Origin of the sequence: Caballeronia sp. LZ062 (assembly GCF_031450785.1) — a bacterium.
Classification (GTDB): Bacteria; Pseudomonadota; Gammaproteobacteria; order Burkholderiales; family Burkholderiaceae; genus Caballeronia.
The window spans coordinates 1,651,575-1,706,285 of the sequence record NZ_JARTWB010000002.1; the positions used below are offsets into that span (position 1 = coordinate 1,651,575).

The 54,711-nt window shown below is 64.7% G+C and carries 55 protein-coding genes, 1 tRNA gene and 2 pseudogenes (1 of these 58 cut by a window edge); 27 read left to right on the forward strand and 31 right to left on the reverse strand.

The window, feature by feature from the left end:
- The first annotated feature begins 44 nt into the window (after positions 1 to 44).
- Entirely contained in the window at positions 45 to 302 is a 258-nt protein-coding gene (locus P9239_RS13790) for a hypothetical protein (protein WP_309751718.1), read from the forward strand.
- Between the two features lie 56 nt (positions 303 to 358).
- Here the strand turns inward: P9239_RS13790 and htpG are convergent, their stop codons facing one another.
- Positions 359 to 2,263, reverse strand: coding sequence for a molecular chaperone HtpG (gene htpG, locus P9239_RS13795; RefSeq protein ID WP_309751720.1), 1,905 nt, complete (start codon positions 2,261 to 2,263; stop codon positions 359 to 361).
- Between the two features lie 177 nt (positions 2,264 to 2,440).
- Between htpG and P9239_RS13800 the strand changes: the two genes are divergently transcribed.
- Positions 2,441 to 2,983, forward strand: a complete 543-nt coding sequence (locus P9239_RS13800) for a Rhs element Vgr protein (protein WP_309751721.1) — start codon at positions 2,441 to 2,443, stop codon at positions 2,981 to 2,983.
- On the opposite strand, the gene P9239_RS13805 is transcribed toward P9239_RS13800, so the two are convergent.
- Positions 2,980 to 4,428, reverse strand: coding sequence for a PLP-dependent aminotransferase family protein (locus P9239_RS13805; protein WP_309751723.1), 1,449 nt, complete (start codon positions 4,426 to 4,428; stop codon positions 2,980 to 2,982). The two genes, P9239_RS13800 and P9239_RS13805, sit on opposite strands and share 4 nt — an antisense overlap.
- Positions 4,429 to 4,603: 175 nt before the next feature.
- Between P9239_RS13805 and P9239_RS13810 the strand changes: the two are divergent.
- From P9239_RS13810 to P9239_RS13835, 6 genes and pseudogenes are all read left to right on the forward strand, one after another.
- Positions 4,604 to 5,266: pseudogene (locus P9239_RS13810) on the forward strand (VOC family protein); the annotation flags it as partial.
- 199 nt (positions 5,267 to 5,465) lie between these two features.
- Positions 5,466 to 6,419: a DMT family transporter gene (locus P9239_RS13815; protein WP_309751726.1), complete on the forward strand. Its 954-nt coding sequence runs from the start codon at positions 5,466 to 5,468 to the stop codon at positions 6,417 to 6,419.
- A gap of 85 nt (positions 6,420 to 6,504) precedes the next feature.
- Positions 6,505 to 7,701 carry a PLP-dependent aminotransferase family protein gene (locus P9239_RS13820; RefSeq protein ID WP_309751727.1) on the forward strand — a complete coding sequence of 399 codons (1,197 nt, stop codon included), beginning with the start codon at positions 6,505 to 6,507 and terminating at the stop codon, positions 7,699 to 7,701.
- Between the two features lie 50 nt (positions 7,702 to 7,751).
- Entirely contained in the window at positions 7,752 to 8,213 is a 462-nt protein-coding gene (locus tag P9239_RS13825) for a RidA family protein (RefSeq protein WP_309751729.1), read from the forward strand.
- Positions 8,214 to 8,294: 81 nt separating this feature from the next.
- Positions 8,295 to 9,185 (forward strand): PhzF family phenazine biosynthesis protein, encoded by an 891-nt coding sequence (locus tag P9239_RS13830; RefSeq protein WP_309751731.1) that lies wholly within the window; start codon positions 8,295 to 8,297, stop codon positions 9,183 to 9,185.
- A gap of 332 nt (positions 9,186 to 9,517) precedes the next feature.
- Positions 9,518 to 11,947: an EAL domain-containing protein gene (locus P9239_RS13835; protein WP_309751733.1), complete on the forward strand. Its 2,430-nt coding sequence runs from the start codon at positions 9,518 to 9,520 to the stop codon at positions 11,945 to 11,947.
- Positions 11,948 to 11,973: 26 nt separating this feature from the next.
- On the opposite strand, the gene P9239_RS13840 is transcribed toward P9239_RS13835, so the two are convergent.
- The 5 genes from P9239_RS13840 to P9239_RS13860 all read right to left on the reverse strand — a co-directional run bounded on the left by P9239_RS13840 (position 11,974) and on the right by P9239_RS13860 (position 19,654).
- A complete protein-coding gene (locus P9239_RS13840; RefSeq protein WP_309751735.1) occupies positions 11,974 to 12,432 on the reverse strand; it encodes a CopD family protein in 459 nt (152 codons plus the stop codon).
- A 144-nt stretch (positions 12,433 to 12,576) separates the two neighbouring features.
- The gene (gene parC / locus P9239_RS13845; protein WP_309751737.1) at positions 12,577 to 14,898 is read right to left on the reverse strand and encodes a DNA topoisomerase IV subunit A; all 2,322 of its coding nucleotides are present in this window, start codon (positions 14,896 to 14,898) and stop codon (positions 12,577 to 12,579) included.
- Between the two features lie 33 nt (positions 14,899 to 14,931).
- On the reverse strand, positions 14,932 to 16,911 hold the full coding sequence (locus P9239_RS13850) for a DNA topoisomerase IV subunit B (protein WP_309754045.1): 1,980 nt from the start codon (positions 16,909 to 16,911) through the stop codon (positions 14,932 to 14,934).
- A gap of 286 nt (positions 16,912 to 17,197) precedes the next feature.
- Positions 17,198 to 19,132 carry an ATP-binding cassette domain-containing protein gene (locus tag P9239_RS13855; RefSeq protein ID WP_309754046.1) on the reverse strand — a complete coding sequence of 645 codons (1,935 nt, stop codon included), beginning with the start codon at positions 19,130 to 19,132 and terminating at the stop codon, positions 17,198 to 17,200.
- 120 nt (positions 19,133 to 19,252) lie between these two features.
- Positions 19,253 to 19,654 carry a DUF4399 domain-containing protein gene (locus P9239_RS13860; RefSeq protein ID WP_309751739.1) on the reverse strand — a complete coding sequence of 134 codons (402 nt, stop codon included), beginning with the start codon at positions 19,652 to 19,654 and terminating at the stop codon, positions 19,253 to 19,255.
- 158 nt (positions 19,655 to 19,812) lie between these two features.
- Between P9239_RS13860 and P9239_RS13865 the strand changes: the two genes are divergently transcribed.
- Complete coding sequence (locus P9239_RS13865; RefSeq protein ID WP_309751741.1) at positions 19,813 to 19,995, forward strand: rubredoxin; 183 nt, start codon at positions 19,813 to 19,815, stop codon at positions 19,993 to 19,995.
- A 30-nt stretch (positions 19,996 to 20,025) separates the two neighbouring features.
- On the opposite strand, the gene P9239_RS13870 is transcribed toward P9239_RS13865, so the two are convergent.
- From P9239_RS13870 to P9239_RS13880, 3 genes are all read right to left on the reverse strand, one after another.
- Entirely contained in the window at positions 20,026 to 20,763 is a 738-nt protein-coding gene (locus P9239_RS13870) for a class I SAM-dependent methyltransferase (protein WP_309751743.1), read from the reverse strand.
- A gap of 5 nt (positions 20,764 to 20,768) precedes the next feature.
- Entirely contained in the window at positions 20,769 to 21,572 is an 804-nt protein-coding gene (locus tag P9239_RS13875) for a hypothetical protein (protein ID WP_309751745.1), read from the reverse strand.
- Between the two features lie 214 nt (positions 21,573 to 21,786).
- Entirely contained in the window at positions 21,787 to 22,698 is a 912-nt protein-coding gene (locus P9239_RS13880; protein ID WP_309751747.1) for a LysR family transcriptional regulator, read from the reverse strand.
- A 111-nt stretch (positions 22,699 to 22,809) separates the two neighbouring features.
- On the opposite strand from P9239_RS13880, the gene P9239_RS13885 reads away from it, so the two are divergent.
- From P9239_RS13885 to P9239_RS13895, 3 genes are all read left to right on the forward strand, one after another.
- Positions 22,810 to 23,973 carry an alpha/beta fold hydrolase gene (locus P9239_RS13885; protein WP_309751749.1) on the forward strand — a complete coding sequence of 388 codons (1,164 nt, stop codon included), beginning with the start codon at positions 22,810 to 22,812 and terminating at the stop codon, positions 23,971 to 23,973.
- Between the two features lie 116 nt (positions 23,974 to 24,089).
- Positions 24,090 to 24,926 carry a helix-turn-helix transcriptional regulator gene (locus P9239_RS13890; protein WP_309751751.1) on the forward strand — a complete coding sequence of 279 codons (837 nt, stop codon included), beginning with the start codon at positions 24,090 to 24,092 and terminating at the stop codon, positions 24,924 to 24,926.
- A gap of 109 nt (positions 24,927 to 25,035) precedes the next feature.
- The gene (locus tag P9239_RS13895; RefSeq protein ID WP_309754048.1) at positions 25,036 to 25,584 is read left to right on the forward strand and encodes a carboxymuconolactone decarboxylase family protein; all 549 of its coding nucleotides are present in this window, start codon (positions 25,036 to 25,038) and stop codon (positions 25,582 to 25,584) included.
- A 43-nt stretch (positions 25,585 to 25,627) separates the two neighbouring features.
- Here P9239_RS13895 and P9239_RS13900 read toward each other — a convergent pair whose 3' ends face one another.
- Positions 25,628 to 27,130 (reverse strand): histidine kinase famiy protein, encoded by a 1,503-nt coding sequence (locus P9239_RS13900; RefSeq protein ID WP_309751754.1) that lies wholly within the window; start codon positions 27,128 to 27,130, stop codon positions 25,628 to 25,630.
- On the opposite strand from P9239_RS13900, the gene P9239_RS13905 reads away from it, so the two are divergent.
- Positions 27,129 to 27,302 carry a hypothetical protein gene (locus P9239_RS13905; protein WP_309751756.1) on the forward strand — a complete coding sequence of 58 codons (174 nt, stop codon included), beginning with the start codon at positions 27,129 to 27,131 and terminating at the stop codon, positions 27,300 to 27,302. The two genes, P9239_RS13900 and P9239_RS13905, sit on opposite strands and share 2 nt — an antisense overlap.
- A gap of 90 nt (positions 27,303 to 27,392) precedes the next feature.
- On the opposite strand, the gene P9239_RS13910 is transcribed toward P9239_RS13905, so the two are convergent.
- Positions 27,393 to 27,785, reverse strand: coding sequence for a cupin domain-containing protein (locus P9239_RS13910; RefSeq protein WP_309751758.1), 393 nt, complete (start codon positions 27,783 to 27,785; stop codon positions 27,393 to 27,395).
- 81 nt (positions 27,786 to 27,866) lie between these two features.
- On the reverse strand, positions 27,867 to 28,757 hold the full coding sequence (locus P9239_RS13915) for a LysR substrate-binding domain-containing protein (RefSeq protein ID WP_309751760.1): 891 nt from the start codon (positions 28,755 to 28,757) through the stop codon (positions 27,867 to 27,869).
- 114 nt (positions 28,758 to 28,871) lie between these two features.
- Between P9239_RS13915 and P9239_RS13920 the strand changes: the two genes are divergently transcribed.
- A complete protein-coding gene (locus P9239_RS13920) occupies positions 28,872 to 29,735 on the forward strand; it encodes an NmrA family NAD(P)-binding protein (protein ID WP_309751762.1) in 864 nt (287 codons plus the stop codon).
- A 256-nt stretch (positions 29,736 to 29,991) separates the two neighbouring features.
- Here P9239_RS13920 and P9239_RS13925 read toward each other — a convergent pair.
- Positions 29,992 to 30,066, reverse strand: a tRNA-Arg gene (locus tag P9239_RS13925).
- Positions 30,067 to 30,182: 116 nt separating this feature from the next.
- Between P9239_RS13925 and P9239_RS13930 the strand changes: the two genes are divergently transcribed.
- Positions 30,183 to 30,551 carry a hypothetical protein gene (locus P9239_RS13930; protein ID WP_309751764.1) on the forward strand — a complete coding sequence of 123 codons (369 nt, stop codon included), beginning with the start codon at positions 30,183 to 30,185 and terminating at the stop codon, positions 30,549 to 30,551.
- A 21-nt stretch (positions 30,552 to 30,572) separates the two neighbouring features.
- Here the strand turns inward: P9239_RS13930 and P9239_RS13935 are convergent, their stop codons facing one another.
- Both P9239_RS13935 and P9239_RS13940 read right to left on the reverse strand, forming a co-directional pair.
- Positions 30,573 to 30,755, reverse strand: coding sequence for a hypothetical protein (locus P9239_RS13935; protein WP_309751766.1), 183 nt, complete (start codon positions 30,753 to 30,755; stop codon positions 30,573 to 30,575).
- 90 nt (positions 30,756 to 30,845) lie between these two features.
- On the reverse strand, positions 30,846 to 32,738 hold the full coding sequence (locus tag P9239_RS13940) for a TIM barrel protein (RefSeq protein ID WP_309754050.1): 1,893 nt from the start codon (positions 32,736 to 32,738) through the stop codon (positions 30,846 to 30,848).
- A 268-nt stretch (positions 32,739 to 33,006) separates the two neighbouring features.
- On the opposite strand from P9239_RS13940, the gene P9239_RS13945 reads away from it, so the two are divergent.
- Entirely contained in the window at positions 33,007 to 33,870 is an 864-nt protein-coding gene (locus P9239_RS13945; protein WP_309751768.1) for a shikimate dehydrogenase, read from the forward strand.
- 52 nt (positions 33,871 to 33,922) lie between these two features.
- Here P9239_RS13945 and P9239_RS13950 read toward each other — a convergent pair whose 3' ends face one another.
- Positions 33,923 to 34,624 (reverse strand): TetR/AcrR family transcriptional regulator, encoded by a 702-nt coding sequence (locus P9239_RS13950; protein WP_309751770.1) that lies wholly within the window; start codon positions 34,622 to 34,624, stop codon positions 33,923 to 33,925.
- Positions 34,625 to 34,893: 269 nt separating this feature from the next.
- Here P9239_RS13950 and P9239_RS13955 point away from each other — a divergent pair, with 269 nt between their 5' ends.
- Positions 34,894 to 35,163, forward strand: a complete 270-nt coding sequence (locus P9239_RS13955; RefSeq protein WP_309751773.1) for a hypothetical protein — start codon at positions 34,894 to 34,896, stop codon at positions 35,161 to 35,163.
- A gap of 15 nt (positions 35,164 to 35,178) precedes the next feature.
- Here the strand turns inward: P9239_RS13955 and P9239_RS13960 are convergent, their stop codons facing one another.
- Positions 35,179 to 36,666 (reverse strand): diguanylate cyclase domain-containing protein, encoded by a 1,488-nt coding sequence (locus P9239_RS13960; RefSeq protein WP_309751776.1) that lies wholly within the window; start codon positions 36,664 to 36,666, stop codon positions 35,179 to 35,181.
- A gap of 296 nt (positions 36,667 to 36,962) precedes the next feature.
- Here P9239_RS13960 and P9239_RS13965 point away from each other — a divergent pair, with 296 nt between their 5' ends.
- The 6 genes from P9239_RS13965 (at position 36,963) to P9239_RS13990 (ending at position 41,281) form a co-directional block, all read left to right on the forward strand.
- Positions 36,963 to 37,466, forward strand: a complete 504-nt coding sequence (locus tag P9239_RS13965) for a YbhB/YbcL family Raf kinase inhibitor-like protein (protein WP_309751778.1) — start codon at positions 36,963 to 36,965, stop codon at positions 37,464 to 37,466.
- Positions 37,467 to 37,581: 115 nt separating this feature from the next.
- On the forward strand, positions 37,582 to 38,949 hold the full coding sequence (locus P9239_RS13970) for an MFS transporter (RefSeq protein ID WP_309751781.1): 1,368 nt from the start codon (positions 37,582 to 37,584) through the stop codon (positions 38,947 to 38,949).
- 171 nt (positions 38,950 to 39,120) lie between these two features.
- Entirely contained in the window at positions 39,121 to 39,672 is a 552-nt protein-coding gene (locus tag P9239_RS13975) for a type 1 glutamine amidotransferase domain-containing protein (RefSeq protein WP_309751783.1), read from the forward strand.
- Between the two features lie 36 nt (positions 39,673 to 39,708).
- A complete protein-coding gene (locus P9239_RS13980; protein ID WP_309751786.1) occupies positions 39,709 to 40,260 on the forward strand; it encodes a DUF4142 domain-containing protein in 552 nt (183 codons plus the stop codon).
- The gene (locus tag P9239_RS13985) at positions 40,257 to 40,631 is read left to right on the forward strand and encodes a DUF1488 domain-containing protein (protein ID WP_309751788.1); all 375 of its coding nucleotides are present in this window, start codon (positions 40,257 to 40,259) and stop codon (positions 40,629 to 40,631) included. Before P9239_RS13980 ends, P9239_RS13985 begins: the two co-directional genes overlap by 4 nt.
- A 74-nt stretch (positions 40,632 to 40,705) precedes the next feature.
- Entirely contained in the window at positions 40,706 to 41,281 is a 576-nt protein-coding gene (locus tag P9239_RS13990) for a hypothetical protein (RefSeq protein WP_309751790.1), read from the forward strand.
- 82 nt (positions 41,282 to 41,363) lie between these two features.
- On the opposite strand, the gene P9239_RS13995 is transcribed toward P9239_RS13990, so the two are convergent.
- Positions 41,364 to 41,603 carry a hypothetical protein gene (locus P9239_RS13995; RefSeq protein ID WP_309754179.1) on the reverse strand — a complete coding sequence of 80 codons (240 nt, stop codon included), beginning with the start codon at positions 41,601 to 41,603 and terminating at the stop codon, positions 41,364 to 41,366.
- A 109-nt stretch (positions 41,604 to 41,712) separates the two neighbouring features.
- Positions 41,713 to 41,952, reverse strand: a pseudogene (locus P9239_RS14000) (spermidine synthase); the annotation flags it as partial.
- A 53-nt stretch (positions 41,953 to 42,005) separates the two neighbouring features.
- Here P9239_RS14000 and P9239_RS14005 point away from each other — a divergent pair.
- The gene (locus tag P9239_RS14005) at positions 42,006 to 42,458 is read left to right on the forward strand and encodes a PA2169 family four-helix-bundle protein (RefSeq protein ID WP_309751792.1); all 453 of its coding nucleotides are present in this window, start codon (positions 42,006 to 42,008) and stop codon (positions 42,456 to 42,458) included.
- A gap of 100 nt (positions 42,459 to 42,558) precedes the next feature.
- On the opposite strand, the gene P9239_RS14010 is transcribed toward P9239_RS14005, so the two are convergent.
- A complete protein-coding gene (locus tag P9239_RS14010) occupies positions 42,559 to 42,786 on the reverse strand; it encodes a hypothetical protein (RefSeq protein WP_309751794.1) in 228 nt (75 codons plus the stop codon).
- Between the two features lie 286 nt (positions 42,787 to 43,072).
- The gene (locus tag P9239_RS14015; protein WP_309754052.1) at positions 43,073 to 43,435 is read right to left on the reverse strand and encodes a BON domain-containing protein; all 363 of its coding nucleotides are present in this window, start codon (positions 43,433 to 43,435) and stop codon (positions 43,073 to 43,075) included.
- 489 nt (positions 43,436 to 43,924) lie between these two features.
- On the opposite strand from P9239_RS14015, the gene P9239_RS14020 reads away from it, so the two are divergent.
- Positions 43,925 to 45,412 carry an RNA polymerase factor sigma-54 gene (locus P9239_RS14020; RefSeq protein WP_309751796.1) on the forward strand — a complete coding sequence of 496 codons (1,488 nt, stop codon included), beginning with the start codon at positions 43,925 to 43,927 and terminating at the stop codon, positions 45,410 to 45,412.
- Positions 45,413 to 45,520: 108 nt separating this feature from the next.
- Here P9239_RS14020 and P9239_RS14025 read toward each other — a convergent pair whose 3' ends face one another.
- From P9239_RS14025 to P9239_RS14065, 9 genes are all read right to left on the reverse strand, one after another.
- Positions 45,521 to 46,420 carry a YihY/virulence factor BrkB family protein gene (locus P9239_RS14025; protein ID WP_309751798.1) on the reverse strand — a complete coding sequence of 300 codons (900 nt, stop codon included), beginning with the start codon at positions 46,418 to 46,420 and terminating at the stop codon, positions 45,521 to 45,523.
- Between the two features lie 136 nt (positions 46,421 to 46,556).
- Positions 46,557 to 46,919: a chemotaxis protein gene (locus tag P9239_RS14030; protein WP_309751800.1), complete on the reverse strand. Its 363-nt coding sequence runs from the start codon at positions 46,917 to 46,919 to the stop codon at positions 46,557 to 46,559.
- 122 nt (positions 46,920 to 47,041) lie between these two features.
- Positions 47,042 to 48,490 carry an alpha,alpha-trehalose-phosphate synthase (UDP-forming) gene (gene otsA / locus P9239_RS14035; protein WP_309751803.1) on the reverse strand — a complete coding sequence of 483 codons (1,449 nt, stop codon included), beginning with the start codon at positions 48,488 to 48,490 and terminating at the stop codon, positions 47,042 to 47,044.
- A 202-nt stretch (positions 48,491 to 48,692) separates the two neighbouring features.
- Positions 48,693 to 48,929: a hypothetical protein gene (locus tag P9239_RS14040; protein WP_309751805.1), complete on the reverse strand. Its 237-nt coding sequence runs from the start codon at positions 48,927 to 48,929 to the stop codon at positions 48,693 to 48,695.
- A gap of 221 nt (positions 48,930 to 49,150) precedes the next feature.
- On the reverse strand, positions 49,151 to 49,357 hold the full coding sequence (locus P9239_RS14045) for a hypothetical protein (RefSeq protein WP_309751806.1): 207 nt from the start codon (positions 49,355 to 49,357) through the stop codon (positions 49,151 to 49,153).
- A 241-nt stretch (positions 49,358 to 49,598) separates the two neighbouring features.
- A complete protein-coding gene (locus tag P9239_RS14050; RefSeq protein ID WP_244848226.1) occupies positions 49,599 to 51,002 on the reverse strand; it encodes a sigma-54 dependent transcriptional regulator in 1,404 nt (467 codons plus the stop codon).
- A 354-nt stretch (positions 51,003 to 51,356) separates the two neighbouring features.
- Positions 51,357 to 51,557: a hypothetical protein gene (locus tag P9239_RS14055; RefSeq protein WP_309751810.1), complete on the reverse strand. Its 201-nt coding sequence runs from the start codon at positions 51,555 to 51,557 to the stop codon at positions 51,357 to 51,359.
- Between the two features lie 76 nt (positions 51,558 to 51,633).
- Positions 51,634 to 51,951, reverse strand: a complete 318-nt coding sequence (locus tag P9239_RS14060) for a DUF883 family protein (protein WP_309751814.1) — start codon at positions 51,949 to 51,951, stop codon at positions 51,634 to 51,636.
- Between the two features lie 78 nt (positions 51,952 to 52,029).
- The gene (locus P9239_RS14065) at positions 52,030 to 52,413 is read right to left on the reverse strand and encodes a hypothetical protein (RefSeq protein WP_309751815.1); all 384 of its coding nucleotides are present in this window, start codon (positions 52,411 to 52,413) and stop codon (positions 52,030 to 52,032) included.
- A gap of 539 nt (positions 52,414 to 52,952) precedes the next feature.
- On the opposite strand from P9239_RS14065, the gene P9239_RS14070 reads away from it, so the two are divergent.
- Entirely contained in the window at positions 52,953 to 54,017 is a 1,065-nt protein-coding gene (locus P9239_RS14070) for a sigma-54 dependent transcriptional regulator (protein WP_309751817.1), read from the forward strand.
- Between the two features lie 255 nt (positions 54,018 to 54,272).
- Positions 54,273 to 54,711 carry the 5' portion of a hypothetical protein gene (locus P9239_RS14075; protein WP_309751819.1) on the forward strand. It continues 116 nt past the right edge of the window, so 439 of the gene's 555 nt are visible here — the first part of the coding sequence; its start codon is at positions 54,273 to 54,275; the stop codon falls past the right edge of the window.

Sequence of the window (54,711 nt, forward strand, 5' to 3'; positions counted from 1 at the left end):
CGCCGTCGAGCGCCGGCATAGCAAGAAACGTTGAGGACATCATAATGACGAAAAACACGAAGCAAACCTCGCCTAAGGTCGCGCATCTCGCCGCCGCAAAACTGCACGATCCGAAGGCTTCCGCTATCGCGAACGAATTGGCGGGCTCCGCACTCGCGCAAGCGCATTCCTCGAAGCAGACGAGCGCCCGGATGGAGCACAAGGCGAGCGAAGTGCTGCACAGCGCGAAGTATTCGCAAGAGACCAAGACGCTCGCCGCATCGGTGCTCGCGCAATCGACGAAGGAACGCAAGGCCAAATAAAAAGGCGCTGCCGGCTCACCCGGCAGCGCGTTCTTCCCTGCGCGTTTCAATAACGCTTAATGCGCCAGCAACAACGCATTCGTCCGCTTCACGAAGCTCGCCGGATCTTCCAGCATCCCGCCTTCGGCCAGCAGCGCCTGATCGAAGAGCAGATGGCACCAGTCCGCGAAATTCGCGCTATCGGCATTCAGCGCTTTGACGAGCGGATGGTCAGGATTCACTTCGAGAATCGGCTCCGCTTGCGGCGCCTTCTGCCCCGCCGCCTTCAACATGCGCTGCAGATAGCCGCTCATGTCGCCTTCGTCGGCAACGAGACAGCTCGGCGAATCGGTCAGGCGGAAGGTGAGACGCACGTCTTTCGCCTTGCCTTCCAGCGCCTCCTTCATCTTCTCGACGAGCGGCTTCATCTCCTCGCCGACCTTCTCCTGCTGCTGCTTTTCCTCGTCGTTGAGCGCGCCCAGGTCGAGGTCGCCGCGCGCCACGCTCGCAAGCGGCTTGCCGTCGAACTCGTTCAGAAACGACAGCATCCACTCGTCGACGCGATCCGTCAGCAGCAGCACTTCGACGCCCTTCTTGCGAAACACTTCGAGGTGCGGGCTGTTCTTCGCGGCCTGCCAGTTGTCGGCGGTGACGTAGTAGATCTTCGTCTGCTCGGGCTTCATGCGCGCGACGTAGTCGGCGAGCGACACGTTCTGCACGTCGCTGTCGTTTTGCGTCGATGCAAAGCGCACCAGCTTCGCGATGCGCTCGCGATTGCTGAAATCCTCGCCGATGCCTTCCTTCAGCACCTGGCCGAACTCGCGCCAGAAAGTCGCGTACTTTTCCTTATCGGCGTCTTCGGTTGCTTCGGCGGAAGACGTCGCTATTTCTTCGAGCATCGAGAGCACGCGCTTGGTCACGCCTTCGCGGATCGCCTTCACGTCGCGGCTTTCCTGCAGGATTTCGCGCGAGACGTTGAGCGGTAGATCCGCCGAATCGACCACGCCCTTCACGAAGCGCAGATACGCGGGCAGCAGTTGCTCGGCGTCGTCCATGATGAACACGCGCTTCACGTAGAGCTTCAGGCCGCCGCGATGTTCGCGGTTCCACAGATCGAACGGCGCGTGCTTCGGCACGTACAGCAGTTGCGTGTACTCGCTGCGGCCTTCGACGCGGTTGTGCGTCCACGCGAGCGGTTCGTCGTGATCGTGCGAGATGTGTTGATAGAACTGCTTGTACTGCTCGTCGGTGATCTCGCTTTTCGGGCGCGTCCAGAGCGCGCTTGCCTGATTGACGGTCTCGTCCTCGTCTTTCACGACCATCTCGCTCGTCTCGGCGTCCCATTCTTCCTTCTTCATCAGAATGGGCAGCGCGACGTGATCCGAGTACTTCTGGATGATCGATTTCAGCCGATGCGACGACAGCAGATCGTCCTCGTCGGCACGCAGATGCAGCGTGATGGTCGTGCCGCGTTGCGCGCGCTCGATGTCCTCGACTTCGAAATCGCCCTCGCCCGCGCTCGTCCAGCGCACGCCCTGGCTCGCCGGCAGACCGGCGCGGCGCGTTTCGACCGTCATCTTGTCCGCGACGATGAAGCCCGAGTAAAAGCCCACGCCGAACTGGCCGATGAGCGCGGCGTCCTTCTGCTGGTCGCCGGAGAGCTTCGAGAAGAATTCCTTGGTGCCGGACCGCGCGATCGTGCCCAAGTGCGAAATGGCTTCGTCGCGGCTCATGCCGATGCCGTTGTCGTCGATGGTGATCGTGCGCGCGGCTTTATCGAAGGAAACGCGGATGCGCAGATCGGGATCGCTCTCGTACAGCGCGCTGTTTTCGATGGCTTCGAAGCGCAGCTTGTCCGCCGCGTCCGACGCGTTCGATATCAGTTCGCGCAGGAAAATTTCCTTGTTGCTGTACAGCGAATGGATCATCAGGTGCAGAAGCTGCTTCACTTCCGCCTGAAAGCTCATGGTTTCTTGCGCCATGGTCGGGTCCTCTGGTTGATGTCGTCAAATGCTGTCGGGCCGCCGGCCGATGCCGCGTCTTTCGGCGCGCCGTCCGGCGAATTCGTGCGATATGAGGCCGGCCCGCGCGATTTCAAGAGCGTCGAGCGTTGCATTCGATAAGATGCGCCTGCGCCACTTCCAAGCCCGCCGAACGACATGCTCACGCCCGACCGCCGCTCCCGCCCGCTCACGCCCGGCGAAATCGCGATGGCGCGCCTCGTCTTTCGCGATGCCATCGACTATTCGACCGTCCGCGTTCACGCGCGAGCGTACCTGCCCTTCGGTTTGCAGCCGCCGCACACCGCGATGGCGCCGAACGGCAGCCTCTACTTTCCGCGCGCCTGCCATCGCGACGACTTCTCGGCGTGCGGCATCGGCGACCATATGTGGTTCATCCACGAGATGACGCACGTGTGGCAGTTCCAGCTCGGCTATTGGGTGCGCGTGCGCGGCGCGATTCGAATCGGGCTCGGTTACGGGTATGCGCTCGGCGCCGAGAAGCGCCTGTCCGACTTCAACATGGAAGCGCAAGGCAATCTGCTCGCGGACTATTTCGCGCTCAAGTTCTGCGATGCGCCCGGCGCGCTCTACGAACATCGCTACCGGCACGCGCCCGATGCCCTCGCGTGCTATGAAACCGTGCTCGCGGATTTCCTCGACGCGCCGTTTTCACGACGCCATCTGCCGGGCGGCCGCTAGACCGAGCGCCGCGCAACCTTCTCCAGATGGCCCGCGATCAGCGCGGGCAGCGCCGGATCGCCGCAATTGGCGACGTTGAAACGCATCCACGTCGTCGGCGACTGCTGCGGCGAAAACAGGCTGCCGGGAGTCAGCAGAAATCCGGCTTCGTGACCCGCCGCGGCTAGACCATCCGAATCGACGCCCGCGTCGGCCCACAGGAACATGCCCGCCTCGGGCGTCGTGAAAAGCCGCAGCCCAGTGCTTTCCAGCATACGCGCGGTCTTGTCGCGCACGGTGTCGAGCCGCGCGCGCAGCCGCTCGACATGCCGCCGGTAGTGGCCTTCGGTCAGCACCTTGTAGACGACGCGTTCGTTCAGCTCCGGACTTGTCATGCCGACGAGCATCTTCTGGTCGGCGAGCGCGTTGGCCACGTCCACGGAGGCCGCGACGTAGCCCACGCGCAGATTCGCGGCGAGCGTCTTCGAGAAGCTGCCGAGAAAGATCACGCGCTTCAACTGATCGAGCGACGCGAGGCGCGTGGCGGCGAAGCCCGTCGGGCAAAGGTCGCCGTAGACGTCGTCCTCCACGACGATGAAGTCGTACTCCTGCGCGAGCTGCAGAATGCGAAACGCCTGCGCCGCCGTCAGCGACGTGCCGGTCGGGTTGTGCAGCACCGAATTGACGATGAGCATCTTCGGCCGCCACGTGGCGACGAGCGTTTCCAGCGCCTCGAGATCGGGGCCTTGCGGCGTGTACGGCATGCCGACGAGCCGCGCGCCCTGCGACGCGAAGCGGCCGAACATCTGAAACCACGCGGGATCGCCGACGATCACCGCATCGCCCGGCTTCACGTAGATGCGCGCGATCAGGTCGATGGCCTGCGTGATGCCCGAGGTCAGCACGATCTGCTGCTCCGACGCACCAATCTCGAGTTCCGCGAGCCGCGTCTGCAATTGCTGGCGCAACGGCAGGAAACCGTGCGGTGTGCCGAGGCCGAGCATTTGCGCGCCGGCGAGACGGCTCATGGAGCGCAGCGCGTTGGTGATGAGTTCGCCATCCAGCCAGCGCGACGGCAGATACCCGAGCCCCGGCCCCTTCTCCGGACTCGCCGTGTGCAGCATGTTGCGCAAGAGCCAGACGACGTCGATGGTGCTCTGCACCGGCTCTCGTTGCGAGGCGGCCAGCGCCCCCGGCGACGCCGGCGTGATGCGGTCGCGCACGTAGAAGCCCGAGCCGCGCCGCGAATCCAGATAGCCGTGCGCGACGAGGCGCTCGTATGCCTCGACCACGGTGAAGCGCGACACGCCCTTGTCGATGGCGAGCTTGCGGATGGACGGCATGCGCATCCCGGGCCGGAACACGCGCTCGTCGATGCGGCGTCGGCCCCACTGCACGAGTTGATCGACGAGCGTGAGCTGCTCGGCGTCGTGCGGGGCGGGAATCTGGTCGAGCGGAACGGACATGCGGACCTCGGCGGACGGATCAGCGTACGGATGGGCGAAAACTGTACCGAATGGGATCAGGCCGATTGTACCGTTACTGTTCTGGTGATTACCGCTACATTTTGCTTTCCCGCGACCGGTACGGACGTCAGACGGGGTTATGCTGTCGCCCCCCGATTACTGCCTCACGCAAGCCATGACCGCTCATCCGCTGAAACTCGACCATCTCGTGATCGCCGCGCGCACGCTCGAAGAAGGCGCGCAGTTCGTCGCCGCCAGGTTCGGCGTCGAGACATCGCCCGGCGGCGCGCATGGGCAGATGGGCACGCACAACCGGCTTCTGAATCTGTGGGGCGGCGCGTATCTCGAAGTGATCGCCGTCGATCCGGGTGCGCCGCCGCGCCAAGCGCCGCGCGCACGCCTCTTCGCGCTCGATGACCCGGCGATGCAGGCGCGCCTCGCCGACGGTCCGCAGCTCGTGCACTGGGTCGCGCGCGTCGAGCGTCCGAAGTCGCTTGCGCGCTGGCAGGAGCAGTATCCGCAACGCATTGCGCCGGTCGTCGCGATGTCGCGCGGCGGCAATACGTGGGGCCTCACTGTTCCCGACGACGGGGCGTTCCCCGCTTGGCAAGGCGCCGGAGACGGCCTGCTGCCCTCGCTGATTCAGTGGGATACGCCGCGGCATCCGAGCGGCGTGCTGCCGGAAACCGGCATCCTGCTGCGCTCGCTGACGGGCTATCACCCGAACGCCGAGGCGGTCGCCGAGCAGCTCGCGTGGCTGGGCGCGGCGCATTTGATGCGCGTCGAAGCGACGGCGGGCGCACCCGTGCTCGTCGCGGAATTCGAGTTGCCGGACGGCTCCGTCGTGACGCTCGGCGAAACCGCCGAATCGTCGGATGCGGCCCGGCGCGCGCAGGAAGAAACGCAGCAGGCGTCGAACAAACGCCGCCGCGCGAAAGCCCGCAAAGCGGACGAAGACGCGCCGCAGCCCGAACTGCCGCTTTCTCCCGAAACACTCGACACACCCGAATGAAGCACAAGAAAGGAGACGCCCCACGATGAGAACCCGCGAAACCGAAGGCATGCTGCTCGGCCTGATCGGCGTCGTCATCTTCAGCCTGACGCTGCCGATGACGCGCATCGTGGTGCAGGAAGTGCATCCGCTTTTGAACGGCCTCGGGCGCGCGCTCGTCGCGGCCATTCCGGCGGCACTGCTGCTCGCGTGGCGGCGTGAAAAGCGCCCGACGTGGCCGCAGGTCAAGAGCCTCGCGGTCGTCTCGCTCGGCGTGATCATCGCGTTCCCGGTGTTCTCCGCCTGGGCGATGAAAACCGTGCCCGCGTCGCACGGTGCGGTCGTGAACGGCTTGCAGCCGCTGTGCGTGGCGATCTACGCGGCGTGGCTGTCGCACGAACGGCCGTCGAAGGCGTTCTGGGCGAGCGCGGTGGCGGGCAGCGCGATCGTCGTCGCGTTTGCGCTGCAGGCGGGCGGCGGCGGCTTGCAGGCGGGCGATCTGTTGATGCTCGTCGCGGTCGGCATCGGCGCGCTCGGCTATGCGGAAGGCGCGCGGCTCGCGCGTCAGATGGGCGGCTGGCAGGTCATCTGCTGGGCGCTCGTGCTGTCCGCGCCGTTCCTCCTGCTGCCGGTGGGCTGGCTCGCGTGGGCGCATCACGCAGCGCACCCGGAGCCGCTCGCGCTGCGCACGTGGCTCGCGTTCGGCTACGTCACGCTCTTTTCGCAGTTCATCGGCTTCTTCGCGTGGTACGCCGGACTCGCGATGGGCGGCATCGCCCGCGTCGGACAAGTGCAACTGCTGCAGATTTTCTTCACGATGGCGTTTTCCGCGCTCTTCTTCGGCGAGCACGTGAGCGGATCGACGTGGCTCTACGCAGCCGCGGTGATCGTCACGGTGGTGATCGGCCGCAAGACTGCGGTGCGCGCCGCGCCGGCTGCGGTCAGCAGCGTCGGTACGAGCACGACGCCCGTCGCCGCTCACACCGGCCACGCAAAATAACGCACGCGCGCGATAATCGCAGTTTCCGCGGCTTCCTTGCCCACGCGAACGCAACAACCGAAACCAGAGACAACCGAGACATTTCATGAATCAAGCCGATCTCCGCGCCACGCCGTGGCAACTCTCCGAACGCGCCCGCAAGCTCACCAGCTCGGCGATTCGCGAAATCCTGAAGGTGACGGAGCGGCCCGAAGTCATTTCGTTTGCGGGCGGACTGCCCTCGCCGGCCACGTTTCCGGTCGAAGAGATGCGCGAAGCGTCCGAGCGCATCCTGCGCGATCAACCGTCGGCAGCGTTGCAGTACAGCGCGACCGAAGGCTTCATGCCGCTGCGCGAATGGGTGGCCGCGCGCTATTCGGTGAACGGCGTCACCATCCGCCCGACGCAGGTGCTGATCACGACCGGCTCGCAACAGGCGCTCGATCTGCTCGGCAAGGTGCTGATCGATCCGGGCAGCCGCGTGCTCGTCGAAACGCCGACGTATCTCGGCGCGCTGCAGTCGTTCTCGCTGTTCGAGCCGAACTACGTTCAGGTGCCGACGGACGAGTCCGGCCTGATTCCCGAAGGACTCGATGCCGCGCTCGTCGCGAATGCGCGCCTTCTCTACGCGCAGCCGAACTTCCAGAATCCGACCGGCCGCCGCCTGCCGCTCGAACGCCGCCGCGCGCTCGCGGCGTTCGCGCAGAAAGCCGCGTTCCCCGTGATCGAAGACGATCCGTACGGCGCGCTCGACTACGCCGGCGCGCCGTTGCCGACACTGCTCTCGATGGCGCCCGATCACATCGTGCATCTCGGTTCGTTCTCGAAGGTGCTCGCGCCGGGCCTGCGCGTGGGCTACATCATCGCGCCCGAGGAATTGCACTTCAAGCTCGTGCAATCAAAGCAGGCCACCGACCTGCACACGCCGAGCCTCACGCAGCGCATCGTGTATGAAGTGGTGAAGAACGGCTTTCTCGATACGCACGTGCCGACCATCCGCGCGCTGTATCGCGATCAGTGCGCTGCGATGCTCGCCGCGCTGGAACGCCACATGCCCGCGGGCGTCGAATGGAACCGGCCTGAAGGCGGCATGTTCGTGTGGGTGAAGCTGCCGAAGCATATCGATTCGATGAAGCTGCTGGAGCAGTCCATCGCGCAGAATGTGGCCTTCGTGCCGGGCGGCCCGTTCTTCGCGAATGAGGCCGAGCACAATACGATGCGCCTTTCGTTCGTCACGGTTCCGCCCGCGACGATCGACGAAGGCGTCGCGAAGCTCGGCGCGTTGATTCGCGCGAGCCTCTGACCGCATCTGACCGGGCGCGGCGCGCCCACCACTCTTTCACAGGAGCAACGATGGCATCCAACGTGTACGACAAGCTGAAGGAACTCGGCATCGACCTGCCCAGCGCGGGCGCGCCGGCCGCCGCCTACGTGATGAGCGCGCAAAGCGGCAACACCGTGTATCTGTCGGGCCATATCGCGAAGAAGGACGGCAAGCCCTACGTCGGCAAGCTCGGCGACACGCTCACGACAGAAGAAGGCAAGGCCGCCGCGCGCAATGTCGCCATCGACCTCATCGCGACGCTGCACGCGCACACGGGCGATCTGACCCGCGTGAAGCGCATCGTCAAGGTGATGAGCCTCGTGAACTCGACCTTCGATTTCACCGAACAGCACATCGTGACCAACGGCGCGTCGGAACTCATCGCGGACGTCTTCGGCGATGCGGGCAAGCACGCGCGCTCGGCCTTCGGCGTCGCGCAGATTCCGCTCGGCGCGTGCGTCGAAATCGAGCTGATCGCCGAAGTCGGCTGATCGCGACCGTTGTTGCGCAGTTCCGCAAACCCGGCCGCGCGAGCGTGCCGGGTTTTTTTGTCACCCTTTCACTTTCCAACCATGTCCGCCCGCACCGTGCGCTTCAGTCAGGTCGATGTTTTCACGTCCGTCGCGTTCGAAGGCAATCCGCTCGCGGTGATCTTCGACGCCGACGATCTTTCCACCGAGCGCATGCAGGCCATCGCGCGCTGGACGAATCTCTCGGAGACCGCGTTCCTCTTGCGGCCGACCGATCCGCGCGCCGACTATCGCGTGCGCATCTTCACCACGGCGACCGAGCTTCCGTTCGCCGGCCACCCGACGCTCGGCACGGCGCACGCGCTGCGGGCGAGCGGCTACGTGCCGAAAGAACCGGGGACGCTCGTGCAGGAATGCGGCGTGGGGCTCGTGACGCTGCGCCAGCGCGATGACGAACGCTGGGCATTCGCCGCGCCGCCCGCGCGCATCGTCCCGCTCGACGATGCGCAGCGCGACCGTCTCGCCGCCGCGCTCGCGCCTGTGGAGATCGATTTCAGCGCCCCGCCGTGCGCCGTGGACAACGGTGCGCCGTGGCTGATCGTACGTTTGCGCGATGCAGCGCAGTGCCTCGCGATGGCGCTTCTCGGCGGAGCGCGGCAGGCGCTGACGGCGCTCGTCGGCGAAGTCGGCACCCACGGACTGGTGGTGTACGGTCCGCACGAAAACGGCGTGCCGGCGACGTTCGAATTGCGCGCGCTGCTGCTCGGCGCGGAGAACGTCGAAGATCCGGTGACGGGCAGTGCGAACGCGGCGCTCGCCGCCTTGCTCACGGCCCAAGGCAAGCGCCCCGGCGACGCGTACACGGTGCGCCAGGGCACGGCGCTCGATCGCGACGGACGCGTGTTCGTCACCTACGACGACCGCGCCGACGGCTCACCGGTCTGGATCGGTGGCGACTCCGTGACAGTCATCGACGGCACAATCCGCTTTTGAAACAATGACCTGCGCGCGGCTAGCCGTAAACCCCGAGCGGCCATGCTTTCGCTTTCTTAATCGCCGCGTCTTCAGTACTATCCGAACAAACGGGAACGGAACAAAGGCGCGGCATCCGTTCCCGCACCCTGCGGCGTCGCGCGGCACGGTTTGCATCTCGCTCGCCCGCCAGCTTCGTCACCGCGCAAACGGTTGCCCCAGACGGCCAACGCTCGACTAGCGGTATATTGAACGCCCTTTGGCCGAACCTCTCGACACATGCATCGCCACTTCCACCACGCGCGCTTCTTTAGCTGGCACGCGCTTCGCGGCATCGCCGCGCTGGGCGCTCCATGAAGCGTGCGCGCTCCCACGCGGCGGGCGATTCGCGCCTTAACGCGCCGTCAGCGCGGCGTCGGCGCGCGCTGCTGGCGATTCCGGTGCTGGGCAGCCTGCTGCTCGTGCTGCTGTGGGCGGTGATTTACGCGCGGCTTTCGGTGGAACACGAAGCGACCACCCATGAATCGATGGCCTCTGCCGCGATTCTCTCTTCCGCGCTGGAACAGCACACGATCAAGGCGATTCATCAGGTCGATCAGATCACGCGCTTCGTCAAATACGAGTACGAGAAAGCGCCCGAGCATTTCAATCTGATCGCGACGGTCGAAAAAGGCGTGGTGCAGAGCGACACGCTCGTTCAGGTTTCGCTGATCGACGCAGACGGCATCCTGATCGCCAATACGTCGGACCCGCGTCCGAAGCCGATCGACCTGTCGGACCGCGAGCACTTCAAAGTGCACCTGCGTTCCAACGACGATCTGCTCTATATCAGCCGCCCGGTGCGCGGACGCGTCTCGAACCTGTGGACGTTGCAGATCACGCGACGGCTCAATCATCCGGACGGCTCGTTCGCGGGCGTGGTGGTCGTCTCGGAAGACCCGGCCTACTTCACGAGCGACTTCAATAACGTCGCGTCCATCGGGCGCGAAGGCGTCATCGCCGTGGTGTCGGACAACGGCTCGGTGCTTGCGCGCAGCACGGGCATCGCGCTCGCGGAGAACCCGGCCGGCAACGCGGGGCCGGCGCTCGGCGCACCCAAACCGTCCGTGCCCGCGCGTCCAGCCTTCAGCGCGAGCGGCGTCTATCCGACGTCCGAGCACGCGTCGGGCATCTATGTCGACCCCATCGACCGCGTGAAGCGCATCGTCTCGTACCGCCATATCGACGGTTATCCGCTCGGCGTGCTCGTCGGTCTCTCGGAGCGCGAGGAGTTCACCGACTACGACCACACGCGCAACGTCTATCAGCTGATGGCGGGCTTCATTTCGTTCGCGATGCTCGGCTTCTTCGCGGTCGCAACGGGGCTGATCGGCAAGCTGCTCGGACGCGAGCGCGAGATGACGCATCTGGTCGAATACGACCTGCTCACCGGCTTGCGTAACCGCTATTCGACGCTGCGCGCACTGCGGGCCGACGTCGCGCAGACGGACAACATCGGGCGGCTCGCGCTCCTCTTCATCGATCTCGACAACTTCAAGACGGTGAACGACACGCTCGGCCACAACGCGGGCGATATCGTGCTGCAAATGACTGCGTCGCGGCTCGCGGAAACGGTGGGCCATAGCGGGACGCTCGCGCGCATCGGCGGCGACGAGTTCGTCGTGATCGTCAAGGGCGAGGACGTGGAGAAGCGCGCGGTCACGCTCGCCAACGACATCGTGACCATGTTCGCCACGCCCTTCGACGTGCGCGGCAGCGCGTTCGTGCTGCACGCGAGCATCGGCATTGCGCTGTATTCGGTGTCGAACGAAAGCGAAATCGACTTGCTGAAGAAGGCCGATCTCGCGATGTACAGCGCCAAGGACGCAGGCAAGAACTGCTACCAGTTCTATTCGCCGCAGTTGTCGCACCGCGCGGACCATCTGATGAAGTGGGAGCAGCAGCTACGCATCGCGCTGACCGAGCGGCAGCTCTTTCTCGTGTACCAGCCGAAGATCGATCTGGCGCGCCGCTGCATCACCGGGTTCGAGGCGCTCGTGCGATGGAATCATCCGCAGCATGGGCTCATTCCCGCCAACGAGTTCATTCCGGTGGCGGAATCGACGGGCCTGATCGTCGCGGTCGGCGACTTCGTGATTCATACCGCCTGCGCGCAGCTCGCGCAGTGGCAGCGCGACGGCTACACGGGTCTGTCGCTCGCGGTCAATATCTCGGCCGTGCAGTTCTGGCGCGGCGACTTGCTGGAGACCGTCGCGCGCGCGATCGAATCGTCCGGTATTCCGCCCGCCAAGCTCGAACTCGAAATCACCGAGACCGTGATGGTCGAATATCCGGAACTCGTGCAGGAGAAAATCGTGGCGCTCAAGCGCCTGGGCGTGCGCATCGCGCTCGATGACTTCGGCACCGGCTATTCGTCGCTTTCGTATCTGAACCGCTTTTCGGTGGATACGCTCAAGGTGGACCGCTCGTTCATTCAGGCGATTCCCGAAGACCGCAGCGTCTGCGTGATGGTCTCCGCGATCATCAACCTCGCGCGCTCGCTCGGGCTGACCGTGGTGGTCGAAGGCACGGAGCGCGAGGAACAGATCGCCTGGCTCGCGGCGCTCGGTCCGGTGGAAGCGCAAGGCTTCCTGTTCTCGCGGCCCGTTCCCGCCGATGGCGTGCAGGCTCTTCTGGACCGCTTCGGCGTATGCGGCTGGGCGGTAACACGCGGCGCGCCCGGGGTCGGCGCGCTGGGTCACGAGCCGTCGAACACCGCGCTGAGCGACGAACGCGGCAGTTGATTCGTTGCCGGGCTTGGATGCCGCGCTCAGATGCCGCGCGACAGCACGGCGGTGCCGATCGTCACGATGCCCAGCACGAGATTGACGACGACGAGCCTTCGGACCGTGCCGACCGCCCGCGCGCCATCCGGCCAGTTCTGCGCCTGCACCGCACGGCGGATGCGCGGGAACACGGCAAAGCGAATATGCCCGAAGATCAGCATCATCACGATGCCCAAGCCGGCCATTGCGTGAAGCGGCCAAGCGGCGTGCGCGCCGCCGTATTGCGTGAGCAGGAAGCCGCCCGTCAGCAGAATCACGAGCACGGCGCCCGCGACCCAGTTGAAGAAGCGCGCGAACACGGCTTCCCACAGCGGCAGGCGCAATTGCGGCGCGAGGTCGCCGAGCGCGGGGCGCAGGCAGAAATGCGCGAACACCATTCCGCCTATCCACACGGCCACGCCGAGCAAGTGAAGGAAGAGCGCGGCTTCGATGGCTTTCGTCATGGGTGTCGGGGGCAGAAGGCAAGTGAAATTGGCCGTTCGACTGAAGCGCGGCGCGTCAGTTCCGGAACGTCGGGCGTGAAGCCAAAAAGAAAACGCCTCGCTGTGGGATAGCAGCGAGGCGCTTGTCTACGCTCTGACGCGAAGTCAGCCTTCGAACACCGGCCGCATTTCGCTGACCTTCAGCGAGGTATCCGGCGTGCGGCCTTTCCTTGCCCGCTTGCCGAGATGCGCTTGCAGTTGCGCGCCCGAGAGCTTCTCGTCGCGAATCTTGCCGCCGCGTCCCGCGCCGGTCAGCACGACGCCGCGCGCGTCGATGGCGAGCGCCTGACGCAGCGTTTCGTTGGGATCGAGCGTCATCAGCGTGACGCCGCGTCCGCCGCCCGAGAGCGTCTTCATCTCGTCCATGCCGAAGACGAGCAGGCGGCCCGTATTCGACAGACACGCGACGTAGAGCGCCCCCGGCAACACCGGCATCGGCGCGAGCGGCGCCGCGCCTTCGTCGATGGTCATGAACGACTTGCCCGCCTTGTTGCGGCTCACCATGTCGCCCAGCTTCGCGATGAAGCCGAAGCCGTTGCTCGACGCGAGCAGCAACGGCTGCTCCGCCGACGCCGCGAAGTAATGCAGCAGATGCGTGCCCGATTCCAGTTCGATCAGCGACGTGACCGGCACGCCGTCGCCGCGCCCGCCCGGCAGCGCGGCCACCGCCACCGAGTACACGCGGCCGTTGCTGCCCCACGCGATGAGCGTGTCCGGCGTGCGCGCCTGGAACACGGCGTACAGCGAGTCGCCGGCCTTGAACGTGAAGCCGGCCGGATCGAGCCCGTGGCCCTTCAGCGCGCGCACCCAGCCCTTCTGCGAGACGACGACCGTCACCGGCTCGTCGACGACGCGCACTTCGAACGTCGCGCGCTTTTCCTGCTGAATCAGCGTGCGGCGGTCGTCGCCATACTGCTTCGCGTCCGCTTCGATTTCCTTGATGAGCAGGCGCTTCATCGCGGCGTCGCTGTTCAGCAGTTCTTCGAGCTTTTTCTTCTCGTCGCGCAAGTCGGAGAGTTCCTGCTCGATCTTGATCGCTTCGAGCCGCGCGAGTTGCCGGAGACGAATCTCGAGAATGTCCTCGGCCTGACGGTCGGAAAGCTTGAAGCGCGCGATCAGCGCCTGCTTCGGCTCCTCCGCCTCGCGGATGATGCGAATGACTTCGTCGATATTCAGGAAGACGATCATCCGCCCTTCGAGAATATGGATGCGGTCGTTCACCTTGCCCAGGCGATGCTGCGTGCGGCGCGTGACGGTGACGAACCGGAAGCCGACCCACTCGTGCAGGATTTCGACGATGCCCTTCTGCCTCGGCCGGCCGTCCGCGCCGATCATCACGAGGTTGATCGCGGCGTTCGATTCGAGGCTCGTATGCGCGAGCAGCGTGTTGACGAACTCCGTCTGGTCGATGCGGCTCGACTTCGGCTCGAACACGAGGCGCACGGGCGCGTCCTTGCCGGACTCGTCGCGCACGGTGTCGAGCAGCGCCAGCAGCGTTTGCTTGGTCTGCAACTGATCCGGCGTCAGCGTCTTCTTGCCGAGCTTGATCTTCGGGTTCGTGAGCTCCTCGATCTCTTCGAGCACCTTCTGGCCCGACGTGTTCGGCGGCAATTCGTTGATGACGAGCTGCCACTGGCCGCGCGCGAGGTCTTCGATCTTCCAGCGCGCGCGCACCTTCAGACTGCCGCGCCCGGTTTCGTACGCCGCCGAGATTTCCGCTTGCGACGAGATAATCTGTCCGCCGCCCGGAAAGTCTGGCCCGTTCAGCTTTTCCATCACGCCCGCGTGATCGAGCTTCGGATCGCGAATCATCGCGACGGCGGCTTGCGCGACTTCGCGCAGATTGTGCGACGGCACTTCCGTTGCGAGTCCGACCGCGATGCCCGATGCGCCGTTCAGCAGCAAGAACGGCAGCCGCGCGGGCAAGAGCTTCGGCTCTTCGAACGAGCCGTCGTAGTTCGGCATGAAGTCGACCGTGCCCTGGTCGATTTCATCGAGCAGCAAGCGCGCGATCGGCGTGAGGCGCGCTTCGGTGTACCGCATGGCCGCGGCGCCGTCGCCGTCGCGCGAGCCGAAATTGCCCTGACCGTCGATGAGCGGATAGCGCATCGAAAAGTCCTGCGCGAGACGAACGAGCGCGTCGTACGCGGACTGGTCGCCGTGCGGGTGATACTTGCCGAGCACGTCGCCCACGACGCGCGCCGACTTCACGGGCTTCGCGGTGCTCGCGAGACCCATCTCGTTCATCGCGTAGAGAATTCGGCGCTGCACGGGCTTTTGCCCGTCCGATACGTCGGGCAGCGCGCGGCCCTTGACCACGCTTACCGCGTAGTCGAGATACGCGCGTTCGGCGTAATCGCCGAGCGTCAGGTGTTCTCCGTCGGGCGCCGCTTGCTGTTCGGCGAAAAGATCGTCAGTGATTCCCATCGAATATCCGTTATGCGTTTTCCGAAGCCGGCATCAGATGTCCGCTTCCACTTCGTTGCCCTTCTCTTCGAGCCAGCTTCGGCGCGACGCCGCTTCGCCCTTGCCCATCAGCATGGTCATGCGCGAGACGGTGAGATCGAAGCCGAGATCGCCCAGACGAACCGGCAAGAGACGCCGCGTGTCGGGGTTCATCGTCGTGTCCCAGAGCTGTTCGGCGCTCATTTCGCCGAGACCCTTGAAGCGGCTGATGCTCCATTGCGTTTCGCGCACGCCGTCCTTGCGCAGCTTGTCGAGAATCGCTTCGAGTTCGCCTTCGTCGAGCGCGTAGAGCTTCTGTGCGGGCTTCTTGCCGCGCGCGGGCGCATCGACGCGAAAGAGCGGCGGACGCGCGACGCACACGTGACCGCGTTCGATCAACTGCGGGAAATGCTTGAAGAAGAGCGTGAGCAGCAGCACCTGAATGTGCGCGCCGTCCACGTCCGCGTCCGACAGAATGCAGATCTTGCCGTAGCGCAGATTAGAGAGATCGATCTGATCGTCGGGACCGTGCGGATCGACGCCGATCGCCACCGCGATGTCATGCACTTCGTTGTTCGCGAAGAGCCGGTCGCGTTCGGTTTCCCACGTGTTCAGCACCTTGCCGCGCAACGGCAGAATGGCCTGGAACTCCTTGTCACGGCCCATTTTCGCGGAGCCGCCCGCCGAATCGCCCTCGACGAGAAAGAGCTCGTTGCGCGTGATATCGGTCGATTCGCAGTCTGTGAGCTTGCCCGGCAGCACGGCCACGCCCGAGCTCTTGCGCTTTTCGACCTTCTGCCCGGCGCGCGTGCGCGCCTGCGCCTGGCGAATCACGAGTTCGGCGAGCTTCCTGCCGTATTCGACGTGCTGATTGAGCCACAACTCCAGCGCCGGCCGCGAGAACGACGACACGAGCTTCACGGCGTCGCGGCTATTGAGACGCTCCTTGATTTGCCCCTGGAATTGCGGGTCAAGCACCTTCGCGGACAACACGAACGACACGCGCGCGAACACGTCTTCCGCCAGCAGCTTCACGCCCTTCGGCTGCAGGTTGTGAATCTCCACGAAGTTCTTGACCGCCTGAAAGAGCCCGTCGCGCAAGCCGGATTCATGCGTGCCGCCAGCGGGCGTCGGAATCAGGTTCACGTACGATTCGCGCAGCAGCGGCCCTTCCTCACTCCACGCGACGACCCACGACGCGCCCTCGCCTTCCGCGAAGGTGTCCTCCGTCGTGCGCGCGTTGTCCGCGAAACGCTCGCCTTCGAAAAGCGGAATCAGCAGTTCGCTGCCGCCCATGCCTTCCAGCAGATAACCGCGCAGACCGTCTTCGTACTTCCACGTCTGACGCTCGCCCGTCTTTTCGATGACAAGCACCACTTCGACGCCCGGCAGCAGCACGGCCTTCGAGCGCAGCAGGCGCTGCAGTTCGCCAAGCGGCAGATTGGGGGAATCGAAATACTTCGCGTTCGGCCAGGCGCGTACGCGCGTGCCGCTCTTCTTCTCGCCGCGTTCCGGCGAGCGAGTCGTGAGCGGCTCGATGACGTCGCCATTGGCAAACGCCAGATGCGCGACCTTGTTGTCGCGCCAGACGGTGACTTCGAGGCGCGTGGCGAGCGCGTTCGTCACCGAGACTCCGACGCCGTGCAGGCCGCCCGAGAACGTGTACGCGCCGCCCGCGGCCTTGTCGAACTTGCCGCCCGCGTGCAGCCGCGTGAACACGATCTCGACGACCGGCACGCCTTCCTCGGGATGCAGGCCGAACGGAATGCCGCGGCCGTCGTCTTCAACCGAGACGGAGTTGTCCGCGTGCACCGTCACGGTGATCTGCTTGCCGTAGCCGCCGAGGGCTTCGTCCGACGCGTTGTCGATGACTTCCTGCACGATATGCAGCGGATTCTCGGTGCGCGTGTACATGCCGGGCCGCTGCTTGACCGGCTCGAGGCCTTTCAGCACCTTGATCGATGCTTCGCTGTAGCCGGCCGCCTTCGCGCTCACGGCGCGCGGCTTCGCGCGTTCGGCGCGCTGTTCGTTGGCTGCTTCGGCCGCACTGGATTTTTTCGTGGACATAGTTGAACGTTGGTCCGGCTCGCGACCACGCGCGGGAATGGTCACCGCACGACGCCGCGATGCCGGCAAATGCTTTATCGAATGCCTTGTCGAATGCTCAAGATTGCCTCACCGGATCAGCCTGACGGAGACTTTGCCCGTCCGCCGATCCGGCCGCGCTAGGAGAATAGCGGTTTTCGCCCGCCGCGCCCACCTCGACGGCGCCAAACGAAGGCTACCCGCGCTTCGCTTCGAGCTCTTCCCAGCGTTCCAGCGCGACGAGCAATTCCTCTTCGATGGCCGCGTGACGCTCGGACAGGCGTGCGCCTTCTTTTGCGTCGGTGGCGAAGATTGAGCCGTCTTCGAGCTGCGCGCCGATGCGCTTCTGCTCCTCTTCCAGCTCCGCGATGCGCGCGGGCAGCGCCTCCAGTTCGCGCTGCTCCTTGAACGAGAGCTTGACGGTGCGCTGCGCGTTGCGGCCCGCCGTGCTTTCCTTGGGCGCTTCTTCGCGCGGCGCTTCCTTCGCGCTCTGGCGCGCCGCTTCCTCCGCGATGCGGTCCGAACGTTCGCGCTGAACCTGCCAGTCCGAGAAGCCGCCGACATACTCGCGCCACTTGCCGCCGCCTTCCGCCGCGAAGACAGAGGTCACGACGTTGTCGAGAAACGCGCGGTCGTGGCTCACGAGCAGCACGGTGCCGTCGTAGTCCGCGAGCAGTTCTTCGAGCAGTTCCAGCGTGGGAATGTCGAGGTCGTTGGTCGGCTCGTCGAGCACCAGCACGTTCGCCGGACGCGCGAAGAGGCGCGCCAGCAGCAGGCGATTGCGCTCACCGCCCGAGAGCGACCGCACGGGCGAGCGCGCGCGCTCCGGCGCGAACAGGAAGTCGCCGAGATAGCTCATCACGTGCTTCTTCACGCCGTTCACTTCGACCCATTCGCTGCCGGGACTGATGGTGTCCGCGAGCGATTTGTCGAGGTCGAGCTGCGCGCGCATCTGATCGAAATACGCGGTCTGGATGTTGGTGCCGGTGCGCACACGGCCTTCGTCGGGCTGCAGTTCGCCGAGAATCAGCTTGAGCAGCGTGGTCTTGCCCGCGCCGTTCGGCCCGACGAGACCGATCTTGTCGCCGCGCATGACGGTGGCCGTGAAGCTGTCCACGATGGTGCGCGCGCCGTAACGCTTCGTCACGTCCGTCAGTTCCGCGACGATCTTGCCGGACTTTTCGCCCTGCCCGACATCGAGCCTCACGTTGCCCTGCACGTTGCGGCGCTCGGCGCGCTCCTTGCGCATTTCGACGAGCCGCGCAATGCGCCCGACGCTGCGCGTTCGCCGCGCCTCGACGCCCTTGCGAATCCACACTTCTTCCTGCGCGAGCAGCTTGTCGAACTTGGCCTGTTCCACTTGCTCGATTTCGAGCTGCTGCGCCTTTCGGATCTGATACGCGCTGAAGTTGCCCGGATACGACAGCAAGCGCCCGCGATCCAGTTCCACGATGCGCGTGGCCACGCGATCCAGAAACGCGCGGTCGTGGGTGATGAAAAGCAGTCCCGTGCGCAGCGTGACGAGCAGTTCTTCGAGCCAGCGAATGCCTTCGAAGTCGAGGTGATTGGTCGGCTCGTCGAGCAGCAGCACGTCCGGCTGCACCACGAGCGCCCGCGCCAGCGCGACGCGCTTTCGCATGCCGCCGGAAAGCGAGCCCGCGCGGGCGTCGCCGTCGAGCCCTATCTGCGCGAGCGTCGTCGCGACGCGCGTGCGCCAATTCCAGGCATCGCGCATATCCAGCGCCGATTGCAGCGTGTTCATGCGCGCGAGCAACGCGTCGTGCTCCGCGCCTTCGGGCGTGTCCGCGAGCCGGTGCGCGACGCTATCGTATTCGTCGAGCAGCGTGCGCGCTTCGACGAGGCCGGAGGCGACGACATCGAACACGGAGGCGTCCAGATCGAATTCCGGCTCCTGCGGCACATAGACGGTCGTGAGTTCGCTCTGACGCGTCACGAGGCCGTCGTCAGGCGCGGCGAGTCCCGCGACGATCTTGAGCAGCGACGACTTGCCCGCGCCGTTGCGCCCGATCAGCCCGACGCGTTCGCCCGCTTCGAGCGAGAAGTCGGCGTGATCCAGCAACGCGACGTGGCCGAACGCGAGTTGTGCGTCCGAAATGGAATAAAGCGACATGGGGATGAATGCGAACGAAGGCGATACCGAGGAAGCGGTCATTGTACCGATGTTCCCTCGCGCCGAAGGTCGCATCGGCCGAACGGACGAGGCGCGCGCGGCTGGCGGCGCCCCTTTCGCCTACTTGACGTGAACCTTGATCGTCTGCGCCATCTCCGGCCCGTACGAGCGATGCGCGCCGTCGCCCAACTGCATCGTCAGCGTGTGGTCGCCGGGCGGCAGTTTCACATCGGCTTCGGTCTGCGCCTTGCCGTAATGCAGCGAGGTGTCGCTCGCCGGGATCACGGTCCCCTTCGGCAACGGGCCGCTGTCGATCAGCAGATGGTGATGCCCCGTGCCTTCGGTCATCGTGCCGGCGGGCGCGAGCGTCATGCCCTCCATGCCGAATTTCACGTGAACCGGACTCGTGACGGTGGCCCCGTCCTTCGGTTCGACGAAGTACACGCGCGACTGCGCGTGCGCGGGGCCTGCGATGGCCGCCGCGAGCGTGATCGCGCCGGCTAGAACGGTCTTGGTCAGCATGGTCTTCTCCTTTTTGGTGGAGCGAGCGTCGCTCTGGAAAGCAACGGCGACTCAGCATACACCGGCCTTACGGCCAATCGCATCGGACGCGCCTTTTTGCGACGGCGCTTCGGGTAAGATGCCGGCTCGCAATTTCCATCTCAACCCTAGAGTCTGTCGTGAGCGAAGTCATCGAATATAAAAGCTGGGTGTGCCTGATTTGCGGCTGGGTCTATCACGAGCAGGACGGCCTGCCTGCCGAAGGCATCGCGCCGGGCACCCGTTTCGCCGATATTCCCGCTAACTGGCGCTGCCCGGAATGCGACGTCGGCAAGGAAGATTTCGTCGTCGTCGAGTTCTGAAGCAATACGGCGCGGCATTCTCGGCGTCTTTTAGCGCGCCACCGCGATCAACTCGCGGCTCGTCTCGTTCACTGGCGCGCGATTCCAGTCCCCATACCAGTCGATCTGCGCGAAGCCCGCGCGGTTCAGCAGCAGCGTCAGCTCGTCGCGGCTTCGGAAGCGCAGTTCGCTTTCAGCGCGCAGCGTTTCGGCCTCGCCGTCGAAGCGCGCGTGAGTCGTGAACGCGACGCGCCCGGTCGCGAGCGGATCGGGGCTCGCGTGCCGCTCTTGCCACACATCGACGGCCCGTCCATCGGCGCTTTGCACGCGTCGCAATGAGCGTTCGGGCGTCCAGTTCTCCCAAGCCCGCGCCGCGGGATTGCGGCTCTCGAACGCGATGCGCCCGCCGGGACGCAGCGCGCGGCGCGCGGCGCCGAGCGCAGCTAACAGCGATGCATCGTCGAGAAACACTTGCGCGACGTGACCGGTCATCACGAGCAAGTCCGCCGCGCCGACGAACGGCAGCGCGGACGAATCGCCTTCGATCCATGTGACGCGATCGCCGAACGGACGCCCGCGCGCGACCTTCAGCATCTGCGGCGACGGATCGACGCCCGTCACGCGATAGCCGCGTTCAGCGAGCTCGCAGGCGAGCAGCCCGGTGCCGCATCCGAGGTCGATCACATGCACCGCCGACTCGGCGAGCGCCACGTAGAACGCCGTGTCGGGACCGGCTGGATTGAGCGTGTCGTAGAGCGCGACGAGGCGCGGGTCGGCGTAAAGACTCATTAGCATTAGCGGCTTTGATAGGCGAGCGCCTCGCGCATCGGCTGGCTATGAACCATGATCGGTCCGGTGAACGGCGTATCGAGATCGAGAATAACGAGCACGGCGGAAGCAATGGATAGCGCGCCGAGCATGATCGTCACGAGTGAAAGCGCGTTGCGCGGCGCGATCAGCCCGAAGCACAGAAAGATGATGAGCAGCCAGCCGACGAGAATGCGGTCGAACGGATAGGAAATGGTGCCGTGCGCTTCCTCGATCAGCTTCCAGCGCAGTGCAATGAGCTGGTTGAAGCGCGTGGCTGCGTCGTCGGCCAGCTTGCGGTGATAGGCGTCGGCCGGCTGAAGCAGCCGCACCTGACGCTGCCCGCGCGTGAGCAGTTCGCCGAGCGCGCGGCTCTCCAGCTTGCCGCTCGCGTGCGGCGACGGTTCCACTTGCGGATAGTAGCCGCCCGGCGGATGCGGTTCCGCGGGCCACGTGCTCGCGATAGCTGCCGCCGTATAGCTGCGCAAAACGGCGCGCGTGGCATCGAGGTCCGCGCCGTAGTCGCGCATGGCGTCGTCGAGTTCGATGAGCGCGGCGGCGTAGGCACGCACGTCGTTATCGGTGGTATCGAACACGGTTTTCGCCGACGCCGTGAGCAAGCCCAGCACGAGCGCCGCGAACGTCACGAGCATACCGACGACGAGTTGCACGAGCTGCACCGTCTCCTGCGCCTTGTGCTCCTCCGGCAAGAGCGGGCGGATAATCGCGCCGATGCCGGTGCTGGCGAGCAGCAGGAGGAACACGAGCACCGCGGATTCGATTTCCGTCATGAGCGCATGGGCCGCGAGCGAGATTGGGTGCTCGCATTATCGGGCGGAAACGGCTTGCGGTCCAATGCCGGCGTGTCGGATCGATCAGACACACGATGGCGTGAAGCGACGCTTGCGGCCGGCGCTGCTTTCAAGGACGCCGGTTCAAAACACCACGCCTTCGCGCGCTGCTCGACTTCTTCGCGGCATGCTTCGCCGAGCGGACGGCGCTCGCTCACATACCGTCGTCCCAGGGCGGTTCATCGCCAAATGCATCTGCGAGGTAATCCACGAATCGCCGCACCTTCAACGGAATGCGCCGCGCGCCGGGATACACCGCCTGTATCAACAGTTCGTTGGCACGGTAAGCCGGCAGCAGCGCCACGAGTTCGCCACGCCGCACGTGCCCGCCGAACACGAAGCTCGGACCGTAGGCGATGCCCGCGCCGGCTAGCGCGGCGGACAGCAACATCTGCATGTTGTTCGCGCAGATCCGCGAAGGTCCGTCGATCACATACGCTCGATCGTTCGCGTCGAACAAGGTCCAGTCTCCCGCCGATACGGCCTCGCTGAAAACAAGCCTCGGCGCTTCTCGCAGATCCTCTGGCCGATGCGGCGTGCCGTGCCGCGCGAGATAGGCGGGCGATGCGCACACGACCATACGGCATGGCGCGATCCGGCGCGTGACGAGTGCGGGATCATCGAGACGACCGATGCGTATCGCCACATCGATGCCCGCGTCGAAGAGGTCGACGTACCGGTCACCGAGATCCACTTCGACATTCACTTGCGGATGATCTCCCGCATAGCGTGCGATGACTTCGCCCATATGCAGTGCGCCGAAGGTGACGGGCGCGGCGACCCGCAGCACGCCACGCGCCGTCGCTTGCGAATCGCTGACCTCGCGGTTCGCTTCATCGAATGCGTCGAGAATCTGCTTGCTGCGCTCGTAGTAGGCGTGGCCTGCATCGGTCAAGCTCAGGCGTCGGGTCGTGCGTTGCAGCAGCCGCGCATTCAGCCGCGTCTCGATTTCGCTGACATGCTTGCCGGCCATCGCGGGCGACAGTCCGAAGCGACGCGCGGACGCAGCAAGGCTCCCCTCCTCCACCGCGGCGACGAAGACAGCAAGACTCGTCAGTCGGTCCATGGCACTCCCCGATTCGATCGCGGCATTATCGACTGTCGCCACCGAACGGGCAATTATCGAATGTGCGCTGCATGCCTACGATTCACGTATTCAACGAACGGGAGCGAATGCATGAAGATCGAAACGAACGGCACGCGGATTCATGTGACCGAGCGCGGCAAAGGCGACATGGCGCTCGTGTTCCTGCACTACTACGGCGGTTCGTCGCGGACATGGGACCGGATAGCGGACGCGCTGTGCGACCGGTATCGGATAGTCGCCACCGACCATCGCGGCTGGGGCGAGTCGGACGCGCCCGCCGACGGCTACCGTATCGCCGATCTGGCAGACGATGCACAGGGCGTGATCGAGTCGCTCGGTTTGCGGCGCTACGTGCTCGTCGGGCACTCCATGGGCGGCAAAGTCGCGCAATTCATCGCATCGCGCCGGCCGAGCGGGCTGCAAGGTCTCGTGCTCGTGGCGCCCTCGCCTCCGTCGCCGACGCTTCTCCCGGAGCCGCAGCACACGACGTTATCGAACGCTTATCGGTCGCGAGAATCGGTGGAGTTCGTGATGGATCACGTGCTCACCGCCAAACCGCTCGACGCCGCGTGCCGCGAGCAGGTCATCGCGGACAGCATGAAGGGCGCGCCTCAGGCGAAGGCGGCGTGGCCCGAGATCGCGATGCGCGAAGACATCACGGCTGCGGTGCAGGCCATCGACGTGCCGACCATCGTGATCTGCGGAGAACTGGACCAGGTCGACCGCATCGATACCTTGCAGGCGGAACTGCTCACGTACGTGCCGCACGCGGCGATGACCATCCTGCCTGGCGTCGGACATCTGTCGCCGCTCGAGGCGCCGGCCGAGGTCGCGCGAATCATCGGCCGCTTTATCGGCGCATTGGAAGACGGCCTCACGGGTTGCACGACGCCCGACGAAGTGCCGCGTGCATTCGATGCGGCGATGAACGCGGGCGATCTGGACGGTGTGCTCCGCGCATTCAGCAACGATGCGACGATGCGCTTGACCAACGGCGTGCTCATCGAACAGCGCCCTGCGGAACTACGCGAGGCGATGGCGCAATTACTCGCGATGAAACCGCGCATCCGCAACACGGTGCGCCGCGTGCTGTCGAGCGGAGACCTTGCACTAGTCTTGACGGACTGGACGCTGAGTGTGGCGTCGCCCGACGGAGAGCCGCATGTCGAGTCCGGTACCGCGACTCAGGTCGTGCAGAAAGGCCGGGACGGCGCCTGGCGGTTGAAAATCTCGAATCCGCTGGGGCTTGAGTAGGAAGAAGTGGTCAGCACCGCGATTACATCGGATGTCATTGCGCGTAGCGGCCGAAATTCGATAGGCTCGGACGCATGGACCGCAGTCACGGCTCGCCCCGACACATGAGGAAGACCATGAGCATATCGCCGCTTCACCAACGGGCCTCCACCGAATTAGGCGGGCTGCTCCGTCACTGGCGGGAAGTGCGCGGGGTCAGCCAGCTCGAACTCTCGCTAATTGCGGGCATTTCGCAGCGCCAGATCAGCTTTATCGAGAGCGGGCGCAGCGTGCCAGGACGGCAAACGCTGCTGACTATCGCGCAGTCGCTGGATGTTCCGCTGCGTGAGCGCAACGCGCTCTTGCTGTCCGCCGGTTACGCGCCGATGTATTCCGACGCAAAATGGAACGACAATGAAATGTCCGTGGTGATGAGTGCCGCCAAGCGCATGCTTCAGCAGCACGAGCCATTCCCCGCTATCGTCATGGACCGATATTGGAATGTACTCCTGACGAATCGCGCTGCGCCGGATTTCTTCAACTGTTTCATCGATATGGCGGCACGCACGGGACCGCGCAATATGCTGCATCTTATGTTCGAGCCCGAAGGCATGCGCCCGCATATCGCCGACTGGGAGACCGTGGCGCTCAATCTGATTCAGCGCGTGCATCGTGAAGCGGTCGGGCGCGTCATCGATATCGATACGCAGCGACTGCTCGATGCGCTCTTCGCTTATCCCGGCGTGCGCCCGGAATGGCGCTCACACGCCATGGCGTCGTCCTCGTCCACGCTGCCGGTAGTCCCCATGGGCTTCGTCAGGCATGGCACGGTGCTGAACTACTTCTCGATGATCACCACTGTCGAAACGCCGTCGACGATTGCCGCGCAGGAAGTGCGGATCGAGTGCATGTTTCCCGCCGACGAGGAAACCGAAGCGCGGCATGTCGAGTTGCTGAAAGCAGCGCGCCAATGAGTGTGGACTCTGATGACATGCCATGTAATTGGCGAGCCGCATGAGCATCGCTAAGCTGACTCTGTCGCTCGAATCTCTTGCGCGACTCGTCAACTTTCAGGGACTTCACATGACTCGCTATCCCATTCATACGCTCGACTCCGCGCCCGCAGAATCGAAGCCCGCGCTTAGTGCGCTAGCCGAGGCGTTCGGCATGGTGCCCAATATCGCGGGCGCCATGGCCGGTTCGCCGAAGCTGATCAACGGGCTCGCCGGTGTGTTCCAGCAAGTTCACGGCGGCAGCTTCACGGAAGCGCACATCCAGACCTTGCTGCTCACGAATGCCGTGACGAACGGATCGGCGTGGCCGGTAGCGTTCCACTCGTTCCTCGCGTTGAAGGCAGGGCTGGCCGACGCCGACGTGCACGCTATTCGCGAACGCCGCCTGCCGGAGGACGCTCAACTTGCAGCGCTTTCTCGTCTGGCACGCGCATTGATCGAACGGCGTGGCCGCGTGGACGAACACGATATCGCGTCGTTCACCGCGGCGGGCTTCGATCAGGCACTCGTGCTCGAAGTCATTCTGGTCGTGGCTGCGTCGACGATGACCAATAACACCGCGAGCGTCACTCAGCCGCCGCTCGAAGCTGTGTTTCAGCCGCACGCATGGACGGCCTGAGCGATTTGGCCAAGCCACGGCGACGCGATCACGAAGCGCCCCTTCAACTGTCCGTGCCGGGGTTATGCAGCGCCTGCGATATCGCCGCCCGCAGTTCGATCGCCTGATACGGTTTGTGCAGTACCGGAAACTCGGTGCCGTCGATATCGTTTCTGGCAATGGACGTGTCGGCGTATCCGGTCGTCAGCAGGACGCGAAGCTGCGGCTTTCGCCGCTTCGCTTCCTGAGCGAGCATCACACCGTTCATGCCGCCCGGCATGATCAGGTCCGTGAAGAGCAGTTCGATCTCAGGATGGCGGCCGAGCAGTTCGAGCGCGTCATGCGCGCCGTGTGCGACGCGCGTCTTGTATCCGCCCTGATGCAGAATCATCGCCGCCACTTCCGCTACGTCGGGCCGGTCATCGACGACCAGGATCGTCTCGTTGTGCGCCGACTCGGCGGGACGTCTTTGTCGTTGGTCCGTGGAAGGTTCGGCCGCGACTGCCGGAAAGTACAGCCGGACGGTCGTGCCGTGGCCCGGCTCCGAGTAAATGTCCACAGCGCCGCCCGATTGCCTGGCGAAACCATAGACCATCGACAGCCCAAGGCCGGTTCCCTTGCCCTCTTCCTTCGTGGTGAAGAAAGGGTCCATCACGTGCGCGAGAATATGCGCGGGAATGCCGGCGCCATTGTCGCTCACGGAAACCCAAACGTACTCGCCGGGCGTGAGTTGCGCGAAACCGATGGGCCGGCGGTCCGTGAGCGACAGATTGCCGGTACGCACCGTGACTTGAGGATTGCCCTTGCCGTGCAGCGCGTCGCGCGCGTTCAAAAGAAGGTTGAGCACGGCCACTTCGAGTTGCGAAGCGTCGAGCTGGCAGTTGCGCAGCGCCGGGTCGGGGACGAAATGCAACGCGCCGCTGTCGCCGAAAGTGTTTTCCGCCAGTTCTCTGATATCGGCGAGCCGCGCGTTGAGATTGATGATCCGGCCGCGCAACTCCTGCTTCCTCGCGAACGCGAGCAGTTGCTGCGTAAGAGTCGACGCCCGCGTGATCGCATCGCGCATCCGCTCCACAGGCATGACGAACCGGCTCAGATCGAATCTCTCTTCGATGCCCAGCTTCATCACATCGACATAGCCGCTCATCACTTGCAGCAGGTTGTTGAAGTCGTGCGCGATGCCGCCGGTCAACTGGCCCAGCGCTTCCATCTTCTGCGATTGCCGCAGCGCCTCTTCGGCATCGCGACGGCGGCTGATATCCAGTTGAGATGCGAAGAAGTACACGATCTCGCCGGCTTCATTCCTGACCGGCGAAATGAAGAGCGCATTCCAGAACGTCGACCCGTCCTTGCGATAGTTCAGCACCTCGATATTGATTTCGCGGCCCTGCGCGACGGCGTCGCGGATCTCGGACACGGTTGCACGACTGGTCTCCGGCCCTTGAAGAAGCCGACAGTTGTTGCCGATCAGTTCCTCGACGGTAAATCCCGTCAGGTTGAGGAACGCGGCGTTGACGAACACGATCGGGTTGTCGGGCTGGTTCGGATCGGTGACGAGCATGGGCATGCGTGTCGTCGAAACAGCCGCGAAAAAGATGTCGTTCGAATGGTCGCTGAAAGAAGGCCTGACGTTGCTTACGGTGGGGCGCTCGATGTTCAATTTTTGTCCTCGTTGGAGCCGCAGCCGCCGTCTGACGGCACTCGAGGACCGCCGGAACGCGGTTATTTTTCGAACGTGATTCTAGCCTGCGGCGCCTGACGATGTCGTAAGCCGTCGGCGTCGATGCGTGCTCGTGCACCGTATGCACCATGTCCCGCGCGGTGCGGCCTCAGGGCCTTTGGCCCAACTGTTCCTCGATCGTCCTTGTGAGCGGCGATTGCACATCCCCGGTGTGCTTCGTTTCGACAGGCTCGATCAGAACGATCCAGCATTCTTCGTCGGCAACAGGGTTATGCAGCGTGCCGCGCGGCACCACATGCATCGATCCTGCGGGCAGCTCGACAGTTCGGCCTCCTTCATATTGGATCTTCAGATGACCACTAACGACGAAGAACAGCTCGTCTTCGTTCGCATGGTCGTGCCAGGCGAGCTGGCCGCGCACTTTGGCGACCTTCACGTACTGATCGTTGACCTGCGCGACGACTTTCGGCGACCAGTGTTCATGGACACCGCTGAAAGCGGCTTCGAGGTCGAACGATTCGGCGAATTGAAGGACAGACATGGTCGTCTCCAGTGAGAGGAATTCAGGCGAGAAGCGAATCGGACTTTAGCGCAGAAGCCGCGGAAACGCCGGGATCAGCGGTCATTCGACCAGCGCTGCGAGTTCTTCCGCGGTGCCCAAGGGAAACGCTGACTTGATGTGATCGAGAAAAGCGGAAACACGCGTGCTCAGCAAACGTCTCGAGGGATACAGCGCCCAAAGCGCGATTTCCGGGCCGTCCACGTCGCCCCAGTACGCGAGCGTTCCAGAAGCGATGTCCCGGCTCACGAGCGATAACGGCAGACAGGCGGCACCCGCGCCGAGACGGACCGTGTCACGCACCATGACCAGCGACGACAACTGGGCGACCGGCTCGACGAAGATGCGCGTTTTCCGGCGAGCGTCGACGACATCCCAGAACGCATTCTGATCGGGCGATGAGCGAACGACAGCCCGAACGCTGGCTTTCGCGGTCGGTCGCCTGAGCGCCGGGTCGGCCACCACGACGAGCCGGTCGCGCAGGAAGATCCGCCCGATCAGACCTTCGTTCGCTTCGGGGTTCACGCGGATCACGAGGTCGTACCCTTCCTCGATCATGTTGACGGGGCGATCTTCCGTCGTGACTTCCACTCGAACGTCCGGGTACTTCAGGACGAACGAAGCGACCAGCTTTCCCATTGCAATCTGCGAGAAGAGCGCAGGCGCGCTGATCCTCAACCGGCCGCGAGGCTCGTCGCTGCCCGATGCGATGGCTGCGGCGCTCTCGGTGAGTTCGGCGAGCAGCGCGCCCGTCCGCTCGTACAGCGCGCGCCCTTCCTGAGTCAGCGTCACCCCGCGCGGTCCACGCTCGAACAGGCGGATGCGCAAGTCGTTTTCCAGTTCGGTGACTCTGCGCGACAGCGTCGCTTTCGGCCGCTCCGACTCACGCGCCGCCTCTCCGAAGCTGCCGTGACGAGCGACGAGATTGAAGTCAGCAAGAGCAAGAAGGTCCATGTCGATTCCGGTCTGCGTTCCACATTTGAGACGCCGCGTCTCATTATAGCATCTTCCGGACCGCCAGTGGATCACTTACCTTGAATGCACCGCAACCCACAAAGGAGTCCCATCATGACTATTCTCGTTACCGGTGCCACGGGCCGCGTCGGTCGCCAGGTCGTCGATCAACTCGTCAGTCGTCGTGCCGACGTGCGCGTGCTCGTGCGCGATCCGTCGAAAGCGCGTTTCCCGAGCGAGGTGGCCGTCGTGCAAGGCGATATGCTCGATATCGATTCGCTTCGCCGCGCACTCGCCGGTGTGCGCACGCTGTTCCTTCTCAACGCGGTTGCAGGCGATGAATTCACGCAGGCGCTGATCGCGCTCAACATCGCCCGCGAGTGCGGGGTCGAGCGCGTGGTGTACCTCTCGGTGATGCACGCCGAGCGATTCGTCAACGTGCCGCATTTCGCCGTGAAGTCCGGCGCGGAACGCATGATCGAGCAGATGGGCTTCAGCGCCACCATCCTGCGCCCCGCTTACTTCATCGACAATAAACTGATGATCAAGGATGTCGTCGTGAACCACGGCGTTTATCCGATGCCCATCGGAAGCAAGGGCGTTGCGATGGTCGACACGCGCGATATCGCGGAGGTCGCGGCTATCGAACTGATACGCCGCAATGAGGCTGCGGAAAGGCTTCCTGTCGAGACGATCAACCTCGTCGGTCCGCACACGCTGACGGGTCCCGAACTCGCGTCCATCTGGTCCGACGTGCTCGGCCGTCCGGTTGGCTACGGCGGCGACGATCCCGGCGCCTTCGAGCAGAACCTCTCGGGTTCCATGCCGAAGTGGATGGCTTACGAGATGCGCCTGATGGCCGAGCGCTATGTGAGCGACGGCATGGTGCCGGAAGCGGGCGACGTCGAGCGTCTCGTCGGCATGTTGGGCCGTCCGCTGCACGCTTACCGTGACTTCGTTGCGGAAGTGGCGGGTTGAACGCTGGGCGCCGTGTGCTGGTCTGCCCGTGTGACCGCGCCGGGCCGAGCGGAGTTGCATCCGATGTTTTGCGTGACTTCACGCACTCGGCTGACTTTCAACGCGCGGTGCATGACGCCCAAGCGTGAGCTTACTGCCGAGTCCGAGAATGAGCGTTCACCGTTCCATCGAAGCCTTGCAACGGAGAATCGTTCGACAAGCGCGCGTTAGAGCGGCTGTCACCATGAGAGAAGCGGCGCAAGGGGGGAAGCTATCGTGGTCCCCCCGGCAGGAATCGAACCTGCATCTAGCGCTTAGGAGGCACTCGTTCTATCCATTGAACTACGGGGAGCGGACCGCACGTCCCGCCGAGAACCGAAGCGGCGTCCGGCTGGCGAGAGCGCAGAGTATAGCAAACGGTATCGACGGCCATGCGGACGCCGCGCAAAAATGAATTAGCGCAAAGGTTTGGCGAGAAAACCGCGGGTTTGTCCCTATCAAGTTCCGGACAAGCGCGCCGCCATCGGACACATCGACCCCATTTCCGATCTCAAGCTCCAGGGCGCGTTTTCGGCGTTGCTGGCAGACCAGGACCTTGCGCACCTTCAGAAGGTGTTGCGCCGTTCGTTGTCGTGCGATCTCGGCGGTCCGTTGCTGCCGCCCTCGTACTGGCGCGGGCGGATTGCAGCCATCACGCGCCAGGCACATCTGTCTCCCACGCAGATTCAGACCGTTCACCGGCTGTATCTGTATATCGATGCGTTCGAAGCGGCATCGGCCACGCCTGACGGCGAACGCGCCGTGCCCGGCGAACCGCTCGCGGCGGCAGGCAGTTAGCGGCGCGCCGCTGCGCTTCTCTCAATGCCGGTGCTTGAGCCACCAGTCGCGCAATGAATGGCTCGGCGCGGCTTCGTGCATTGCCGCGCCCGCCCGATGCGCCCGCCGCTCGCAATATTCATCGCGCCAGTCATGTGCGAGCAACACGAGGCCGAGCGCGGCGAGCGCCGCCACGCCGATGAGAACGTCGGAAAGTTCGAGCATGGCGACCTCCTGCTTGCCGCTGCCGTCATGTCTCCATGATAGGCCGCGTTTCGCGCGAGTTCGCGTCGGCTTTCGACGTCGGCTTTCGCTCTACGAAGCGTCGCGGGCGCGCTGCTGCTGCGCGTGCGCCGCGAGCCGCACCGCCGCGTTGGCCGCGCCGTAGCCGTCGTAGCCGCCGCGCCGCTCGATCACTTCCAGAAAGAACCGCTGATCGAGCTGCTCCGTGTAAGCGTGAAAGAACTCGCCGCCGCGTTCGTCGCGGTCGTAGAGGATGTTGTGTTCGCGCATCGCGTCGATCTGCTCGTCCGGCAGGCCGTAGCGCGCCACGAGGTCGTCGTAGTAATTGCGCGGGATGCGCAGGAACCGGACGCCGTCCGCGGCGAGACGCGGAATAGCGTCGAAGATGTCAGGCGTGCTGAACGCGACATGGTTGAGCCCCGAGCCGCGATACGTCGAAAGCGATTCGGCGACCGCCGTATAGCGATCCATCGACGCGTTGAGCGCAATGCGCACCGAGCCGTCGCGGCTTCGCACGGCGCGGCTGCGCACGAGGCCGTAGGGGTCCGGCACGAGCACGCTCGCTTCCGTCTCGAAGCCGAACGCGCTGCGGAAAAACAGCACCCACGTATCGAGCGCTTCGGCGGGCAGCGAAAGGCATACGTGGTCGATGCGCGCGAGCGGCCCGACTTCATACGGCCCGTCGATATCCGTCAGCACGAAATCCGATTCCCACAGCGTCGGCGCGCCGGGGGCTTCATCGACGAAATAGTCGAGGCTGCCGTCAGGCGACTGCACGCCCGGCACCACGCGCTCGTTCGGTCCCACGCGCCCCGAAAACGGCTTGGAGCCGTAAGCGGCGGCGCGCTCGAATGCGCACTTCGCGTCATCGACATGAAACGCCGACGCGCACAGTGACAAGCCATGCTGCTGAAAAAACGCACTCGCGAACGAATCCGCTTCGGCGTTCAGCACGATCGATCCTGCGCCGTGCCGGTACAGCGTCACGTCCTTTGACCGGTGCTTCCCCGCGAGCCGGAAGCCCAGCTTGCGCAGCCAGCCGGCGACGTGTTCGCGCGTGGTGTCGTCCACGGCGAATTCGAGGAACTGGAAGCCGATGTGCGCGGGCGGCGCGGGCGGATCGAAGAGTTCGGCGGGCGCGCGCTCGCCCATGACCGCGCGCGTCTGCTCTTCGAGAAAGCGCAACGAGCGATGCCCGTCCGCCGCGGTGATCGCGGTCGGCGCGGCGCGAAAGCCGTCGTTGAAGATTTCGAGCGAAAGCGGCCCCGTGTAGCCCGCTTCGAGCACGCGCGCCGTGAAGCCCGCGACGTCGAACGCGCCCTGCCCCGGAAAACAGCGATAGTGGCGGCTCCATTCGAGCACGTCCATCGAGAGCACGGGCGCATCGGCGATCTGCACGAACGCGATGCGATCGCCCGGAATCGCGGCAATCTCGTCGACCGAATCGACAATGGAAAGCGTATGGAAACTGTCGAGCACGAGGCCGAGATTCGGGTGATTCACCGCATCGACAAGCCGCCATGCGTGCTTGTACGAGCTGACGTGACGGCCCCACGCGAGCGCCTCATAGCCGACGATCATGCCCGCTTCCCCGGCGAGGCGCGCGAACACGCCAAGTTGATCGACGATCAGCGCGTCGTTCGCAATGGTGTCCGGCGACACGTTGCTGCACGCGAGCATGCGGTTCGTGCCGAGTTCGTGCATCAGCTCGAACTTGCGCTTCGCGCGCTCGATGTTCTTCGCAAGCCGCTCGGGACTCACGCCTTCAAAGTCGCGGAACGGCTGGAACAGATAAATGGCGAGGCCCAGATCTTCGCAGAGACGCCGCACATCGGCGGGCGTGCCGTCGAAGTAAAGCAGGTCGTTCTCGAAGATCTCGACGCCGTCGAAGCCCGCCGCGCGGATCGCCTTCAGCTTTTCGACGAGCGTCCCGCTGATGGATACCGTCGCGATGGATGTCGGGATGGAACGCGGCATCGCTGCCTCCTCGTTGCATTCGTGCGTTTCGTTACGGGGTGGACCGTTAGAGTGTAGGCGCTCTGCACGCAATCCACGTCATTATGTGCGAGGATAACAAACTAACCAGATGGTACAAAATACGTGAAAATACCGAACGACACGACTCGCGCACGCGCGCACACTGCGCATCTATCGCCGCACTGCAACATCGCGCCCTCTTTCACTGCTGTACGCTAGGTGCGAGCGTCTAGCCTCTTCTCGCGGGAGCACTCGCATGACCAGCAAAACTTCGTATCTGATCGGACTGATCGGCTCGGGCATCGCCGGATCGTTGACGCCCGCCATGCACGAACAGGAAGGCCGCGTGCTCGGGCTGAATTACGTGTATCGGCGCATCGACCTGCAGGCGCTGAACCTCGATCCGTCCGCGCTTCCCGACCTGTTGATCGCCGCCGAACGCATGGGCTACGACGGCCTGAACATCACGTATCCTTGCAAGCAAAGCGTGATCCCATTGCTCGACGAACTGGACCCAGACGCCCGCGCGCTCGGCGCGGTGAACACAGTCGTGCTGAAGGACGGCAAGCGCATCGGCTACAACACGGACTGGTCGGGCTTTGCGCGCGCGTTCCAGCGCGGTTTGCCGAATGCGCCGCTCGGCCGCGTCGTGCAACTGGGCGCGGGCGGCGCGGGCGCGGCGGTCGCCCATGCGGCGCTCGTCATGGGGGCGAACGCGCTCACGCTCTTCGATTCCGATGAAGCCCGCGCATCGTCGCTCGCAGCGGAACTGGCGGCGCGCTTTCCGGATCGCGAAGTGACGAGCGGCGGCGACCTGCGCGAGACATTGCGCGCGGCGAACGGCCTCATTCACGCGACGCCGACCGGCATGGCGAAGCTGCCCGGCATGCCGTTGCCCGCCGAGTATCTGCACAAGGACTTGTGGGTCGCGGAGATCGTCTACTTCCCGCTCGAGACCGAATTGCTGAAGACGGCGAAGGCGCTGGGCTGCCGCACAGTGAGTGGCGGCGGCATGGCGGTGTGTCAGGCGGTGGATGCGCTGCGCATTTTCACGGGACGCGAGCCGGACGCCGAGCGCATGTTCGCGCACTTCCAGACTCTGCTGAACGCGGACGCCTAGCCGCACGCGCTCATGAAAAAACGGCGGCCTCGCAAAAGAGCCGCCGTTTTAATTAGTCTTCGCGCCGCATGTAGCAGAGCACCGCCTCGACGATCATCTCGCGATGCCGCGCCCGCGAACGCGGCCCCGACGGATCGCGCCCGAACGCCGCGCTCCACGTATGGCGATTCGCCACGCGATGAAAGCAGAACGCGCTGATCATCAGATGCAGGTCGAGCGGATCGACGTCATCGCGAAAGCGGCCTGCCGCGACGCCACGCGCGATGAGATCTTCGATGGTCTTGACGACCGTGGCATTGCGCGACTTGAAGGTCTTCGACTGCTCGATGTACTTCGCGCCGTGCACGTTCTCGATGGTCACGAGGCGCACGAAATCGCGATGTTTGTCGTGGTAATCGAACGTGAAGCCCACGAACTCGCGCAGCGCCTGTTCGGGGTCCATCTCCGCGAGGTTCAGTTCCTGTTCCAGCGCGCGAATGTCGCCGTAGACCTGTTCCAGCACCGCCTCGTACAGCCCTTCCTTGCTGCCGAAGTAGTAGTACAGCATGCGCTTCGTGGTGTTGGTACGCTCGGCGATGGCATCGACACGCGCGCCCGTGAGACCCATCGCCGAGAACTCCTGCGTGGCGATGTCCAGAATGTTGCGCTTCGTCTCAAGAGGATCGTACTTGCGCCGCCCTTCGGGCGCCGCCGGCGCGGACGCAGCACTGGCGGCCTTGTTCGCATCGCTGGCGGCCTTGCTTGCTTTTTTCATTTTTGCGTCTGAGAACGGCGTTGGGAAACGATTCTAGCATGGGGGTCAGCGCGTTCTTTGCTCAGGAAAGCCCTGCTTTGAACGGCTTCATCTATACTTTTCCGATGCCCTATTTCCCCTGTTCCCTCAGCCGATTGCTTTCATCGCGCGTGCCGCATTTGCGCCTTCGCGCCGCGTCTCTCGCCTTCTTTTGCGTGGCCGCGTCGGCGCAAGCGCAGCTTCCGCCCGGTCATCCATCGAGGCCGCAACTGCTCGCTGCCGAAGGCGTCATGACGAGCGCGAACATCGCGCGCGGCGCGGCGGATATCTGTCATATCGATGCGGCCAAAGTCGCGCGGTTCAAGGACGCCGCGCGGGCCAACTTCGCCGATGCGCCGGACTTCGACGCCGAGTGGACGCTCGGCTACCGCCAGGCGCAGGCAACCGTGGACCGCTTCGACAAGCTGAAGGCGAGCAATCCCGCGGAGTACAAGAAGGAAATCGACGAGGCTTGTCCCGCGCTCACCCGCGGTATCGACGAAGTCACAGCGCCGCAGTAGCGCGATGCCGCTGCCTCACGCGTCTTCGCCCGACCCCTGCGCATACTGCCGGCGCTTGTCGGCGTACATCGCCGCGTCGGCGCGTTGCAGCATCGCTTCGAGACGCTCGCCGTCCTGCATGGTGGCCGCGCCCATCGCGAAGCTCAACGGCATGCCCGAGTAGAACTGGTTGTTCACTTCGAGCAACTGGCGAATGCTGTCCATGACCGTGTCGCCGCCGCGCTCGTCGGTGCCGGGCAGCAGCACCATGAATTCGTCGCCGCCAATGCGCGCCGCGTGATACGGCTTCTCTATCGCCTTGCCGAGCACTTCGCCCGCGCGCCGCAAGAGCGCGTCGCCCGCCGCGTGACCCAGCTGATCGTTCACGCCCTTGAGTCCGTTCACATCCACGGCGATGGCCGTCACCGGAAACGGCCCTTTGCGCTCCAGCCGGTTGATTTCGTCGTCATAGAACGAGCGGTTCTTCAGTTTCGTGAGCACGTCGTGCTTGCCGAGAAACTCCAGGTACGCTTCGGCTTTCTTGCGCGCGGTGATGTCCGTCAGCGCGACGAGCACCAGATCCCACCCTGCCTCGTGGCCGGGAAAGACGGAGAACTGGAGATGCACGTGCACCTCGTTGCCGTCGAGCGAATAGTTGACCACTTCGCGCTGATGAAAGAGCTTGTGCTCCCACAGGTCGATAAGCTGCTCCTGAAAGTGCTGCCGCATGTCGTCGCGGAAGATTTCGGGCAAGCGCGCGAGCAGCGTCGCCTTGTCGGGCGCGGCGAACATGCGCAACGTGTGCTGGTTCACGTCGAGAACGTGAATCTCCTGCATGCAGCGTTCGACGAATTCCGGATGCACGCTCACGAAGGTGCGGAAGTCGACAATGCCGCGCTCGCGCACGTCGTCCAGGAGCGTCTTCACCGCACTGAAGTTCTCCACCCACAGCGACACCGGCGAATGCTCGAAGAGACCGCGTGCGTAGCGCTCGCTCTGCGTGGCCTTGCGGCGCACGGTCTCGAGTTCGGTGATGTCCTCGATGGTCACAAGCACGCGGCTCCACGTGTCCTCGTGACCCGGCAGAATCACGGCTTTGAGCAGCACGTCGAGGCGCCGGCCGTCGAGCGTGTAATTGACAGTCTGGCTCACGAAGCGCTGCTTGCCCGACCAGAGTTGTTCGAGTTCGTCGACGTGCGTGGTGAGCATGTCGTCGCGAAACACGCGCCCGAGGTTCTGCACGAGATGGTCGATCTCGCGCGCGCCGAAGAGCGACAGCGTGCGCTGATTCACCTTCACGACGCGGATGAGCGACGAGCACTCGGCGATGCGCGAGGCGTCTTTCGCGAGAAACGCGCGCAGATCGGTGACGCCCGCCTCGCGCCAGCGGTCGAACTGTTCGCGCACGCCGCTAAAGTCTTCGAGCCAGAGCGAAACGGGCGCAAGATCGAACATGTCGGCGGCGTCTTCGTGCGTGGGTGCCGGCGTGAACTGTCCAGCGGCGCGGCGCGGGTCGTTTGGCATCGTTTTCCTCTCGGCTCGCGCCGTCGTCATGGCGCTTTCTCGGGCTGCGAGTCTATCTCAATATCGCAGCGCGCCATATTTCCGCGCCTGGCGCGCGGACCTTGGAATGCGCCGGTGGAATTCGGGGGCGGATGCTACACTCAACGCGCTCCCCCGCGCGTGCGTCGGGCTCCCGCTGCGCTCTGTGGCTCCCTCGAGCTTCCATCGCGGGCACATTCGCTGCGACGCTTCGCGCATCGAACGAGCGCCGCGCGATGCGGGGCACGCTCCATCGCTTACAAGGAGGCACGATTCTCATGGCTGATTTCCGTATCTGGTCCGACGAATTTCCGGCGAACGGTTTCATGACCCGCGCGCAGGAACTCGACATGCAGGCGTTCGGCACGGCCGGCGACAACCTCTCTCCCGCGCTCCAATGGGAAGACCCGCCCGCCGACACCAAGAGCTTCGCGCTCACCGTCTACGACCCCGACGCGCCCACGGGCAGCGGCTTCTGGCACTGGGTCGTCGTCAACATCCCGGCCGATGTCCGCGCACTGCCGCGCAACGCGGGCAAGGCGGACGGCAGCCTGCTGCCCGCGGGCGCTCTGCAGCTTCGCAACGACTACGGCACGGTTGGCTTCGGCGGGGCGGCGCCGCCGCGCGGCGACAAGCCGCATCGCTATATCTTTCGCATTCACGCGCTGCAGGCCGAAAAGCTGCCGCTCGATCCGAACGCGACCAACGCGGTCGCGCGCTTCATGACGCATCTGAACGAGATCGATTCGGCGACGTACACGGGTCTCTACGAACTGAAGTAACGCGCGGGTGGCGGGCGAGCCGGGCCGCGCAAGGCGCGCGGCCGCCGCATCCGCCACAAGCGAATTGAAAACGGCGCGTCATACAATGCGCCGCCTCGCCACTGAACGTCCATTGATGGATTCCGACCAAGGCCTTCCGCTTCCCCAACGCTACTGGGCGATTGCCGTCGTCGCGCTCGGCATCACGCTCGCGGTGCTCGACGGCGCCATCGCCAACGTCGCGCTGCCGACCATCGCGCGCAATCTGTCCGCGACGCCCGCATCGTCCATCTGGGTCGTCAACGCGTACCAGCTCGCCGTCACCATCTCTCTCTTGCCGCTCGCCTCGCTCGGCGACCGGATCGGCTACCGGCGCGTCTATCTCGGCGGCCTCGCCCTCTTCACCATCTCGTCGCTCGGTTGCGCGCTGTCCGGTTCGCTCGTCGCGCTCACGATCACGCGCGTCGTCCAGGGCTTCGGCGCGGCGGGAATCATGAGCGTGAATACGGCCATCGTCCGCATGATTTATCCGCAGAAGCAGCTCGGGCGCGGCGTGAGCATCAACGCCACCGTCGTCGCGATTTCGTCGGTGATCGGTCCGACCGTCGCTTCGGGCGTGCTGTCCGTCGCGTCGTGGCCGTGGCTTTTCGCGATCAATGTGCCCATCGGTGTCGTTGCGCTCGCCATCGGCATGAAGGCGCTGCCGCGCACGCCCGGGCACCGGCAGCCGTACGACTACGTGAGCGCGGTGCTCAACGCGCTGTTCTTCGGCATCGCGATCGTCGCGGTGGACGGTCTCGGGCACGGCGAGCATCGCCCGTTCGTGATCGGCGAGTTCATCGTGACGGGCGTCATCGGCTACATCTTCGTGCGGCGGCAACTGACGCAAAGCGCGCCGCTCTTGCCCGTCGATCTGCTGCGCATTCCGGTGTTCGCGTTGTCCATCGGCACGTCGGTGTGTTCGTTCTGCGCGCAGATGCTCGCCTTCGTTTCGCTGCCTTTCCTGCTTCAGGACACCTTCGGCATGAGTCAGGTCCAGACCGGCTTTCTGATGACGCCGTGGCCGCTCGTGATCGTGTTCGTCGCGCCGCTCGCCGGCATGCTCTCCGACCGCTATCCGGCCGGATTGCTGGGCGGCATCGGGCTCGCGGTGCTGACCGTGGGCCTCGTGCTGCTCGCCACCGTCGGCGCGCATCCGGGCGCGTTCGATATCTCCTGGCGCATGGCCGTGTGCGGGCTCGGCTTCGGCCTGTTTCAGTCGCCGAACAATCGGCAGATGCTCTCGTCCGCGCCGCGTCATCGCAGCGGCGGCGCGAGCGGCATGCTCGGCACTGCGCGCCTGACCGGACAAACGCTCGGCGCCGCGCTCGTGGCGCTGATCTTCGGCGTGGAGCCGCATCGCGGGCCGCTGATTGCGCTCGCGGTCGCGGCGGCGTTTTCGGCGGCGGCGGCCGTCGTCAGCATGCTGCGGCTTGCCGGCAAGCGCAGCGTCGAAGCCGCGTGAGAAGCGGAAATAGAAGCGGCCCGGCCGCCGCTCATCACGCCGGCTTCTGCATTCATCCGAGGCAATAAGCCGACCAACTGGGCACATCCCTTGCTCTTCGTTTCGGACGTGAATCCGCGCATGTGTCCAATGCGCGACCATCCGAAAACGAGCAACGAAAGGAGTGTGTTCATGGCGATTTCCCTCAACGGCTTCAAGGTAGCGATCCTCGCCGTCGACGGTTTCGAGCAGGCCGAGCTCGTCGAGCCGCAGCGCGCGCTGAAGGAAGCCGGCGCCCAGGTCGACGTCATTTCGCAGAAGCCCGGCCAGATCCAGGGTTTCAAGCACGTCGACAAGGGCGACGCAGTGGAGGTGGACCGCACGCTCGACGAAGCGACCGCCGCCGACTACGACGGCGTCGTGCTGCCAGGCGGCGTGGTGAACGGTGACGCCATCCGCCTCGACGCGAAAGCGCAGGCCTTCGTCAAGGAAGCCGATCAGGCGAAGAAGCCGCTCGCCGTCATCTGCCACGGCGGCTGGCTGCCGATCTCGGCGGGCATCGTCGCGGGCCGCACCATGACGAGCTGGCCGAGCCTTCAGGACGATGTGCGCAACGCGGGCGGCACGTGGGTCGATCAGGAAGTGCAGATCGACGGCAATCTCATCACGAGCCGCAAGCCGGACGACCTGCCTGCCTTCAATCAGGCGCTGATCGAGGCGCTCGCAAAGGCGCGCGCTGCCTGAATGCGCCGGCTCGACATGCGAACCGGAGCGACGCCGATGCCACGCGCCAGCCGTTTCATCGCCCTTCTACTCGCGGCCTGCGCCACGTTCGCGCAAGCCCAGACCGAAGACGCCGCGAGCGCCGGCACGCCTGCGAACGCGCCGCAATCGCAAAAGCTGTCCGCGACCGACCAGCAGTTCATTCAGGACGCCGGAACCGCGGGCGCGACCGAGATCGCGGCGAGCAAGCTGGCGCTCACGCGCTCGGGCGACAAGCAGGTGAAGGACTTCGCACAGCGAATGATCGCGGACCACGCGAAGCTCGCGCGCAATCTCGATGTGATCGCGAAGCGTCACGGCATTACGTCGCCGCCGAGCGCGGATTCGTCCGTCACCGGCAGTCTGCAAAATCTCCAGGGGGCCGAGTTCGACAAGGCCTATATTGAGAAAGTCGCGCTGGCCGCGCATCAGAAGGCGGTCGAGCTGTTCGCGAACGAGAGCGAAAAAGGCAACGATGCCGCGTTGAAGGCGGCGGCGGCGAAGGCACTGCCGATCCTCCGTCACCACTACGCAATGGCACAACAACTAGCCAAGGCGAAGGCGTCATGAGCGCCGGGCACCTTCTCGACCGCGCGGACGCCCTGTTCGTTCGCGCGTCCGCCGGCCCCCGTCCGGCTTATGAGGACTCGACCATGCACATCACGTTTTCCGACGATCCCCCCGTCTTCAACGGCGACGATCTGGCGATCCACTTCACCGCGCTCGTCGATGGCGAAGCGGTCGTCTGCTCCATCAGCGCGGAGGCGCTCGAAGACCATTTCGGCGCCAAGTCGCCTCGCGAAGAAGACCTGCTGCCCGCGTTCGAAAGCGGCGCGGCGCGCATTCGCGCCGTGTGCGCGGAGGCGCTCGACGACAACGGCGGACAGTCGGTCGTGCTGCGCAGCGGGCTTTTCCGCGTCGCGGGCATGGAACCGGAATGACTCCGTTTGCGTCCCTCAACGGCTTCGCGCTCTGCGAGCCGCATCCGACCAACCGACACTAAAAAGGAGGAAACATGTCCCTGATCATCGCGGGCCGGTTCCAGACTTTTCCTGCCGCCGAAACGGCCGCCCAGCGGCTCTTCGCGAACGGCTTCGTTGAAGAGGACGTGACGCTCTTCTTCGTCACCCCGAGCGGACAGCACGCGCGCTTCCCGATAGGCGGCGACGTGCACACGGACAAAGGCGCGGGCGCCGCGCCGAAGGGCGCCGGCAAGGGCGTGACCATCGGCGCGGTCATCGGCGCGATCATCGGCGCGGCGATCTTCGCGGTCTTCAAGGCGCCGCTGCTCGTATCGGTCGTCGCCGCCGGCGTCGGCGCGTATATCGGCTCGCTCGCGGGCGCCATGTCGCATACGAAGAAGAAGCCCGGTTCGACCGAGCAGGCCGAGGAGCCGACGCGCCACTCCGGCGTGCTGGTCGCCGTGCACGTGTCGCCGGAGACGTACGACCGCGCCGCGTCGATTCTCCGCGAAGCCGGCGGCCTCGATATCGAACGCGCGTCGGGCCGCTGGAAGCAAGGCCGCTGGAGCGACTTCGATCCGCTCAAGCCGCCGCAACCGGTGGATCAGTACGCGCGGCCTCGCGCCTAGCTAGCGTCGCGGTCGAAGAGCAGAAGACACAGCGCCCGGTTCTCGCCGGGCGCTTTTTCGTTCTACCGAGCGACGCGCGGCTTCAAACCCACGGCCGCGCGATGCGCACCGCCGGCGCGTGCGCGCGCACGTCGCAATCGGCGGGACGCAGACGCGCTCGCGGCGAACCGTGCGCGCACGGCTCGCACAGAGCCGTGACGGGCGCGAGGACGGTCGCGGAACGGACGACGCTCCGTTCGCGCACGTGCAGCGTGATCGCCGATGCCACGATTGCAACGAATACGAGAAGCTCGCGATACGCGAGCGCGCGGGACGGTTTCATCGATTCTCCTGGTGCCTTGTCGTTGCGCGGCTTCGTTGGCCGTGCTTAGGACGAATGCCGCAAGCAGAGCAAGGCCTGTGCCGATGTGCCGCGCCGCGGTTGCCGTCAAGTCGAGCACCGGACGGCGCGCAGTGGCATCGTAGATATCGATCTGCAACGCGACGATGGTCCCGTGAATCGCGCGCTCGATGACGGAGAGGCGCGCGTCGTCGTAAGACAGTTCGAACATCGCGCGCGCAGCGATGACGACACCGGGATTTAGTTCGACCGCTTCGACCTTCGCGCGCTTCAGATACCGATGACAGAACCCGTCCGGGCACGCCGCGTGCAATAGGGATTGCGGCAAGCGCGTCCCCCGATATCGGGACCGCGCTTTGGCAACTTCACTAAAAGGAGGTGTATATGAGCACGAACGTCGTATCGGTACTGAACGATCTCGTCGAAACGTCGAAGGATGGCGAGAAGGGTTTCCTCAAGGCTGCCGAAGACACGCGTGACCCGAGCCTCAAGCTGTTGTTCCAGAACCGCGCGGAAGCGTGCGCGCAAGGCGCGATCGAACTGCAGAATCTCGTGCAGCGTCTGGGCGGCAAGCCGGAAACCGGCGGCTCGATCTCCGGCGCGCTGCATCGCGGCTGGGTGGACGTGAAGTCCGCTGTGACGAACCAGACCGATCACGCGATTTTGGCCGAATGCGAGCGCGGTGAAGACGCTGCTAAGAAGAACTATCGCCAGGCGCTCGACAAGGATCTGCCGGCCGATATCCGCGCCGTGGTGGAACGCCAGTATCAGGGCGTGATCGAAAATCACGATCGCATCCGCGATCTGCGCGATCAATACGCGGCCGCGAAGTCCTAAAGCGCGAATCGCTGTCATAAGCCATCGCCGCTTTCATGCGGCGATGGAAAACAAAACGGCCACTCGCGTGGCCGTTTTGTCGAGCGCGAACCGCTGCGGATTAGTGCGGCTGGCCCTTGTCGTTCGTGCCGAGCGACGAAGCAGCAGCCGCCGCCGATGCGCCCTTCAGCTTGTGGCTCTTGTTCTGCTGATGCAGATACGTGCCTTTCTTGCCGTGCGTGCTGGATGCCGCGTCCGTCGTCGCGGCGCTGTCCGATGCCTGCGCGAACGCGGCCGTCGAGAATGCGAGCGCCAGTGCGCCGACCAATGCCATCTTCTTCGTCTTCATCAAGAGCTCCTTTTGCCGGGGCCTTCGAGCGCCGCAGTACGACGCTTCATGGCCGCCTCTAGTGACGCCTGAACGGACGTCCTGTTTTTAGGGTGTCAACGATGCTGCGAGGTGATGCATCTTCTGCTTCGAGCCGCAAGGCATGATCGCTCATGCGCGAACCCGCGCCCGGAACCCGATGCATGACCGCTTTCGGTCACGTATCGGACTCCTGCGCGGGTCCGGTTGCTCGCGCCCTGACCCGCCGAGGCAGGCCGGGCATACGAACTATGCCATCACTTTCGTGTTAGTCGGCAGCAATTTTGAGATGGTTCTTCACGGATGCAACACCCGAGACTTCCTTGACAACCTGCTCGGCATTCGTCTTGTCTTCCGCCGACGGCACGGTGCCGGTCAGCGAGACGACGCCGCCGCGCGTCTTCACGTGGATGTGCGTCGACTTGACGTTCTTGGCGCTGAGCAGTTCGGCCTTGACCTTCGTCGTGACGGCGCCGTCATCGACCTTCTTGCCGACCTGATCCATTTTCTGGCCAACGGACGAATCCGAGCCCGAGGAGGACGACGTCGAGTTGGTCTGAGCGCCTGCGCTGAGCGCGAACATCACGCATGCAATACCACCGGCTGCTTTGAGGAATTGAGTCGTCTTCATGGCAATACTCCTTGTTTTCAGTTTTGGTCTTGCGCCCCCGTCTTGTCCGCGAAGCTCGCGTGACATGGATGAGGCGCCCCGTTTTTGCTGCTTGTCGGCGCGTTGCCTGACTTCGCGGCCGGCGTCGCCGCGCCGGTCGCCGTCAATGTCACGCAACTTGCGTGCCGGGTCAGGCGAATCGAACTCGCGTTCGCCAGCGCACGCCGCGTTGTGGGCGGCGCCGGAGGCCCGAGCGAGTGCTCGTGGCAACGCGCGGCGGTGACCGCAAACCGCCGCGAAACGCCCGTCCGCCAAGCCTGTCCCCGCGCGGTGCTTTTGTCTGAGCCCGTGTAAAAAGTGCGTGAAAGAGGCCTGCCGCACGCATCGTTGGACTGCGTGCCGGAGGAAAAAAGCTAAGCTCAGCATGACTTTAGCGATCGATGGCATGGCTGTTGCTTAACTGGTCCGCACACACATCGACCCCGTCAAGACATCGAGGATTAGCAAGCAATGCCGCCTTCACTCGAACTCCGCACCAAGCAAAGCCTCGCGCTTACGCCGCGCCTTCAGCAATCCGTTCGACTGCTGCAGCTTTCGTCGCTCGAATTTCAGCAGGAGCTGCGTAACGCGCTCGATACGAACCCCTTCCTCGAATACGACGAGTCGCAAACAGAAGACAACGCGCTCGGCGCGGACAACGGCAACTCGATGAGCGATACCGCGCTCTCGCCCGCCGCCGACAGCCCCGCCGAAGCGCCGCTCGCCTCGGAAAGCAGCATGGACGGTGATTCCGGCGCGGATAGCGGTTCGCGCGACGACTCCATCAGCGAGTTCTCGTCCGACCCGTTCGGGCGCAGTGCGTCGCGCAACAACGGCGACGGCGAAGGCTCCGATCCCGCCGACTGGGTCCGCATCGAACCGTCGCTGCACGAAACGCTGCACGACGCACTGCGTCTCTATCAGCTCAACGAACGCGACCGCGCGGTCGCGCAGCTCATCATCGAGGCGCTCGACGACGACGGCTATCTCCGTCAGGAACTGAGCGAACTGGCCGACGTCGTCGATATCGAGCCGGCCATCAACGAAGACGAACTCAACATCGCGCTCAAGCTCGTGCAGTCGCTCGACAAGCCGGGCGTGGGCGCGCGCAATCTGTCCGAATGCCTCACGCTGCAACTCGACGCGATGCCCGAAGGCACGCCGGGCCGCAATGTCGCACGCGAAATCGTCGCGCATCATCTGGAACGGCTCGCGCGCCGCGAGCAGGCGGAGTTGCAGAAGAAGATCGGCTGCAGCGCCGAGGAACTGCGCATCGCGTGCGCACTCGTGCGCCGTCTCGATCCGAAGCCCGGCGAGAACTACGGCCAGAGCGAAGACAACTACGTGGTGCCGGACGTGATCGTGCGTCAGGTCAAGAAGCAGTGGGTCGTGACGATCAATCCGGCGGTGCTGCCGCGTGCGCGCATTCACCGTATGTACGCGGAACTCTTTGCGCAGTCGGCCGGCGCGAGCCGTTCGCCGCTCGCGCAGCAGTTGCAGGAAGCGCGCTGGCTGATCCGCAATGCGCAGCAGCGTTTCACGACGATTCAGCGCGTGGCCGAGTGCATCGTCTCGCATCAGAAGGCGTTCTTCGACTACGGCGAGATCGCGCTCAAGCCGCTCGTCCTGCGCGATGTCGCCGACGAACTGGGTCTGCACGAATCGACCATCTCGCGCGCAACGGGCAACAAGTACATGTCGACGCCGCGCGGCATCTTCGAGTTCAAGCACTTCTTCCCGCGCGAACTCAGCACGGAAAGCGGCGGCACGTGCTCGGCCGCAGCCGTTCGCGCGCTCCTGAAGGAGATGATCGCGAAGGAAAACTCGCGCGATCCGCTCTCGGACGTGAGTCTTGCGAAGATGCTCGCGGATCAGGGCGTGATCGTCGCGCGCCGCACGGTGGCGAAGTATCGGCATCTGATGAAGGTGCCGCCTGCGGAACTGCGCAGGCAGGCTTGACAGTTTCCGCGCTCCCTGCACTCAGCGAAGACCCGGTCAAGCGAATCGCAGAGCAGCACAGCAGGAAGCGCCATGTCGGGCCGCCCTATCGGGCGGCCTTTTTTTTCGTCAGCGCCAGCCGGACTCGCGATGCGTGCGCTTGCGCGCCGCCGTCGCGGAAAGCTCCGCGCCCAGCAGAAAGACCGCTGCCGAGTAGTAGAGCCACAAAAGGATGACGGCGAGCGATCCCGCCGCGCCGAACATGTTCGCCGTGCCCGCATGTTGAACGTAAAGCGCGAAGAGCCGCTTGCCGCCCTCGAACAGAAGCGCGGCGGCGGCAGCGCCGAGGGCGGCGTCGCGCCAGCGCATGCGCGTCGTCGGCAGAAACTTGAGCAGAACGGAGAACGCGAGCATCAGCATCGCGAGCGAAATGGCGTGGCGCGTGAGGCTCGATAGCACGACGAACGGATTCCCGTCGCCGAGCGCCCAGTGACCGAGCACTTCGACGAGGGCGTCCAGAAGAAGCAGCGCGACGACGAGCAGCCCCGCGCCGACCACCAGCGCGAACGACATGACCCGCACGCGCAACAGCCCGACGATGCTCTCGCGCGTGCTGACGACAGGCGTCGGCCAGATCACGTTGAGCGCGCTGTGCAGCGACGAAAAAGTGGCGGACGCGCCCAGCAGCACGCCTACGATGGACAGCACGGCGGTGCTGCGCGCCATGTCGGCGTGCCACGCGTTCGCGACGATCGCTTCGAGCGTATGCGCCGCGTCCGCGCCGACGATGCCGCTGATCTCATCGAATAGTCGCCCCTGCACGGCGTCGGCGCCGAAGAAGATGCTCGCCACCGCGATCACGATGACGAGCGTCGGCGCGAGCGAAAACGCCGCAAAAAACGAGATCGCCGCCGAGAACATCAGGCAGTGGTCCTGAATCCACTGCGCGACGGGATCGGCGACCCACGAGAACCAGCCGAAGCGCTTGGTGCGGCCTTCGGCGAGGTGGGTCGTCTGATCGTGATTCATCGGCAAGTGGCGGGCGCGAGCGTGCCTTCGGTGGTCCAGCCGCCGATGTTAGCGTCCCTCGCGCGACGCGTGCAAAAAAGGCGCGCACGGAAACATCCGCACGCGCCCTTGTCCTGCGGCCGGTCAGCCGGAACCGTCAGGGACGTTCGTCGTCCGCGTCCGGATCGACGGCTTCGTCGTCGGCCATGTCGCTGATCTCGGTTTCGTCCTCTACGCCGTCGGGCATGATGTCGGCGTTAGCGAAGAGGTTGTTGTCGCCGTCGGCCGACGCGTCTTCGCCGGTGCCGGACCGGTCGCTGTCGCTGTCGAGCTGCGCATCCGACAGGCCGAGCGCGTGGGCGTCGAGTTCGTCTTCGATATCGCCCGGACGGCGCATCTCGCCCTGCACGTCAGAGCCGGAGTCCGAAGAATCGCTCGGGCCGAGCGCGCCCGTGCCGTGTCCCTTGCCCCATTCCGTGCCGCCCTCTTCCGGCGGATTCAGTGTGCTTCCAGTCATCATCGATCTCCTTCGAATGTGTCGCAGAAGGATTCGCAAGGACCGTTCCGCGCCTGGCACCGCCCAATGAAAAGCCCCGCGCTTCTCGCGAAGCGCGGGGCCGAAGCGATTCGATCGCCGAAGGATTACGCCCGAGCGGGGCGTTTGGCCTCGGATGCGCCCTGCTTCACCGTCTTGACCGTTTTGGCCGTGACCGACGTCGCAGTCGCGACGCTGCGCAGATCGGAGAGAAAGGAATCGCGCCAGACGGAGAGGTTGTTCTTGCGCAGCGGCACCATCATGTCGGCGTGGCGCGCCTGGCGTTCGGCGAGCGGCATCGAGAGCGCGCGCTCCAGCGCCTCGGACATCTGCGAGAGATCGAACGGATTGACGACGAGCGCGCCCGGCAGCTGATCCGCGGCGCCCGCGAATTGCGAGAGCACGAGCGCGCCTGGATCTTCCGGGTCCTGCGATGCGACGTACTCCTTCGCGACCAGATTCATGCCGTCGCGCAACGGCGTCACATAGCCGACCTGCGACAGTCGGAAGAGCGCCATCAGCAGATTGCGCTCGTATTTGCGGTTGAGGTACTGAATGGGCGTCCAGTCGAGCTGCGCGAACCGTCCGTTGATGCGTCCCGCCTCGCCTTCCAGATTCTGGCGGATGCGCTGATACGTCTGCACGTCGGCGCGCGTCGGTGGTGCGATCTGCACGAGCGACACGCGGCCGTGCCAGCCAGGCGCGTTCAGCAGAAGCCGCTCGAACGCCTGAAAACGCTCGACGAGACCTTTCGAATAATCGAGCCGGTCCACGCTCATGATGAGCTTGCGGCCACGCATGGAGTCGCGCAGGCTCTTGACCTGCTTGCGAGTCGAATACTGCTCGGCGGCCTTCGCAATGGCGTCCGGATAGATGCCGATGGGATACGCGCCCACTTTCAGCATGCGCCCGAAGGCTTGCAACATGCCGTCGTCGCTGAAATGGCCGCGGCCGCTGCGCTCGATGTAGTCGATGAACGACTGCTTGTCGCTCTCCGTCTGGAAACCGACGACGTCGTACTGGCACAGCGCCGTCATCAGTTCCTCGTGCGGCGGCACCGTGCGCATGACTTCGGGCACCGGAAACGGAATGTGCAGGAAAAAGCCGATGGGGTTCGTGACGCCGATCTTGCGTAGCTCCTGCGCGAACGCGAGCAGATGGTAGTCGTGAACCCAGATGATGTCGTCCGGCTGCAGCAGCGTCTTCAGTTTCGCGGCGAGCGTCGCGTTCACGCGCATGTAGCCCGCGTACTCTTCGCGGTCGAAGCGCGAAAGGTCGTTGCGATAGTGGAAGGTCGGCCACAGCGTCGCGTTGGAGAAACCGCGGTAGTACTGGTCGTAGTCGCGCCGCGTGAGCCCGACGGTGGCATAGGTCACGTTGCCGTTCTTTTCGACGACGGGCGCGGCCGCTTCGCCGACGATCTCGCCGCTCCAGCCGAACCACACGCCACCCGTCTCCTTGAGCGCGTCCAGCACGCCGATCGCGAGCCCGCCCGCGCTGGGCTTGCCTTCTTGAACCGGCGCGACGCGATTCGATACCACGATCAATCTGCTCATTACAGCGTCACTCCATCAGTTGTCGTTGCTGCTCGAATTGGCGACGGGAAACATGCAAGTCCTATGCCGATCTGCTTTGGTTTCACTCCCCTAGCGAGTGGAAAATTCGTATCCAGATGTTACCGACGACCGAAATCGCGCGGAGATACCGGGCCGCGTAGAAGTTTATGCTCATGGTCGTTGCGCCGGCGATGGCAGCGCTTCACGCGTCCTGCTCGGAACCAAGGTCGCGCTGATAGTCGATGCCCTCGGAGCGCACGCCGCCCTGGTTATGCTCGCCATCGGGCGGAACGCCAGGCGCGGGGCGGTTCTGGCCGGCCGGATCGTGATCGGCGGGCAGCGTGGACGAGCCCGGCGCGGCGCCGTTCTTGGCGGCTTCGGCGCGTGCTTCGCGTTTGGATGAATGACGCGCGGAGCGTCGAAGTGCGGGATGCCTCATTGATGCCTCCAAGAGAGAAGGCCGTCGCGAATGGACCTCGGCGGCGTCGGACCGATGCGCTGTCACGCGTTCCGGCAGCGCGGTTCCGGAAGAAAGACCGGAGGCACAGCGCGCCGCCGGTCATTCGTACTTGGTTCGTTGTAATCCCTACGCTCGGGATGGAAGATTATTCAAGACTTGCACGAATTCAGTGAATCGGTCGTCCGGCGCTTGCTCCGGCACTAGCGCACGTGCGGCGTCTCGTTCGGTCCCGGCGGCGGATCGCCGATTGGCTGCGTCGGCGGTTCGGGCGGATCGCGCGTCGGGTCCGGGTTCGTGTCGGGCGGAATCGGAGTCGGCGGCGGCTGATCGGGCGGCGTCACCGGCGGGTCCGGCGGCTGGGGCGTCTGCGCAGTCATCGGCACGCGGCCGAGGGCGATATCGGACATGACGGGCTCCTTGCGGTCTTGTGATCGTGGATGCATCCCTGTCCGGAACGCGGCGTGCCACTCATTGCTTTGCACGCAGAGAAGGGATGTCGCATGGAACGGCAGCAAGGGTTATGCCCCTCCTTTCTCCTCGGCCCGCGTCCATGCATCCCATTATCGTTGCTGAAAGCGCGGCTGCCAACAAAAACGCCCGCGCTTTTGCAAGCAGCGGGCGTGGTTTTCGTGTGAAGATAGCCGACGTTCAGCGATTTTCGCTTTCCGACTCGCTCACGTCTCCACCTTCGCCGACGGCTGCCTTGTTGGCATCCTCGCCGTACTCCACGAGCCGGTTGTAAAGCGTTTTCAAGCTGATGCCGAGGATTTCCGCCGCCCGCGTCTTCACGCCGCCGCACTGCTCGAGCGTCGCGAGAATCAGTTGCCGATCCGCTTGTGCGAGCGACGTGCCGAACGGAATCGTCACCGCCGTGCCCGACGAGGGGCGCGAGAGCGAAATCTGGAGCGGCACGGTCGCCGTGCTGTCGGAATCCGAGCCCGACATGATGTACGCGCGCTGTACGTAGTTCTTCAGTTCGCGCACATTGCCCGGCCAGTTGTACGACGCCAGCATCTCGCGCACGGCGGGCGGGAAGTCCTTCTTCGTGTTGTACCGTGCGTTCAGCTCGTCGAGGAACGCCTGTCCGAGCAACTCGACATCCTTGCCGCGCTCGCGCAGCGGCGGCAGGTTGATCGGGAACACGTTGAGCCGGTGATACAGGTCGAGGCGCAGCTTGCCTTCGAGCACGGCCTGCTCCGGGTCGCGGTTGGTCGCCGCGATCAGGCGCACGTCGGTCTCGATTTCCTTTGTCGTGCCGACGCGCATGAACATGCCCGTCTCCAGCACGCGAAGCAGCTTGACCTGCAACTCGATCGGCATTTCGGTGATTTCGTCGAGGAACAGCGTGCCGCCGTTCGCGCGCTCGAAATAGCCTTTGTGCTGGCGATCCGCGCCGGTGAACGAGCCGCGCTCGTGGCCGAACATTTCGGATTCGATCAGATTCGGCGAGATCGCCCCGCAGTTCACCGCGATGAACGAATGCTTGCGCCGCAGGCTCAGCTCGTGCAGCGTCTGCGCGGCGACTTCCTTGCCCGTGCCCGACTCGCCGATCAGCAGCACCGAAGCCGCCGTCGGCGCGACGCGGCCGATCTGGTCGTAGACCGTCTGCATCGCGGGCGAATTGCCGAGCATCAGCCCGAAGCGGCCCATGCGGCGCAATTCGCCGCGCAGCGTGCCGATTTCCGCCTTCAGGTCGCCGGCGCGCGGCAGGCGCGAAAGAATCGCCTTGACGCGCTGCATATTGATGGGCTTCACGAGGTAGTCGGCCGCGCCCATCTTGAGGGCGCTCACGGCCGATTCCACCGTCGCGTGACCAGTGATGACGATGAATTCCACGCCGGAGCGCGGATCGAGATCTTCGAACAGGTCGACGCCCGTTCCGTCGGGCAGTTTGAGGTCGGTGAAAACGACGTCCGGCGTCTGCCGCACGAGCTGGATGCGCGCTTCGCGCAGATCGCTGGCGGTGGCCGTGGTCAGTCCGTCTTCGCCGATGATCGCGGCTAGCGCCTCGCGGGTACTGGGATCGTCATCGACAATCAATACGTGTGGCATTGCGTCTCGAATTCTTCCAAAGCGTTTCAGGGTCACACGCCGCGTGGCGGCGTGGTCTTCTCCGGGCGGCTTGAGCCGTCCGGGCCGGTGCGTCTAACGGGCCAGGCGCCGATATCGGCTAAAGCCCGGCCGCAAAGCGCAGAAAAGAAAATAATTTCCGAAAGTTCCGCACGCTTGGGGCCGTCCGCCGTAAGTTTTTCCAAATGCTCACTTATGGCAGAGGTTCAATGATTATAAGGGCTTATTAAGATAAAAACGCACGCCGCTCGGGCGTGCGTTCTCATGCGGGAAGCGCTGGGCTTCGGACGGAGCTTCGCGACGCTCCGCTATCGTGGCGTCGCTGAGAGATGCAGATCAGCTTTTCGGGAAATGCCACGCGTCCGGTGTGCCGCCGACGACGTACTTCCCGCGCGTGCGGGAACGGCCGCCTTGCCAGCGGTTCGGCCCGCCGACGGCACGCCGCCCGTTTGCATCCTGCGACTGCATCCACTTCCAGGCGAGGACGCCGCCGACTGCGAAAAGCGCCCCGAATACTCCAATCGATGACCGTGCCATTGTTGTTCTCTCCCGTGTCGTTGAACCCGATGCCGATCGCCCGGCGAAACGGGCGATGGGTTGACCAGCCGTGCGTTTAGCGCGAAATCACCGCCGCGAGCAGGAACCCGGCGGCAGCCGCCATGCCGAGCGATTCCCACGGTTTCTCGCGCACGTACCGCTCGGTGCAGTCGATAGTCGACCGGTAGCGGCTTTGCGCGCTCGCCTGTGCGTCTTCGAGCGCGGCGCGGGCCGTGTCGACGTGATCGCGCAGACGCGAGCGCAGCGCCTCGACGCCCTCGCCCGGCAGCGCCGACGACAGCCGCAGCAGCTCTTCCGAGTCGTTCAGCAGCACCTTGATGTCTTCGATGATCTTCTGCTTGCCCAACGCAAGCTGGACAGTCGTTTGACTCATGAAATCAGTCCTCGCCAAGGGGGTCTTCCGCATGATCGCGGGTCATTGCCGATCCGTGCGGCTCTTGCTTCGCCACGGTTACTGCGCTTTCGGCACCGTGACGGTCAACGGGGAACGCCCGCCGCTCGACGTCAGGCGGGTTCGCAAACGCCGGACGATGCCGCTTGCCGTCAGCGCGCCGCCTGCCACGCCGAACACGAGGCTCGTCACGTTGGCAGCGCGAGCGAGTGCGGGCGTGCCGGCCGCATAGCCGAGCACGGCGCACATCAGCGCCGTCACGAGCGCAACCGCCGCCCAGTGATAGATGTCGATCGGCTCGCCTGCCCCGGGTTCCTGCCGATCGTTCGCCGTCCGCGCACCCCTGCCGCGAGCCGGCCGCACCGCCGTCGCGCGTTCCCGTCGCTCGTCTGCGGCCACGTCGAAATCGAAAAATTCTTCCATGATGTGTTCGACCTCTCTCATTGCCCGTTTCTTCGCCTTTCCGTCGCGGGCATTCGAATAAGGATGACCTCATCGAGCAGCTTTCATGCCAATGGCGTAAATAAGGGCGCGCGTGCGCAAATCGCCGATTCTCCGGGTAAGACTTACGCCGTCGCCTTGTAATTTCGCGGTGCGCGCGGAGAACCTTTCCGGATGACCGGCGCGACGCGAAACTCAATCAGACAAAATGCCGTCCGACTGACGGCGCGCATTGCCGCAATATCGTCGCGAATGGTTAAATAGCGTTTATGAGATAGAGTCGCAATCGCGAATCAACCGATTCGCGTTGCGGCTTTCGGACTGACGCTTTCGAGGGACCGGCCAATCGCCATCGAGCGCGACAGCAGCGCCTGTGCCGCAGGTGACGGCGCGCGTCGACGCCCGGGCCCGCCGGGCCGCACCGCATGTTCAGCCGATCGAGCGCAGCCGCGCTTTGCCCGCTGGGCCCGGCGCGATCAGCCGTCGGCTGCGCTCGCTGCCCGCCCCACCACATTCGCAGAACTCAGGAACTATCAGGACCTATGGCGTCAACCGATCTTGACCCGCCGCTCGTGGCAGGCGAAACACCCGCGCAGAAAAAGCGCAATGCGGGAGACGTGCCGGGTTTGAAGTCTTACGGACTACTGTACGGCTCGTCGCCCGTCATGCTGGAGCTGTACGCACAGATCGATCGCGTCGCCGCCACCGACGCGACCGCGCTGATCATCGGCGAATCGGGGACGGGCAAGGAGCTCGTCGCCCGCACGATTCACGATCACAGCGCGCGCAAGAACGCGCCGTTCATCGCCGTGAACTGCGGCGCGATCCCGGACAACCTGATCGAAGCCGAGCTGTTCGGCCACGAGAAAGGCAGCTTCACGGGCGCGGTGCAGGGACGCATCGGCTATTTCGAACATGCGAACGGCGGCACGCTGTTCCTCGACGAAGTGACGGAGATGTCGCCGGTGCGCCAGGTGAAGCTGCTGCGCGCGCTGGAAACGGGCACGTTCTTTCGCGTGGGCGGCAATGATCTGATCAGTTCGGACGTCCGCGTGATCGCCGCGACCAACCGCGACCCGGTTGCGGCGGTCAAGGAAAACGGCCTGCGCGAAGACCTGATGTATCGCCTCGCCGTCTTTCCGTTGCGCGCCCCGCCCTTGCGCGAGCGCGACGCGGACCGCGAGCTGCTCGCCCAGCACTTCCTCTCCGAAATGAACGCGCAAGAAGGTACGAATAAAGCCTTCAGCAAGCGAGCGCTCGACGTGCTGCGCACCTATTCGTGGCCCGGCAACGTGCGGGAGCTGAAGAACACGGTGTATCGCGCGTTCATTCTTGCGGAGAAGACGGTGGAGATCGCGCATCCGCATCTCGCCTCGCGTGTGAAGAAACCGATCACGCAAGGCGACGCGATGAACGTCTGGGTCGGCACGCCGCTCGCCGACGCGCAAAAGCAGATTATCCTCGGCACGCTCAAGCACTGCGGCGGTGACAAGCGGCGCGCGGCGAAGGCGCTCGGCGTGAGCCTCAAGACGCTGTATAACCGTCTGGGCGCCTACGAGAACGAAGACACCGACGCGAGCGACACGTCGTCCTCCAGCGAAAGCTGATCCGACCGATCGGCAGCACAGGCGGCAACTTACCGCTGCTGCCGTCCTTCGTCCGCGCGGTTGTTACCGAATGCGCAACGCGTTCCCGGCGCTTGCAAATTCTTGCAATTTTCCCGAAGCGGTAATTAGAAGCTTGCTTCAAAATGCGCGAAGCCCGCGACAGGACTTGGCGTCAAGCGCTTGGCTCGCGGGGACGTCGGCTGCGGTCCCGGATGGATCGCGGTGAGAAAAACGGCAGACGAAGGAAACAGCAACATGCAGATTTGTGTCCCCCGGCGCGGCAAACGCGCCGCCGCGCTGGCCGCGATCACGAGCGGCGTCATTGCGTGTCTGACGCTCAGCGGATGCAACTCCCTCTATAGCGAAGGCGCCACGGCGGGCGCGGGTATCGCCGGCGCCGCGGTTGCGGCCAAAGTGACGAACAACGCCGCAGTGGCGACCGGCATCGGCTTGGGCGCGGTAGCGGCGGCGCGCGCGGGCGTGCAGTACACGCAGCGCATCGTCCATACGGATACGCAGGACAAGATCGCCGCCGTGGCGGGCCCGCTCACAGTCGGAGCGGTCGCTCCGTGGGTCGCGACGCACTCGGTCCCGCTCGAAGAAGACGAGAAAGGCCGCGTGACCGTCAGCCGCACCATCAGCAGCGGCGCGCTCGACTGCAAGGAGATCGTGTTTTCCGTCGATCGCGACGCCA

Excerpts from the sequence above, each read along its gene's own strand:
- P9239_RS13835 (WP_309751733.1), top strand. The coding sequence starts at position 9,518 with ATGAAGCGTGCGCGCTCCCACGCGGCGGGCGATTCGCGCCTTAACGCG.
- P9239_RS13900 (WP_309751754.1), bottom strand. The coding sequence starts at position 27,130 with ATGCCCATGCTCGTCACCGATCCGAACCAGCCCGACAACCCGATCGTG.
- P9239_RS14025 (WP_309751798.1), bottom strand. The coding sequence starts at position 46,420 with ATGAATCACGATCAGACGACCCACCTCGCCGAAGGCCGCACCAAGCGC.
- P9239_RS13825 (WP_309751729.1), top strand. The coding sequence starts at position 7,752 with ATGGCATCCAACGTGTACGACAAGCTGAAGGAACTCGGCATCGACCTG.
- P9239_RS14060 (WP_309751814.1), bottom strand. The coding sequence starts at position 51,951 with ATGAGTCAAACGACTGTCCAGCTTGCGTTGGGCAAGCAGAAGATCATC.
- P9239_RS13790 (WP_309751718.1), top strand. The coding sequence starts at position 45 with ATGACGAAAAACACGAAGCAAACCTCGCCTAAGGTCGCGCATCTCGCC.
- P9239_RS13935 (WP_309751766.1), bottom strand. The coding sequence starts at position 30,755 with ATGCTCGAACTTTCCGACGTTCTCATCGGCGTGGCGGCGCTCGCCGCG.
- P9239_RS14005 (WP_309751792.1), top strand. The coding sequence starts at position 42,006 with ATGAGCACGAACGTCGTATCGGTACTGAACGATCTCGTCGAAACGTCG.
- P9239_RS14010 (WP_309751794.1), bottom strand. The coding sequence starts at position 42,786 with ATGAAGACGAAGAAGATGGCATTGGTCGGCGCACTGGCGCTCGCATTC.
- P9239_RS13820 (WP_309751727.1), top strand. The coding sequence starts at position 6,505 with ATGAATCAAGCCGATCTCCGCGCCACGCCGTGGCAACTCTCCGAACGC.
- P9239_RS13945 (WP_309751768.1), top strand. The coding sequence starts at position 33,007 with ATGACCAGCAAAACTTCGTATCTGATCGGACTGATCGGCTCGGGCATC.
- P9239_RS14070 (WP_309751817.1), top strand. The coding sequence starts at position 52,953 with ATGGCGTCAACCGATCTTGACCCGCCGCTCGTGGCAGGCGAAACACCC.
- P9239_RS14055 (WP_309751810.1), bottom strand. The coding sequence starts at position 51,557 with ATGGCACGGTCATCGATTGGAGTATTCGGGGCGCTTTTCGCAGTCGGC.
- P9239_RS14020 (WP_309751796.1), top strand. The coding sequence starts at position 43,925 with ATGCCGCCTTCACTCGAACTCCGCACCAAGCAAAGCCTCGCGCTTACG.
- P9239_RS13895 (WP_309754048.1), top strand. The coding sequence starts at position 25,036 with ATGACTCGCTATCCCATTCATACGCTCGACTCCGCGCCCGCAGAATCG.
- P9239_RS14065 (WP_309751815.1), bottom strand. The coding sequence starts at position 52,413 with ATGAGAGAGGTCGAACACATCATGGAAGAATTTTTCGATTTCGACGTG.
- P9239_RS13830 (WP_309751731.1), top strand. The coding sequence starts at position 8,295 with ATGTCCGCCCGCACCGTGCGCTTCAGTCAGGTCGATGTTTTCACGTCC.
- P9239_RS13910 (WP_309751758.1), bottom strand. The coding sequence starts at position 27,785 with ATGTCTGTCCTTCAATTCGCCGAATCGTTCGACCTCGAAGCCGCTTTC.
- P9239_RS14030 (WP_309751800.1), bottom strand. The coding sequence starts at position 46,919 with ATGATGACTGGAAGCACACTGAATCCGCCGGAAGAGGGCGGCACGGAA.
- P9239_RS13970 (WP_309751781.1), top strand. The coding sequence starts at position 37,582 with ATGGATTCCGACCAAGGCCTTCCGCTTCCCCAACGCTACTGGGCGATT.
- htpG (WP_309751720.1), bottom strand. The coding sequence starts at position 2,263 with ATGGCGCAAGAAACCATGAGCTTTCAGGCGGAAGTGAAGCAGCTTCTG.
- P9239_RS13860 (WP_309751739.1), bottom strand. The coding sequence starts at position 19,654 with ATGCTGACCAAGACCGTTCTAGCCGGCGCGATCACGCTCGCGGCGGCC.
- P9239_RS13870 (WP_309751743.1), bottom strand. The coding sequence starts at position 20,763 with ATGAGTCTTTACGCCGACCCGCGCCTCGTCGCGCTCTACGACACGCTC.
- P9239_RS13905 (WP_309751756.1), top strand. The coding sequence starts at position 27,129 with ATGCGTGTCGTCGAAACAGCCGCGAAAAAGATGTCGTTCGAATGGTCG.
- P9239_RS14015 (WP_309754052.1), bottom strand. The coding sequence starts at position 43,435 with ATGAAGACGACTCAATTCCTCAAAGCAGCCGGTGGTATTGCATGCGTG.
- P9239_RS13990 (WP_309751790.1), top strand. The coding sequence starts at position 40,706 with ATGTCCCTGATCATCGCGGGCCGGTTCCAGACTTTTCCTGCCGCCGAA.
- otsA (WP_309751803.1), bottom strand. The coding sequence starts at position 48,490 with ATGAGCAGATTGATCGTGGTATCGAATCGCGTCGCGCCGGTTCAAGAA.
- P9239_RS13855 (WP_309754046.1), bottom strand. The coding sequence starts at position 19,132 with ATGTCGCTTTATTCCATTTCGGACGCACAACTCGCGTTCGGCCACGTC.
- parC (WP_309751737.1), bottom strand. The coding sequence starts at position 14,898 with ATGGGAATCACTGACGATCTTTTCGCCGAACAGCAAGCGGCGCCCGAC.
- P9239_RS13840 (WP_309751735.1), bottom strand. The coding sequence starts at position 12,432 with ATGACGAAAGCCATCGAAGCCGCGCTCTTCCTTCACTTGCTCGGCGTG.
- P9239_RS13880 (WP_309751747.1), bottom strand. The coding sequence starts at position 22,698 with ATGGACCGACTGACGAGTCTTGCTGTCTTCGTCGCCGCGGTGGAGGAG.
- P9239_RS13960 (WP_309751776.1), bottom strand. The coding sequence starts at position 36,666 with ATGCCAAACGACCCGCGCCGCGCCGCTGGACAGTTCACGCCGGCACCC.
- P9239_RS13980 (WP_309751786.1), top strand. The coding sequence starts at position 39,709 with ATGCCACGCGCCAGCCGTTTCATCGCCCTTCTACTCGCGGCCTGCGCC.
- P9239_RS13805 (WP_309751723.1), bottom strand. The coding sequence starts at position 4,428 with ATGTCCGTTCCGCTCGACCAGATTCCCGCCCCGCACGACGCCGAGCAG.
- P9239_RS13800 (WP_309751721.1), top strand. The coding sequence starts at position 2,441 with ATGCTCACGCCCGACCGCCGCTCCCGCCCGCTCACGCCCGGCGAAATC.
- P9239_RS14045 (WP_309751806.1), bottom strand. The coding sequence starts at position 49,357 with ATGTCCGATATCGCCCTCGGCCGCGTGCCGATGACTGCGCAGACGCCC.
- P9239_RS13975 (WP_309751783.1), top strand. The coding sequence starts at position 39,121 with ATGGCGATTTCCCTCAACGGCTTCAAGGTAGCGATCCTCGCCGTCGAC.
- P9239_RS13965 (WP_309751778.1), top strand. The coding sequence starts at position 36,963 with ATGGCTGATTTCCGTATCTGGTCCGACGAATTTCCGGCGAACGGTTTC.
- P9239_RS14050 (WP_244848226.1), bottom strand. The coding sequence starts at position 51,002 with ATGCCACACGTATTGATTGTCGATGACGATCCCAGTACCCGCGAGGCG.
- P9239_RS13950 (WP_309751770.1), bottom strand. The coding sequence starts at position 34,624 with ATGAAAAAAGCAAGCAAGGCCGCCAGCGATGCGAACAAGGCCGCCAGT.
- P9239_RS13885 (WP_309751749.1), top strand. The coding sequence starts at position 22,810 with ATGAAGATCGAAACGAACGGCACGCGGATTCATGTGACCGAGCGCGGC.
- P9239_RS14040 (WP_309751805.1), bottom strand. The coding sequence starts at position 48,929 with ATGAGGCATCCCGCACTTCGACGCTCCGCGCGTCATTCATCCAAACGC.
- P9239_RS13875 (WP_309751745.1), bottom strand. The coding sequence starts at position 21,572 with ATGACGGAAATCGAATCCGCGGTGCTCGTGTTCCTCCTGCTGCTCGCC.
- P9239_RS13995 (WP_309754179.1), bottom strand. The coding sequence starts at position 41,603 with ATGAAACCGTCCCGCGCGCTCGCGTATCGCGAGCTTCTCGTATTCGTT.
- P9239_RS13915 (WP_309751760.1), bottom strand. The coding sequence starts at position 28,757 with ATGGACCTTCTTGCTCTTGCTGACTTCAATCTCGTCGCTCGTCACGGC.
- P9239_RS13920 (WP_309751762.1), top strand. The coding sequence starts at position 28,872 with ATGACTATTCTCGTTACCGGTGCCACGGGCCGCGTCGGTCGCCAGGTC.
- P9239_RS13985 (WP_309751788.1), top strand. The coding sequence starts at position 40,257 with ATGAGCGCCGGGCACCTTCTCGACCGCGCGGACGCCCTGTTCGTTCGC.
- P9239_RS13815 (WP_309751726.1), top strand. The coding sequence starts at position 5,466 with ATGAGAACCCGCGAAACCGAAGGCATGCTGCTCGGCCTGATCGGCGTC.
- P9239_RS13955 (WP_309751773.1), top strand. The coding sequence starts at position 34,894 with ATGACGAGCGCGAACATCGCGCGCGGCGCGGCGGATATCTGTCATATC.
- P9239_RS13890 (WP_309751751.1), top strand. The coding sequence starts at position 24,090 with ATGAGCATATCGCCGCTTCACCAACGGGCCTCCACCGAATTAGGCGGG.